This window comes from Hallella multisaccharivorax DSM 17128 (genome assembly GCF_000218235.1).
Lineage (GTDB): Bacteria > Bacteroidota > Bacteroidia > Bacteroidales > Bacteroidaceae > Prevotella > Prevotella multisaccharivorax.
This window is the reverse complement of the sequence record NZ_GL945017.1, coordinates 2233278-2290948: the sequence shown is the minus strand read 5'-3', so window position 1 is coordinate 2290948 and position 57671 is coordinate 2233278. Positions and strand designations below refer to the sequence as shown.

The following is a 57671-nucleotide window of genomic DNA, read 5'->3' as shown; positions in this document are numbered from 1 at the left end:
ATAAGAATATACTTTCACTGATGAAGCATGATCGTATACTCGACAACACGTCCAATACTGAGGCATATGTAGAAAAGGCCGGTGAAAGTATCATGGAGCTGTTGGATACCAATTTCAAGAAGGATGTGCAGCAGAAGTATGCCAAGGAGGACATCTACTTTGGATCGGTATTCTTCTTGCCAATCATCGATAAAGTATATCAACTTACCAAAATATAATACGAATGTCAGTATCAATATTTATATCAATCCTTATCTCAGCGGTTACTTTCACTATCTTCTTTTACTATCAGCTTCATTTCAATGCTGATGTAAAACGTAAGAGAGCAAAGTTCCAGAATCTGTTTAAAGAGGGAGAGAACGGATATCGGGTTAAAAGAGTATCAAATCTAGAAGGTGAAGACTTCCTTCAGATTGATGGCGATTTTGAGCCTACGAGCGATTTAGGCAAACTCATTTCCGAGATAAATGAGTATGTAAAGAAATCGAAAGGAACAACAGACTTCTCTGTCATCCAGAATAAGACAGAACGATTGGAGGATATGTTGTATGATGACTCAACAGCCCGTATGTCCTTCCCTATCTATTTGGGATTGATGGGTACGTTCTGTGGAGTATTCCTTGGAATCCTTTCATTCCTGGCTAATGTCTGGATTGATTCAGTCAATGATGATTCAATCAAGGGCTTGCTCATTGGTGTGCTTGTCTCTATGTCAACAAGTTTCATTGGCTTGTTCTTGACCACACGTAACAATTACTATTCGAGTGATGTAAAGCGAAAGGTTGATATCGACAAGAACAATTTCTATGATTTTATCCAGACGGAGCTTATGCCGTCGCTGGATGTAAGCATGGTATCTGCTCTCAACAAACTTCATGATACGGTAACTCAGTTTGAGCCGTCTTTCAACCGAGTAATTGCAAGCTTCCAAAGTACATTTGATAGTTGCACACGTTCATTCGGAGATAAGTTTGCACAGAATGTCGATGTAGTCTCACGTGCTGTATCCGTTATGGGTAACAATATGGATAAGATCAACGAGAATATTCGTTTACAGACCCAATTGCTCGATACTATTAAGAGTAATCAGATCGCAAAAGGTCTCCAGGCCTTTGTTGAAGCAACGGATCATTTCACTCAGCTCACTGCTTCCCTCAATAAATTTGAGCAAGCACGCCGTATGATGCTACGTGCAACTGACGAGGTAATCAATATGCAGAACCGCTATGCAGAGTCTTTGGAGATTCCTAAGGAACTTGTTATAAAAGTCAATTCCATTCTGGATAGAATAACAACATTCGAAAATAGCATAAATGCTCTGGGAGAAGATATCGCAAAGACACAAATGGTTGGCAATGATGTTATAAATACCATTTCAGACCAAATAAGTGCCATTAAGAAAAAGGGAAAGATAGCTGACCGGTATATGCTTCTTGCAGATGGTAAGCTTGAAGAACTTTACAAGCATCAGACTGCTGCAATAACTGGGATGACGAAAAACTATGAGGAAGCTATCAAGGAACATATTGCTGGTTTTAACAAGATAATCGCTGATAGCACGGAAGACTTCCAGAAGCGGCATGAGGAGTTTAAAGCTGCCTTAGACGAAAAGTTCAATGTTACAGAAGTTCACGAGGACTTTTCTAATTTGAAGAAATTGAGTGATATTGATAATCAACTCAAGCAAATCTCCAATATAGAGAATTCCTTGACGAAATTCCAGCAGAGTATGAATGAAATAAAGACTCTGTTAACTGATATAAAGACAGCCTATTCAAGTGTGATCCAGAAGAAAGATGAAGAGGAAGAACGTGGTGGCTTGTTTGGCTTATTCGGAGGACGTAACAAAGATAAAGAGAAGAAATGAAGAAGGATTTCAATAATTCTTTCTGGCCTAGCTATGTGGACGTGATGACGACGTTGTTCGCCATCACGCTCATATTGTTTGCTGTTACGTACGGTCGTTTCAAAACTAAAGAAGGCCAACTACAGATGCTAGTAAACGAATACGAAGATATCATTGACGTCTATTCGCAAGTAGACTCTATTGATAAAAGTAAGTTCTATGCTTACGATTCTCAGTACTTAAAACATACGTTGACGGTAAATATTACGTACCAAGACAAGCAGTATAATATCGCCAATAAATTGGAGTATGACCTGACTGATCCTGTGAAAGCTGATCAGAAACGTGATAGTATTCGTCAAGCAGGTATACTGGTCCAAAAAACTATTCAAGATCTTGAAAAGATAGGTAAGGATAGTAAAAATATTAAATTCTTAGTTATCATAGAAGGTCAATCCTCCAAGATTCCTTTTAATGATAACGATTGGCAGAATAATGAGACGCTGTCGTTCTTAAGAGCTTCATTCTTAAAGAAATTCTGGACTGATCCAGTCTCTCAGGGTGGATGCGGACTCTTTAAAACAACCAGTGAGAATGATCCTAATAGTAAATGTGAGATTATTGTCGCGGGAAGTGGCGAGGGAGGTGTTCCCCGTTATTATTATAAAGGTGGCGCAGATCCTATAACAGAGAATCCGAGAGAGGAGAAAAAGCAGATAACCAAGAGTGATTTAAAGGCTTGGATGAGTGTTGAGCAAAGGAACCAGCGATTCCTTATCAATATAATTCCAATTATTGGCAATATCGATGTAACGAAAGCCAAGTTTGACAAGATCTCTAAACATTAATTATAATGAATCATGAGCCCAATTATAAAGCTTGTTATAGCAATATTGCTTATCCTCTGCTTGTTTGATATGCCTTACGGATTTTACGCGCTAGTTAGATTCGCAGCAATGGCGGCATTTGCTTATCTTTCATATCAGAACTTTAAGATCAAACAAGATGGCAAAGGATTTTTGTTTGCTGTTTTAGCAGTACTATTCCAGCCATTTTTCAAGGTTGAGCTGGGGCGGACAATATGGAACATGGTTGACGTAGCAATTGCTGTTTGGCTATTCTATATCATAGTAAAAGGGCTTAAAAAGTGATAAGTTGACTTAAGGGCAAGGAACCTACATCCTTGCCCTATATTGTTCTCTATGTTCTAAGGTTGAGAAAATCTCAGAAATTTCGATGGATAATCTTAAAAACTGTTCAGTATGAAAGCGAAGATAATTATTGACTATGATGAGAAAGATCAGATCTACTCTGCTAATTCTCCAGAACTTGAACCTTATCATATTCTTAGCACTGAGGGATATGAGATACCGGATGTGTTGGAGCATTATGTTTCCAACATCGAGCGAGAGATCAGCATGTGTGAAAGAATGCTGAACAGAGGGGATGAGACAGACATTGACGATGAAGACTTCGATGCCTGTATGGTCTTGAAAGCTCTGACGGGGCTTTGGCTGTATGTAGAGGTAAATGAGCCTGATGATCTTGGTAATAATGACGATACCATGTACGTCAACGCGGCCAACATCATGTTCACACTTCATGCTAAGCAGAAAGATAAAGCAGGAAGAGACTACATCTTCCATCCAATGCGTGTGTCTATGAAATGCAATCTGATCGAGTCTAAGACGGTTGCTCTACTCCATGACACAGTGGAGGATTCAGCGTTGACTTTCGACAAACTCAGAGAGTATCAGTTCTCAGCGGAGATAGTCAACGGAGTCATTGCTGTGACCCGAAAAGTTGGCGAAAGCTACGCTGACTTCATAGAGCGCGCGTCGAAAGACGAACTCGGACATGCGGTGAAGATCAATGATTTGGAAGACAACATGAATATCACACGTCTTTCCAATCTCACCGAGAAGGACTGGCACCGTCTCAATAAGTATCTCCATGCCTGGCGGTACCTCACTGGATTGGAGGTAACGACTGAGAATATTAAGGAATAAGGATGATGACTGTTCCCGGACAAGTTTCCCCAACTCTTCGAGATAATCTTTAGTTCCTGACAATGGGTAGGTGTCGTCCTATTGCGGCAACGCACCCACTTTCTTAAGTCAGTTTGAATCTGAATCCTTGTAGAAAATTGTAGTGTGGCCCGATATTTTTAGAGGATTCCAGCAAACTTCAATCGATGCGGTATTGCAGTTCGAAAAATCTTACTTTTTTCTCTTCCTATCTTTCTTCTCATCCTCGAAATAGCTGCCTGTTGGCATTGCCATATCGCAAGCTACACAGTCGTTATAGCGTGCACGGGCATGACGCTCGTGGACAAACATTTTCTTAGTTCCTTCCTCGTCCTCGGTGAACTCCAGGTGGTTGTCGATGGCCATGGCTCCTGCCATACCATTCACGTCGAGGTTATCAGTACCTATGAGCGTGAAGGTCCAGTTCTGCTTTTTCATCTTCTCGATCAGCGTCTTCACCATCTTCAGTTTGTACTCCTCTGAACAGTTCTCCTCACCATCAGTGATGATCGTCACGAGGACATTATCCTCGGGCGAAGTCTGCGCGTTCATCTTGCTGATGCCGATACCGATGGCATCATAGAGGGGTGTGGCACCGCCAGGGTTATATTCCTTCGATGTCAGGGTATGAGTGTCGTTGACCGGCACGTTGTCGTAAATATAACGCTTGTGTGTGCTGTCGAAGGTAATGAGCGTCACGCGCTGCTCCATATCCGGATGCAACTGCTGCATCTTCCTCACCGTCTCCAGAGTCTCGTTCAGTCCCATAAGTGCCTGCTTCTCAATCACACACATACTGCCGCTCTCGTCCATGATGATCAAATTCATTACTCGCTTCATAATCGTATTCCTTTCTTATTTTTAATTGTTCAACTAAATTTATGCATAGCATGAATTAAGGCTGCGCTCGGAAGAGCTCAAATAAATTTAGCTTTTCTCTCGCTTGCACTTAATTTTCTTTTGCCTTCAATCTTTTATAAGAATAAAGAGGAACAAAAATTAAGTTGCCTCAAATTTTTTTTTTAAATTTGCAATAAGAATGACGACAAAACGAATCATAGGACTGACTGATGATGAGATCATCGAAGGATTGCGCGACCGCGATCCTCAGATAACCCGTGATTATTTTTACGGCTATTGCCGCATTGCCTATCACATCTATGATAGGCAGTATGACTTACAGTGGAAGCAGGGACTAGACTTCTATAGCATTGCCCACGAGTATTATATATCACTCGACAAGCACGACTTCAAGCAGTTGGAGGACCGTAAGCCGGGCTTGTCACTGAAGACCTGGATGATCAACGGCTTCCGCTTCATCCTTCTCGATCGACTTAAAGCCTATAACAAGGAACATCGTGTGCAGTCGTTCGAGGAACGTATCGGCAAGGACAATGTCCGTTTCGACGTTCCCGACAACAACTTCTCCGAGGACTTCCGCAAGACCGTTTTCGAGATCTGCCATAACATCTATGGGCGCGACTCCAAGTCCTCCATCATCCTTCAGATGCTCCTCATTGATGGCTTCAAGGGAAAGGAAGTCGCCACCCAGCTCGGTCTCACACCTTCTGCCGTCACTCAGCGTTTCCATAAGATGATGAACGATGTCGTCATCCCATACTTCAAGCGCTATTACGAAGCACCGATGGAGTCTGCTTGTCTTGAGGCACCTATGGCCGATTTCGAGGTCAGCAAAACTATGTCTTACGAATCTCAAATATCTACATATATGGAAAAAGACTATTCAAAGAGGATCACTCCCGATTATATCTCTCAGCTTCAGCCTAACGAAATCTTCGTCTTTGGCAGTAACCTTGCCGGTATGCATGGTGGTGGAGCTGCCCGTACAGCACGCCTCTACTTCGGAGCCAAGATGGGAGTCGGCGTAGGACCACAAGGTCAGAGCTATGCCATCCCAACGATGCAAGGCGGTCCCGAGACCATCCAGCCCTACGTTGATGACTTCCTCGTCTATGCCAAAGAACATCCCGATCAGACCTTCCTTGTCACCCCAATCGGTTGTGGTATTGCCGGATTCACTCCTGACGAGATCGCCCCATTGTTTCGTGATGCCATCAATGTAGACAACATCCACCTCCCACAGAGTTTTTGGGACGAGCTGATATAAACTTCTTACCTTATGAAAATTCGAGGCTCCAGATTCTTCAATAAATTTCAAGAAGGCATCAACGTAGACTGCATTCATTTTACGAAAACTTTCAGAGAAAGACGGATATTAATATTAACATTACATTAAAGAAATTATGGCACGTAGACAACGAAGGGCATTCCTTATGAGATGGAACCCAAGAATTTCATCTTATACTCAAGAGCGTTTTGATAAAGACTTCCCGTCGGGAGAAGCTTGTGATGATTGGTCGATATGGGATTATCAAAAGTCCCATTCTGGGGACCTCTATTTTATGGCCAAGGTTGGAAGCAAAGTTAATGGCATCGTTTGGGGAGGATATCTAAATGGTAGACCTTACCAACTACAAGATATTGCTACCGATCAAATATTGCCGGGAAGATTTATCAAGCTCACTTACCAGTTTATTCAGGATATTGATAAGCAGCGAGCATTTACATCGGATGAGTTATCAGAAGTGCTGCCAAATATAGATTGGGATCATGGCCACTCAGGAGTTCAGCTTTCAATAGAAGATTCCGAAAAGCTTGCTTTGTATCTTGGAAATATGATGCTTCATATGAAAGAAGACAAATATATCACTTATGATTCTTATGAAGAGAAGCATTATGTGATTTGTGATATGATTACCTATCTCTGTCCGCAACTGAAAGAGAGATTGCTCAAGGAAGGCAAAATAGCGGATGGTTACAAGCCTGCAAAAGAAATTACCGATATAGGCGTAAATTATATTGAAAATGCAGTCAAGGAGAATACATGTTTGGAGGATATTCTCTTCCTGACGAATATTAACGGTGAGTTGATTCTTCTCTCAGACGAAGATTAGCAGCAAGATGATAATCATAAGTTCCCCATGAAGTTAATACAGAAGAAATACGAAATATTCACGCTAGATGAACTATAAGACATCCTTGAGCTCAGACAAGTCATGTTTGTGGTAGAACAGAACTGTGCCAATTAGGATATCGATGACATCTACAAGTACTCCATCCACGAATGGTTTGAGGATGATGGAAAGATCTTAGCTTATATTCGCGTGTTTTGGCGAAACAAAGAGAAAGGGATCGCACAGATCGGTCGTATCATCACTGCTGTGAGAGACTATCGATGATATTCTATTTGCTTGTATAGAAACTGTCATCTTCTCCACTTTGCTCTCTGGCTCTGCTCGTCGTCAATATCGTTGACATTCATACCATGGCCGACTTCGTATTCATGATTAGCATCACGGGAACCGCCTTGCGCATCCACGACCCTGTTAGGAGTATTTGTGGATGAAGGCGTTTCCTGTTTCTCTTGGGGAAGGTTAACAACTCTGATAGGCTCCGGCGGCAATCCCATGGCGATACGATTGTTACGCCTTAGCCGATCTTGAACAGACTGGCTTAGCTGAATGGTCTCGTCATTCCATGAAACTGTGCCGCGATGGATACGTGTACCGAACTGGCGATGGAGCAAGCAGTTGATATCACGTGTTGTGGCGGTTGGGTTGTCCTTCAGAATATCATCTATAGTCTGCTCTATCTTGGCAAATCGGGTGGCGACATCCTCGAACTGCTGCAGTTCACGGATGCTGATGAACACATTTCCCTTGAAGACGGTCTTGTTTTTATGGTCAACGATGGCATATCCGTATGGGCAGTCTTTCTGTCCGAAGAACACAAGACTGATGCCGAACTTCTTCTTCATCGCAGTAGCCAGCTCTTCCTTGTTGGCTGACAGATCACGATACTTTCTGAGGATAGCTCTTAACTGACGACGTCGCTGGTCATCGGGACGGTTATCCTTCAGAGCATGCTGCATGATAAGTTGGGCTTGAAAGGTTCCCAATTCTTCACCGTTTCTATAAACGTGGACGACGGCCTTGTCGTCGTCATCCTTGCAGTCGAAGCCTTGACTCTCAAGAATGGCACAGAACTGAGACTTGGAAGTGTAGCGATAGCCAAGAGCGTCATTGACAACCCTTGAAACATCAGGGCTCTGTTGCTGTCCTGTATACTCCGCCATGATCCGCTCAGTAATCGTCCTACTATGTCGCTTCTCATGATCATGATTGATTTTGTGACCATCAGGTGCAACACGACTAGTGATGATGTGGATGTGGTTGTTGTCCGTGTCATGATGGGCATAGACAAGCAACGGCTGTCCTTCCTCAGCATAGCCCATCTCCTTCAGATACCGATGAGCGATGTCCAGCAGCTGCTCATGAGTATATTCCTGGCCCTTGCAACTGATGGCGACATGAAACTGTCCCTTCTCGATGTTCTCGTTCCGGGCAGTATACTCTATCAGATACTTCTTGAGATTAGCCACATTGTAATCCTGTGGAAGAAGCGCATCGAAGTTCTTAACCTCAATCAGTTCAGCGGCACCCTCACTTACCTTCTTTTCGTTATAGTCCACTGCATGAAAGTTTTCACTGCTGTGTAGAATGGTGATAATCATAGTTTCAATAGGTGTTGGCGTAGTTTTTCAAGGTCAGATCTCATCTCACGGATCAATTGCAGAGTCTCTCCAACCTCCGGTTCAAGAATCTGTCGGATATAGTCAGATGACAACTGCCCCTCGATTGCAAGCTCGTTGGCACGATGCTGTGCCTGGTTAAGATTGCTTCCTATCCAACCGAGTCGTTGGTCGAAGCGCACATAGAAGTCTTTCACCTCTGTCATTGACTCAAGTTTGCGTTTGGTTGCCTTGTCGTCGAACAGTCTGACGGCGTCTCGGATCATACCAGCCATCGTATGATAACATTCAGATTTCTTTCTGAACATCTCATATTCTTCCGTAGTCAGTCTGACTTTCTGCTCAATAGATCGTATTGGTTTTCTAGTTCTCTGTTTCATATTTCAAGTGATTAAATTGCGAGTTGCGAGCTAATTTTCCCCAGCTTTGCTGGCAAGTGAACCCAAGGAGAACTCTTTTCGGTCACAGCCGGAAAGAGGGCCCGCAGGGTACAACTTGCTATTCCCGAATAGACTGTCGTAGCACGTGTGATTGCAGATGACAGGAGGTCATTCATAAGATATGCGCAAAAGCCATAGTTTTACAGAGAATTGAAAAGGGCCGGTATCTCCCGGGACTCAGTGTTTCACTGGCTTGAAGTAGTCAAATGATAAAATCGATCCGCGGATTGTTTTTATCATTTGATTGTTCTGAGAGTTTTTATCATGTGATAAATAGATTCATTTGATTGTTTTTATCAGATGATTGCTCCGATAGTTTTTATCATTTGATAGATTTGATCCTCTGATTGCTCGGATTGTTTTTATCATTGCCATCAAGGGATTGTTTCTATCACCAGATTGTTTCTATCACCAGATTGTTTTTATCATTCAGGGGCATATCCTGGATCGGCACTGAAGAGACTGCAATCGGAACAATGCCGTGCCCCGAAAGATTGTCCTACACATGCCTTGTGTTAGATTTTGTCAGGAAATCTACATTGATAAAAATACCATTCCGGCTGTAGCCATGCGTGAAGACGTTCCTGCATCTGATACTGCTTTCGGACATGTCAAGCAACTCTTTGGGGGACAGGAGGGAAACATAACTGTCATCCGTCTGCCACCCGTAGGCCAGTCCGCCCTCAAACCGGCGATACAGGATGCTGTCGCCGGACATGATCCTGATGTCCCTGCAGAACACAGGGTTGCGCTTGGTGACCAGCCTGATGTCCCTGCCAAGTATCTTCTGGAAACACAGCCGAAGGAAGTCATTCCGCCCGGCTGTGGAGCCAAACGGCGTGTTGGCAGACGGAGGGAGACTGAGATGTCCCCTGCCCATGGGCTTGACGATCAATGTCAGGTCCTTGAAAGCCATCCCAAGCACCTCTTCCAGCTGCTTGCAGAACAAGGCTGCAAGCAGGCAGTGGAAGGGCGTCTCGACGGACTTGTCGACCCATGTCAGCCTGCCGTCTTTCTGTCCGGCGAAGACGCTGCGGAAGAAAGACCAGTGCTCCGGGTCCTTCGAGACAATACTGGGAAGAAAGGTTTGTGTAGTCGTGTCCTCCCTGAAGAAAACATTGAAAGTCAAAGCGGCTTTCTGAATGGCCGGAGCCGTTTTTGCTGTCATGGGAATAGTGTTTGTGTGGTTGTCATGTATTGAATGATATTGCATTTTTATAGAAATTACCCCGCCTAAAACTTGCATAATCCATGAATTATTCGTATATTTGCATATAAACCAAGCGCTTACAACATATTCATTCACTCCTTAACAGAAGTCGTTATGCTTGCACTTATCTTCCTGTATATGCTTATCATTGCCGTGGTCCTGGGTACCGTTGTCCTTGTTCTGAAGTTGATTGGCTATGCCGTCCTGTCCGTTGTCCTGTGGATGATCTTTTCCATTGCCAACCTGTTTGAGCGGAAGAAGAAGGCCGTCCGTCAGCGCAGGTAACCTGTGCCGGCCGGCCATCGCCCTGGACGCCTCAGAATACCTTCAGCTGATAGGAGTGGTCAGTGAGCTGCTCGATGATTGCATTCTCCCTCATGTTGCGGATATAGTCCTTGGCCGTTCTCGGTTTAATTTCCATCATGTCCACGATGGCGGTGACCATGTCGCTGTAGGCAAGTCTGTCCGTTTTCTCAAAGATGCCGACAGCGATGTTCTTCAGGTCGTTGACCTTCTGCTTCTCCTTGTCTTCCTTGGATTTGACACCCTTATATACGAACATATCCTCCTGCTTGTCCCACGCGAAGAGCATCATGGGAATGTCGAGCGGACTGCCGTCCCTGACCTTGATCGCCTTGACCACGGAAAACACCGGGTCTGCATCCTTCTCGATGGAAAGGATGCCCGCCGCCTTGCGCTGGAGTTCCGATCCGATGTGTCCGCGGAGCTTCATGCCGTTGGGCACGAAGTGCAGCACGCAGACGATGCAGCAGTGGTAGAACCCGGCCAGGCGGTACAGCTCATCAATGACGTCGACGCTCTCCAGCTCATCATTGGCAGAGCGGACGAGGTCCGCCACACCATCGATGATGACCAGCTGGATACCCCTGTGCTGATGAAAGTTCATGTCCAGTGACGTGCGAATAATCTCCAGCCGCTCCTTCCTTGACAGCTCCGACAGGTGATAGGCATGGAAGAAGGCCGGCTTGTCGGTGAGGCAGGCACGTTGAATGGCCTTTCTGACGTTCTTGTAAAGTTGATGTTCCGACTGTTCCGTGTCGAAGAGAAGTACGGCCTTGCCCTTTGGATTGGGAATAATGGTCAGGCCGAGCGTGCGCTCTGGTGCGAGCGCCTTCCCTACGATGGTACCGGAGATGATGGCAGCCACAAAGTTGCTCTTTCCCACGCCTTCACCTCCGGTCAGGCAAAAAAGGTTGTCGCAGGTGCCTACGGGTACATCGTTGACCTCCACAACCGATGAGGATTTGGGAGGCGGGTTGGAGTAGTCCAGCTCGCACGACTTGAAGATGACAGAGCTCTTTTGGTAGATGTCCTGTATGAGCCCACTGATGAGTCCGTCGAGCTCCTCCGATGTGTGTCCCAGGGCGAAGAAGTCAGAGATGTCCTTCTCGCCTTTCTCACCGGACAGCGGCAGTGGCAGCCGTTTCACCTGATAGGCTTTCAGCTCCTGCTCAAGACGTGCAGAACTTTCCCTGCCTGTCTTGTCCATGTCATAGAGCAGGACGATATGCTTGAACCGCCGCTGCAGGTTCTCTATGATATGGACAGGAGGCATTGCCGTCTCGCTGTTGAAGCACACCGCATGGAAGCCATGCGCTGCCAGCGACATGACATCCTTCTCGCCGCCGGTGATGAACACCATGTGTCCGCGTGAGGGCAGTTGTTCCAGCCCAAAGACATACTCTCCCGCGGGACGGTGTGCATACAGGAAACGCAGCTTGCTGTTGGGCATATACACTTTGACGGCATTGTCAACGGTATGGTAGACGAACATAGGATGAGTGGGTGTAGAGCATATACTGTACGGTTTCCCCTCCTTGGAAATGCCGTTAATCATCTTTCCGCTCATAACCTTGTATTTTCCAAGTACAGACGGAGCGATTCCATACCTGCCCCAAAATTTCAGTTCCCCCTCTGTAAAATCCTTATAGCTCACCGTGATCTCTGGCTGTTGTGGCGGTTCCCTTTCAACAGGCTCTTGCTTTGGCGGCTGATAGCCGAACTTTGATTTGAGGTCTTTCGAGTTTGAACATCTGCAATCCTCCGTACCAAAGCGTTCAAGTGGAATACCGAGCCCCATATCGTTGATAATCCGGCGGAGAATTTCCCTGAAGTCTCGTCTCATGTCAAGCCCCAGCACTTGGGCGACGAACCAGAAGCAGTCACCGGAATAATCCAGATTGCCGAAGTCCTTCATCAAAAAGATGCCGCTTTTTCTGCTCATGTGGATGCAGCAGGAGGCTTTTGTATCATTGTAGAGCGGATTCCTGAATTTCCTGTTTGGAATAAAGTCCACCCCCATGTAGTGATGAAATACATCCAGTCCCTGACGAGTTTTGTCCAAAATTTGAGTTTTGGTATCCATAAAGATTAGAATAAGTTTTAGGAGGTTAACGGCTATGTATTGCCCATAGCTCTGAATTGGCTGATATTCTTTGAATATGTCAATATTCTGGCCAGGGCAGTTATCTTGTCTATTCCTTTGCATTTTATACTGCCCGTATTGATTCCTTCGTATATTGATGCCAGCTTATACGAAACGTGATTCATCGATTCATACTTGAAGGTTATTCTGCCTTCTTTTCTCCAGCGTTTCAATGTTGTATCGGAAATCTGAAGTATCTCCATCACCTCACGGCTACCGACCAATATGTTCTTGGCCCGAAGAATGTCTTCTTCATCATTATCAATTGTTGCCGGGGGTCCCTCAATTGGCGGGGGTACGTCTCCAGCCAAGATCATGTGCAGGTTGCAGACCTCATGTCGCAGGACTTTGACATCTTCACGCGTTTTGACCAGCATCTTGCACATAGCCTCAATTTGTTGGGTGAGTGCTCTCTCCATAGGTCGTTTGTTAGTTTTCTAAATGATATAAGATTATGATCACAGTGTATTATTGTTATTTATGCCCCGTTGGATCTGGATGTGTCTTGTTCCAAATGAATGTGGCAATCTCATTTGAGAAGCCTTCCAATATTTGGGAAAGCTCGTCTGAACCATGGTTGATCAGTGCAGCACGGGCAATGATTGCCGTAAGGATATATACAGCTTTCGTTACGGAAGGGCTGGGTGTGATGTCATGATTCCTGGCCGCCTCTACAAAGAAATCAAAAAGCGTAATGCATCCTTCTTTGGGTATCTTCCAATAATGTTGTTTTTCCTCTCCATAGCGAAGGAGCAGTCTTTTTAAAGAAGAAGATTCCGGAACAGGAAGGATTACGTACCGTATTCCCTGAGAACCTGCAATATCCTGTAGCACATCAATGCTAGGATTAGCCGTACCTTTAAAGATCTTGCTAAGATAGCTCAAATCCCGTCCGGTCATGATTGATATCGCTTTAATAATATCCTCATGATTGTCAGATGACAAGATCTCTGGGGTAATGAGAATTGTCTTGTATTTACTGTCACGATGTTTCATGTTGCAAATTTCTAAAAAAGGGGAAGTAAACATAAAGTTTATAAAACCTGCGTTTGGTTTATAAACTTTATGTCATATAAAATACTATTATAATTGTTTGATTATTAGACATCTATAAAATTATATATCTTGATATATTTTTATAATAAACGGTACATGAAGGAGTACCTTTGCACGCGAATCAATTAGGATGAAAGTTATTCAGGGCCTCTCATCTCTTGAATAATTCCGCTTCTTACACAAAAGCGGTGTCTATGGGAACCACTGACAACAAAACAGGCCTATCGTAATCTGAAAATAAGAACCACATCATTAAGGAAAGCAATCTGCATGATACATAATGAAAGGGTAAAATCCAACCAATAACCAAGCAATTTATGAAGCAGCATTAACCTTGACCTGACAAGGCAAAAGCAAGTAGGTAAATGGTCTTGAGATAGACCAGAGACGCAAGAATTAAATCTATGAAGAATAAATGTCTGTGGTTTTATTTGTCCTTTGTCGAAAATATACAGTAAATTTACGACAAAATAACAGATATGAACGCCGGAAACAATTGATAGTCAAATCATCAGTTGCATCACGAAGCGCGGAAAGGTAATCTACTCTACTAGAAAACTTTGCTGCCTATAGCGACATGAATTCGTTTCAATGTCCTTGGAGCATCTGAAAATAAAGGTGTCATCATTCGGCTGGCTAATAGCACCTATACCTATCCGAAAATTGACAAGGAACTTGGACTTGGCGTCTTATACAGACCATCGAAGTTATCGTCTTGCAAATTGCTGGGAGGGACGGAGCCTACATCACTCCTCCATCCACCATAAGACGCTGCTGTTCAAGTTGACTATTATGGCGCAGCATTGATGCCAGAGCATAAAAAACCGCAGTATCCGTGGAGAACACACATACTGCGGTTTGAAATTACTTACGCTTACTTCTGCATCACTTGCAGGAAAAGGTGTCAGCAGGATTCTTTGATCAGTCCGAAGATAAATTGAGCAAAATCGGAAATGTCTCCATCAATGCTGGCTTTTTCAAGTGCGGCCATGTAGATGCTTCGTCGTTCGACCGGGACAACCGTCCACGGCAGTCCGGCGGTGACAAGCAGGGTGTTCATGATGAAACGTGCAGTACGTCCGTTGCCGTCCATGTAAGGATGAATATACACAAAGAAGAAGTGTCCGAGAATGGCTCTGACGTAAGCATTCTCTTCCTTGCCCAGAAGCTCACAGAAAGTGGGCATGGCATCCCTCAGTGCATCAGGGTTCAGAGGCGTGTGCTTGGAGTTGCGGATATATACCTGGTGGCTGCGGTATCCCGCCAAGTCTGAAGCCTTGATGATGCCCGCGGTGATACAAGGCTGGAAGAGTTCAAAGTGCCACGCCGGGAAATCATCGGCGACAGTTTTGCCGGGATGACCGTCTGTCAGAATTTTCCTTACGCTGTTCTTTACGGCTTCGAAAGCCTGATAGTAGCCACGGGCAGCAAGCGCATTTCTCTGCTCAGAGTCCTTGCCGTTAGCGGCAGGATTCCAGTTGCCGCTCCTTACCTTCTCTATCAGTCCTTCCGTAACGCGGTAGCCTTCGATGGAGAGTGAATGGTAGGAGTCCTTCACATAGTTGGCTTCCATGTTGGCGATAACGGAATCAACGTCGTTGTTATTGATCGGAAGCACAATGCCAAGCGACACGATCTGCGCTTTCATTTTCTCCCACATGAGTCGGATCCTGATAGCGTAGGGCGACGCTCCGATACTTACCAATGGCGACTTCTCCGTGAATGGGTCCTCCTCACGAAGCCCGTGCCCCAACCGTTGCATGAAGCCGCTTATCTCATCAGCCATGCTGCCCTTTCCAACATTCCGCAATGCCCCACAGATGCGAGATGCGCGTGTGGTATTACCTTCGTCAGCCACTACTCTGATGATTTCAGAAGCATCTTTCAACTGTGCAAGACACGTGCGGGCGTTCAGTGCGTCTGATATGAAATACTGTGGTGAGCAAAATACCAATGCCTCCGCCAAAGGATAAAGATGGATGCCATATCGCGGCTCTACGTACATGTCTGCGGGGATAGACGCTGTGATGTCCATCAATGAATCTCCATGCAGCAACTGTACCACGTTGTTATTGGCTTTGGCCGACCGGATGATTAACTGGGAAGGACATGTCGTCTCCCCCGCATAGAACGATAGCGACTCTTCGGCTGTCAGACACCAGTCTTGGCCGAAACGGCTGGCGGCATAGGCCGAAACAAACTGCCAGTAAGAGGCATACCACACGGTTGTGTCGCCCTCACTCCCCGGAAACGACGGGATATACCATCCTCTGATGACGGATTGCAGATAACCGTTCTGCAATAGCCTCCTGGTATGCGTCTCACCGAGTACCGAATGGCCTTTGATAACCATGTTGCCGTGGCTGTCCTGATAGTCTTTCAACACCCTCAGAGATTCAGCCAACTTCTCCTGTATGCTTGCCATAAAACAATCCTGTTAGTATGAATGCGCGAATCAATATTAGTTTTAATCGATGTACGAATATTAGTTTTAACATGCGTACTATTATTAGTATTTACAGCGCAAAGTTATAAAAAATAATTGTATCATTCAATGTGAACGGTATCATTTTAATCGTTACGTATAAAAAATAATAAATTTGCCAAGATGAAGCTGTTTTCTTTTGGTTTGTGAATTTATATCATTACTTTTACAAACTGATAATACGAATATTTTCCCCGCCAGCGCTCCCCGCCTTGGAACTCTCCGTTTCACAGCGTGAAAGGATTTAAGACACACACATAATAGTAAGAATCCAAACCATCTAAAAGCGAAATTCATATACGATATGGCAAAATTTATAAACCGAAAGCAATTAGGAAGGGCTACCGATGAAGAAATAGAACGCTTTTTTGCTGAAACCACTTTTGAGGGCATCTTCTCTCATGAGGTTAAAAGCAAGAAAAAAGATTTCTATAAGGGTAGCATTTCAAATATCAAGTTGGATGGTCGTCCAACCACACTTGTAGCAATATACTTAAACGTACCGGTTTCAAGCAGACCCATACCAGAAGGCCCTTGCTCGTTTAAGTGCAGAATGAATATCTCAGCACTTCGTGAGGATCCTCCAAAATATATAGTGTACTTAGTTGGTTCATCACTAAGGGCTATTGACAATATCACAAGACCGGTTGTTGCTGTGAGTGCCAGGGATGCACAAGAACAGGATCTGTTTGAGATGTGGGGAGTCAACACCTGCGAATTTATTGGTTTCTACCATTACGATGAAGAAAATGAAATCTATCTTGTTGATGATTTGCGTAAGCCGAATTTTGACCACATTCCCTATTATCCCGGCGATAAGGATAAGCAACCTATCAAGATAACCTATCCTTATGAGATCCGCGGCATAAAGCCAGACAACTATTATCTGTTTACATGGAAACTTTCTCATAGGAACGAGTTCAATCCATACGAGATATTTATAGATTTAAAAAATCAACCAAAGCCGATAGAGGCAAAATGGTTTATTGACACGCTGTTTGAGGATCGTCATAACGACAAATCAAAGAACTTCGGGTCAGCGACAAATTTCCTTGACACGCTTAGCAAACAACTTAGTGCCAAGGAATCCACTTTCGTATATGAGCTCTTGCAGAATGCCAACGACTATCCTGTAGAGGGGAAAATGGTAGATGTGGAATTTCACATCACCGACAATTACCTGCTGTTTATGCATTCTGGCGACAAATTCAATGTTCGTAATATCTCAGGCATCTGTGGTATCAACGAAAAAGAAAAGATCGCCAACAAACACACTATTGGCTATAAAGGCATTGGCTTTAAGACCGTTTTCTTGCACAACCATTATGTATATCTGCAAACAGGTGATTACTCTTTCCGCTTTGATGAAGGCGAGACGCCGGAGAAGAAAGTCGGCGGCAAGATTAAGCGCTTAGGTGCTCCCTTCCAGATTCTGCCAATTTGGACCGAACACCGCGAAGTAGCCAAAGAGGTGAATAGTGTATTCGATTCCAGTGATAAGAAATTCAGGGTTCGTATCGCCTTACGCCCTGAAGATAAAAATATTCTTCATGTTGGAAAGAACAGTTACGAAAATCTCTTTAAGGACATCTTTGCGGACGCCAATATCATTTTGTTTATTCCTAATATCAATTCTGTTAAAGTTGTCATTAACGGAAAGGAAGAAAGATTATGCTTACGCGACAATGCAGAATGGGTAGTCGGTAATTATGAAGAGGAAATTCCCGTTGAGCTTCAAGAATCCATCAACAAGACGATAGATAAAGGGAACAGTCGTATTCCAGAGAAATATAAGGACTTTGACTACACCAGGGTTTCGTTCGCCTGCAAGCATGAAGGTGCAAATATAAAGCCTGTTGAGAAAGCAACATTATATTGTTATCTGCCCACAAAAGCATCCTGGGGTTTCCCCTTCCTTATGAATACCGACATGATACCTAAGGGAGACCGTAATGATATTGAAACTGAGGTAAGATTCGCTAATGAAAAAGAATCCAACTTCAACGCGGAATTAGCAGCTATTGCAGGTAAAAAGTTATTCGTGTGGATCAAAGACCTGCTGACTTCCAAGAAGTATCAGTTAGGCTCTGTGTTCTCTCTTGTGCCGGACTTCAGAAAGTGCAAGAAGGAACACGACTTCTACGATGAGTTCATTGAAAAGTTTGAAGAAACGTTCAATGAGTGCGTAGAAAAAAAACAGATTGTCCCCGTCAAGCATGGAATAGCCAATGTTAAGCATGTGATTCTTGATACGACTGGGCTTAGCACTTCTAGTATCATGACAGATGAGGAATTCTGTAAGTTCACAGAACTGGAGGATTATTATCTTCCGTTGCCAATGCTTCGCAGAGATAGGAATTTCAATGCATTCCTGAAGAGATATGCAGATGATGATCAGAAGTTTACCGAGGAAAATTTAACGGATCTGATAGCTAATGATGATTTCCAAGAGTGGCTTAAAGACCAGGACAATAACAACAAATTCTTGAATTTTCTCTTGGAGAGGGGTTATTTAGAGGATCTTCTCCAAGAAGACATCTTCCTCGAAGATGAGGGTGACCTGTACGCTGCTGGTGAGCTGTTCTATGATGTTGATGAGTACCTTGAGGATCTTAGGGCTTTTACAAATCACATCTGTTTCTTGTCCCCGAAGACAAGAGCGTTCTTCAAAGACAACGAAGAGTGGGATCATACGGTTGAAAAGGCCTTCGCCGATTTCGACTGTGAGGAATTTGTGGACAAAACGCTTCTGTCAGATAACTATAAGGAAACCGTGCAGAGACTGAAAGATAAAGAGACCTCCATTCATTTCTTTAAGTTCCTTGCCGAAAATGTATCGTTTAATGAGGACTATTTGTCTCTTCCAGTAATTGATGATCATGATGAGACGGTAGACGATTTTAAAGATTGTTTCTTGTTCTTTACGTCAAAAAGGGGCCATGAGATATGCGAATCAAAGTGGTTGTCTGGCATATCGTTCCATTTTCTTTCAAACGATTATCTTTCTGTCACAAAGGAATATTTCAAAGAAAATTTTGATGTAAGAGATTACTCAGATGAGATGATCATTCATGATATTATCTTGTCTGACGATCATAAAGATAAAGTCTCTGATGTAATAAATGACGACTTTGATACCAGCTGTGATTTCGTCCAGTTCTGCTTTTCTAACAGTAAGTTGATTCCTGACAAAGGACTGTCTGGATATAGTCTTAAAGTTTTCGATTGTGACGGTGATGAGCAATGGTTCATAGCCGGTTGTGATACTTACTTCAATTCATCCGATTTTGAACACTATTCTGCAAAAGAATGGATAGACTCAGATTGGATAGCATCGGTAGACAATGCATATTTTGATGATGTTGCAAACAAAGCTGATCTTAAGAAGTTCTTTCATCGTGCGTTCGGCGTAGAAGAGCTTACCGACAAGATATTCTATCGCAATGTTGTAAAGCAGAACCTAAAAGACATCTTCAACTATATCGGGGGCAATGATGATCGCGACGGTAGTCAGAGCATAGATTTCGTTAAATACCTTGACGAACATTATCAACTGATCTTCGAAGAAGAGAAAGACGGTGACATCTTTGAAGGTCTGAAGCTGGTTACAAGTGATAACAGTAATGTTTCACTTGATAAAGAGAATCTGTATATCTATGACAACGAACTCACAGAGATCATTGATTACAATTGGTTTCCTGATGACCTTGTAGCCGTGACGCACCCTGACTATGGTAAATCCAAGTCTTTAATAGCTTTGGGGGTGAGGACTTACAAGTTTAGTGAATTCTTCGACGATGTAATTGCCGAGAATATGAATTGCATCAACGATCATACATCTTCGAAAGAAGAAAGCGTCTCTTTCCATGAGTTTATCATAGACCATTATAATGTTCTTACCCAAGAACAGCAGATAAAAATGAAGGATGCCAAGGTTTATCTTTATGGACAAGACGAGCCTGCACGTCAATCTTGTGGTCATAAGACGCTCAGTGCGAATGCAAAGGAACTGTTTCATTTGGGACTTGTTGAATTTTCAGATCTTGACATCATTGATCCTGCCTACAAGACAGAGGAGAATACAGAGTATTGGGAAACACGCTTGGAGAACTCTAAGTTTACAGTCCAACATTTCTTTACTTGGCTTAGCAAGAATGTTGACACCTTTATCAGTACCATAAAAAATGAAGAATTAAACATTGCATTCTGGCGATGGCTAAAGAACAATGTGTCTGATAACCTTATCGATCATCTTATCGAAGAAATGACAAGTCTGCCTGTTCTGTTAAAGGATGGTAGTATAGCCTTGGAAGGTCCCATCTATTTTTCTGATGAATACATGGATGGAGCAGCCATTGAGCATTCTGTCAGAATCTTCGATGAGAAAGCGAAATTCCTAAGTCCTGAATACATTGGTGAGGAAGATGATATAGACGGGTGGAAATCATTCTTCTCTAAAGCTGCTATAAAATATGAAATTATTGATATCTTAGTTGAGACCGTCATTCCCCAGCTATCAGAGATAGACGACGAAAGTCTTCCTAAGCTAATTGCAGAAAATCGCGAAGCTCTTGAAAAGCGATATGAAGACGGACTTGTCGCTCAATTAACCAACTTGCGCGTAAAGGCTCACGATGGAAAGTTTTACGATATATGCGATACTATCTATATTGATTGCGAGAAGGAAGAACCATTCCCATATATCCAACTTCCTAATCAGATTTCATTCAGTTCTTCCGAAGAACGTTGTCTGATAAAGGAGATTATTGACGAAATAGAAGGTGACCGCATTGAAAATCTCAGCGACTGGCAGCAGCGCAAGCTGGATCGTTATCTTGACATACAGGATAACGATACTGACGATATACGTGGTTTCCATTACAAGTTCATCAACGATCTTGCTACCATTCGTAATGCAGATGGAGACACATTAAAGGATCTCAAACATATAGGGGAGATACAACTTCTTGACAGGAATGGCTCTTTTTGTGATGCTTCCACTCTCACTATGGGATCAGTTTATAGGCCGTTCTTCGATTTCGAATCTTGCAATGTAGATTTCGACTATGTGAGTGATACATACTATGAAGAATGCTCTGAATATACCGGCAGAATATTCAGAGATCTAAAGATTCACTGTGACTTCCAGGAAGAAGACATCGATTGTTTGAAAAATCGCAAATGCGCAGTATACTTCTGGGGAACCTATCTTCTGAAAAAAGACGCCGCCATCTCGCGCGTCAAACAGTTGATGTCTGAACATAAATTTGATAAGATCGCATGTATTCCCACAAAAGATTACATGAAATGCGCAACCGATCTGTATGATGGCGCAGAAGTATCAGGATACGTCAAGAGTATAGAAGACTGGGAGAACAAGGTTCCGCTTAGGAATCTTCCAGACATAAAACTGCCTGATGATACCATTCTGTTTGGTTTGTTGCCTTTCAAGAAATCACTCGATTTTCTTGATGCTTTGTACGCTTTAATCCCAATCGTAGGGCAAGAGAGACGTACACAACTTCTCGATTGGATGATTGAAGGCTATGACGGATCATTTGATTCGAAAATTGATGAGTATCGTGAAGATGAGAATGCGGTATGGTATAACAACAAGAACGAGAAGGTACAGATCAAAGAATTATACGCACTCGACTACTGGGACAATAGTCTGGAACAATTCTTTGGGGCCAACCCGAGAATTATCAATAAGGCTTACTTCCCATCGGGTGATTCTTTCAAGAAAGCCTGCGACATCCTAAAAATCAAGACCATCACCTCAGATGACTTGAAAATGGAGCCTGTGGGTGATACTGTATATGCAGGTTGCAATACCACGCATAAGTTATATGCGTTGGTTATCGCTGGTATGACAGATGATGCAAACTGGAAGGAACTCTATGATGGCTATACCAAGAAGTTGGAAGAATTGGCACTTCATAAGTGTGAAGCAATCATGATAACATACACTGAAGACGAAGCTATTAATCAGATTCTTAAGAAGTTCTATCATAAAACTGGAGAAAACGATTTCTACTTTGTCGATTCTCTTGATAGCAAGCGAGTGTTTAAGTCATTTGTTGATGAATATGTCAAATTTTTAGGTATTGACACAGATGACATTGACGAAGATGTTATTGAGGATATCATGGATAGTCGCGACAATGCCATTGAAATTATCAAAGAGCAGAATCGCCTTATGATTGATGATGGCTTTAAAGATGAACTTGATCGACTTATACCCGGTATTAAACAGATATTAGGAGGCAAAAGGGCTCCTGATGGAGAAGAGGAGGGGCCAGTTCGTACAACATTTACGACAAAGGAGACATCTGACAATTCTAATGCCGGAGATGATGGCAAACCTGGCGAGAAAGAATCTTATGCCCCTGTTGACGGAGCGGGTGATGACGGTGGTGAGCCTGTTAATGGAGCGGGTGATGACGGTGGTGAGCCTGATAACGGAGCAGGTGATGACAGTGGTGGGCCTGATAACAGAGCAGGTGATGGCGGTGGTGAGCCTGATAACAGAGCAGGTGATGGCGGTGGTGAGCCTGATAGCGGAGTGGATTCTCCTCAGCCCCCAGTATATCCACATGGGGGACAACATGGTGGACATTCCGGGCAAGGTGGGTATCATCCTCATAACTATGGGGGTACCAGTATACTTCAACCCCATGGCGTAGAACACAGATTGAAAGTTTTAGAACCTAGTGCAGCTGATGTAAATGCTATTAGAGAGGCTTTAGGGGATGGTTCGCTTACCGCAGATCAAATTGCTGACCACAACTTCTTGGCACAATACAGACTCTATCATAATTTGAAAGACCATGGAATGACACCGGAAGAAAGTGAAGCGGATTTCATTCGCAACTCAAAACCGTCGTCCTATCACAGATTGGTCGGCGGTAAGAGATTGCATGCTTGCAGTGCATATCATGGCATTATGTATGTCTCACCAAAGATATGGAATGATGTAGAAAATGATAAATGTGTAATATGTGTGTATTATGGACCCAAAGCCAATGAATTCAAATACTTCAATACTGAACAGCAACTGCTTGACTGGATCAACGAGGATGATATCGTGATCAAGTTGACAGGTAGTAAGGATGAGAAAGCAGATATTCTGAGAGACTTGTATTCGCGTACCTTGAATAATGTTTCTGGTACGGCTTATACTCTCATCCGTATGACCTCAAATGAGAGATACAACTCGCTGTTTGCTCAGTTGCCGGATGAATTAAAAGAGTATATCGGAGACAACGACAAAATCGATGATGACTAATATTAGTAAAGTAGAGGGCTATCAGAACTTCTTCATTGACCAAGTGAAAGAAGCAGAGGCGGAACAGAAAAACTTGATGATGTCTCCTGTTAACCAACTCTTGCGCCGTGAAGAAATTGTTTTCGGGTATGTCGATCATATCAATGAGAACCGTGGGCACGTTGTGCTACGATTCCCAAAGGATAGGGCTCCCCGACTGAAAGTCCAAAGGTCTATCATGGCAATCAAGAGGGCAGCAAGAGCTGACCTTGGGCAAAATGTATATGATTGGAATTGTTCTTTTTTCGATTTTTGCAAGAACGGAGAGTATCATTCTGAAACATCGGATCTGATGCCATTATATTATCTGAGAAAGAATGATCCCCGGTATGATTATGTGGGTTGCTCTGCCCTCAGTGTTTCCATGTTTGATCGCTTCAAGCGCACATTACAGGCTGGGAAGTCATTGCAAGTGGTTGTTTTCAATCCATTTCCACCTGTAGATTATATGAACAACCTGGTTAACTTTCTTGAAATCTACAAGGATATGCCAGAACAATTGTTAGAGCCTAAGATAAGTTATGAAGACTGGCATCCTGAAGAGTTAGAATATAACTCAAAGAATGAAAATGGAATTGCCGAAAGAGTCATGAAGACTTTGGAGAAAGAAGATTGCTGCATATTACAGGGTCCTCCCGGTACTGGGAAAAGCTACACTATAGCATACATTATTGCCCATTATCTTGATGAACAAAAGACTGTCTGTGCCACAACGATGGCCAATAAAGGATTGATGGAGCTCGTTAAGCAGCCTCCCTTGGAACCATTCTTGGAAGATGGAAGAATATCAAAATCGAATCTATCTGCTGATGAGAGAAAAGAAGCCGTTGGTATCCAACCAGCCAAGAAAGGCTTTGTAGTTGCGGCGGGAGACTTGTTCTGTTCTACGAATTATGTGCTTTCGCATGTTTACAATGCAAAGAATATTTCGGATAACGGCTTGCCCTCTTATGACTTAGTTATCATGGAAGAGGCTTCTCAAGCTTTCCTCGCCACTATTCTGGCATTCAAGAAACTGGGAAAGAAATGCCTGATAGTGGGCGACCCTATGCAGTTACCCCCTATTATTACCAATCCGTCAAAAAGCATATATAAGGCATGGAACGTAAATACACAAGTAGAGGGCCTGAAGACCTACGCCCTAGGTACTAATGTTAAGTCTTATAGAATCATTACGACATTCCGCCTTAGTCCCGCAAGTGCGAAGTTGACGTCTACTTTTTATAGCAATCATTTCTACTCTGTACAAAAGGAAAGACTGGATTTAAGATTGTGTCGGAATGATTTATTCCCATCAGAAGGCGGAGACTTGTACTGTTACACGCAAGACTTCACTAATGGCATTATTTCCGAAACAGCTTTGAAGCTGATTGGTAATGTTATCGTAGAGATGACAACAAAATATCCTCGGTATACCCTGGCTATCATATCTCCGTTCAGAGATACTGTAAAACAGTTGCAGAGATCATTCCTTACGGAGACTGCAACAGATAAACTGACGATTGAAACCATTGACAGAATCCAAGGAATGACTGTGGATTATGCCATTCTGTATATACCTGGCAGAAATCCCGGATTTGCCTTGGATGACAGGCGATTTAATGTTGCAACGAGCCGTTCAAGGAGTACCACATTAATTATCTCTGATATACCCTTGACAGAACTGCAATCTATATCATCAAAAGTAGACAACTTTGTGAGAAAATGCAAGCATGTAGGTGAAAACAACTTAAAGATAGATGAGGACAGACTCTGGAAAAAATAATAATAATAAATTTGCCAAGATGAAGTTGTTTTCTTTTGGTTTGTGAATTTATATCACTATTTTTGCAAACTGATAATACGAATATTTTGGAAGATGGGTTCGCAAAAGAATGTACTTGAAATAATTCTGGACAGCTCCCGATCTGTTTTTAATGTGCAGTCATTGAGGATGCTGACTACATGCGAGGATGGTCAGAAACTGGCCAAGTCGCTGCACTATTTCGTTAAGAAGGGTAGGATACGCAATCCCCGTCGCGGCATCTATACCAAAGCATCATACGATGAGAGGGAGATGGCTTGCAGCATTTTCCGTCCTGCCTACATTTCGTTGGAGTATGTACTTCAGCGGTATGGCGTCGTGTTTCAATACGATGACGCAATCACGTGTGTAAGCTATCTGAATCGTCTGGTTGAGATTGACGACAAGACCTATCAGTTCCGTATCATCAATCCTGAATTATGGATTGGCATGGAGGGTATTGAGCAGCATGATAACATCATGATAGCCACTCCCGAGCGTGCTTTCCTTGATATGGTGTATCTTAGTGCCGGCAACTGTTATTTCGACAATCTGCACCCACTTAATAAGACAAAGGTCAAACAACTCCTGCCAAACTACCAATCAAAGATGTTGACTGGGAGAGTGACCGAACTGCTCAATCTGAAATAATAATGGACAAGAATAAACATAAACTACCCGTTGGTTGAATTAAATTAGCGCATATTTGACTTGTCCGATAGGCTTATGATTGATGAAATTGGAATACTGCAACATCGTAAAGGCTGCGATTTTAGCTGCCATCCTTGTGAAGAACCCTTGTGGTTGCTTTGCATAGTTGCGTATCATCATCAAATGGTCATTCAGCTGAGAGAACACCGTTTCAATTCTCTTTCTGTACTTTCTATACGCCCAGCTTGGCGGTCGCCAGTTTTTCTGGTTCAACCTATATGGTACGTCAAGTATGATATTGGCTGCGGAGAACAAGTCCTGCTGTACGGGGGCACTCAGATACCCCTTGTCGCCAAGTATCTGCAGGTTTCAAGGATTTTTCGGAACTTTGCAATGAAGTTGCGCATAGCAATGATTTTGTAACTTAATGTATTGAACAACGCTAAGTTACTAAAAATCAACGATATGTGCAACTTTTTCATTATGAATATCTTATCTAATTAATTCAACCAACGGGTATAAACTCTATATGGCTCAGATTTTGAGCCTTATCTTCAAGGACAAGGATCTCTGCAATGTCATGGCATTCAAGGGAGGAACTTCATTGATGTTCTTCCACCAGCTTAATCGTTTTTCTACAGACTTGGATTTCAATCTTCTTGTCCCGGAGAAACTAGACCTGGTATATGACAAGGTAAGAGCTATACTGACACGTTTTGGAACCATTGACGATGAAGCGAAGAAACTTTATGGGCCTGTGCTTGTGCTGGATTATGGCAAAGGGGAGCGCATGCTAAAGGTGGAAATATCCATTCGTCCATATCCTAACCACTACGAGACACGCTCATTGGCTGGTACTGATATCCGCGTGATGACGATGCCCGACATGTTTGCTCATAAGTTGTGCGCAATGGGTGAGTGTCTCTCCCCACGTGACATCTTCGACGTGTGGTTCTTCTTGCAGAATCATACTGAAATTAACGAGGAAATCGTCAGGATGAGAACAGGGAAGAGCGTAAGCCAATATGCCCTCTGGTGTGCGGAACATGTGCGGGAGGCAAGTCCCAAACTACTCATGCAAGGACTGGATGAGGTGCTAAATGACACGAAGTCTAAAGCTTTTGTCAAGAATAAACTCATAGAAGAGACAGCCTCTGCGCTTGAGCTGTTTTCATCCTTCCCGGTAATTGCCAAACAAGATTAAAAAGTCACGACTCGGCATCGCCCTTTACTGTCTCGCCTAGTTGTAATAGCAGTGAAGTCATTCACGCCGTAAAAAACATTCGACTCACACAGAAGGTGCGGGGTGCAAGGTCTACTACATATATAGACCTCGCACCCCGCACCTTTTGTGTAGCCAAGAAGATTCTTAAAATATTATCAACCAAATATTTGGTGACTCGCACATTTTTTGCTATCTTTGAACCCAATCAAAAGTGAGTGTTCATTTCAAGACTGAGTACATGGTCTTTATGTGGCCAAAACAAGATGTTAGGGGGTCTCTAAAAGACCAAAACATGGCTACACATGCGGTACATGGCGAATGAGTGAAGATATAATTGCTTGCCAATAAAGATATTATCAAAAGGGGTTCGAGTTCCTCTCTCTCCGCATCAACAAATAGGCTAAGCCTCTGAGTTTCAATGACTTAGGGACTTTTTCTTTGCTCATTATTTTATTTTGCCCCACTTTTTGCCCCACTTTTTGCCCCACTTTTTGCCCCACTTTTTTAGGGTTCTTCCGTTAAATGCGTAGACGCCTATCATGCAATGCATATAGTCTTAGGGTAAAGTATTCATCATTTCTAAACCCATAAATCTGTCTTTTCAGCACTTTAATCTTATTGTTGATTCCCTCTATTCTCCCATTTGAGATATAATGGTCATACCATGCAAGAATGTAGGGTTTGTATGCCCTGACGGTTGATGCCATGACTGCCAGTGGCTGTATCTTTGCATCAAAAGCCTGTCTGACCCATTCGTCAAGCACCTTCTCTGCATCGTCCTTGCAGCACTGGTTCCATATCTCCTTAAGATCTTCCTTGAGATAATAGGCTGTCATCAAAGGCTTGTTCAAACTCAACGCATTCTCTAATCTGTTCCTGTGCTGATGATCGAAGATGTCATTTCCATTTCTCAGCAACAGCCATCTGGTACCCTTTATTACCTTGCGCTTGTTGACATCCCGTTCCGCATGCCAGAGTTGCCTTCTGAGTTGGTCGAGTTTCTCGTTCATGAGCTTAGTTACATGGAAATGGTCTACAACCAGTGCTGCCTGGGGCAGATGTTCGGTCACAGTCCTGGTATATGCGGCGGATAAGTCTGTGCAGACAGCCTCTATACGGTGTCTGTCATCTCCGAGTCTGCTCCGGAACCCATCAAGGGATGCCTTGCCATTTCCCTCTCCTACATACACGATGTGACCATTGTCGAGATTGACCACAATGGTCTTGTATACCTGGCCTTTATGGGTTGCGAACTCATCAATGGATATTCGTCTTAATGTGGACAGGTCCGGAGTTCCGTACTCTGCCTGCAAGAACTCCATCTGAATGTTACGTACAACGTCCCACGATACTTGCAGGAACCAGGAAATGTCCTGGATCGTTGCAAAGCGTGACAGGTCAAGTACCATGTTCGCAAAGGCCTGTGTATGTCGACGTTTCCCCTTGGCAAAATCAATCTTCTCCTGCTGGATACACCCACAGTCATGACATAAAACACGTTGTACATGCATGTCCAGATAAGTCTTGTTTAAGCCGATTGGCACACTTACAAAGCGACGAATGTGGCTGCCGTCAAGAACAACATGATGGCTGCCGCACGCTGGACAACAAAGTTTTTCCCTGGGTGTTTGGATTTCCAAAACTAATTCATTACCTTCGTAGCGCATATCCTGACATTCCTGTCGGGAGACGCCTAAGGCGTTTTGCATTATGCTGGTATTCATGTTCTTGGAGTTTGGGCACTACAAACAAAGATACATAATACCAGCTCTTTTAAATATATACAACAGCCTATCTATTCATTTAACGGAAGAACCGAGTTTTTCTGTTGTGTCTTAATCCTTATTGTAATGGAAGATGCTCTTAGAGTGTAAAAAGTTCCTTAAGAAGTTTTATAGCGGTTGGGTCTTAATCCTTATTGTAATGGAAGATGCTCTTAGAGAAAGTACAAGCAGTTGATTCAGATTCAGTAGCTGCGTCTTAATCCTTATTGTAATGGAAGATGCTCTTAGAGATTGTTGACGAGCTCGAAAGTATGAGCTTGCTCAAGTCTTAATCCTTATTGTAATGGAAGATGCTCTTAGAGACGGGCAAGAATATGAAGTTGAAAAAATTTTATCTGTCTTAATCCTTATTGTAATGGAAGATGCTCTTAGAGACCTAGCCGATACGGCGTATACAGCCGATGTAGAATGTCTTAATCCTTATTGTAATGGAAGATGCTCTTAGAGATTATTTCAAGCCAGAGTACTGCCATTACAGTAGTCTTAATCCTTATTGTAATGGAAGATGCTCTTAGAGTTCAAACTCCACACCCTCTGCCACGGACATCGGAATGCCGTCTTAATCCTTATTGTAATGGAAGATGCTCTTAGAGACTACGAGGAGTATGATATAACACACCAATATTTCGTCTTAATCCTTATTGTAATGGAAGATGCTCTTAGAGGACTACACAAGCGTAGCATATCAGGCTGACGTAGTGTCTTAATCCTTATTGTAATGGAAGATGCTCTTAGAGAGGAGGACAAAGCCGAGTAGTCTTCACAGACAGGATGTCTTAATCCTTATTGTAATGGAAGATGCTCTTAGAGGCAGCCGATAAAAATATATGTTCAACGAAAAACGTCTTAATCCTTATTGTAATGGAAGATGCTCTTAGAGCACAGAACAGTTTCACAATCACAGGTTTCGTCGGTGGTCTTAATCCTTATTGTAATGGAAGATGCTCTTAGAGACTTCGACATCCATCTGACGGCTACAGCCATCGAGAGTCTTAATCCTTATTGTAATGGAAGATGCTCTTAGAGGATGATAAATTTTACAGAAAACAAAGAGAGCAACGTCTTAATCCTTATTGTAATGGAAGATGCTCTTAGAGTGTAAAGGACTCTATTCGCTCGGGCAGCCGATAAAAATTGTCTTAATCCTTATTGTAATGGAAGATGCTCTTAGAGGGCAGATATCAAAATTCCCAGATATACCTAACCCTTTGTCGCTGTTTATGTAGCAATATTTGACAAAGAGCTTGGAAAAGTGGGTTTTTCTAAACGGGTGCAAAGATACAAAGAATGTACAAGAAGTCAAAGAATGCGGAGTGAAAGAAACTTAAAAGAATAGTGTATTCCGGCTGCGAGTGATGATGTCTACATCGATATGCTGGCCAATGATGCTCATAGCCCTCAGCTGGTCTGTAGAGATGGGGCAGATGATGATGCTGTCATGATTGTCATAAAGAGACTGCACTTCGGCCAAATCACGCTTGATGGTGTCGAAAACGGTCTTGTCGAGATCGGCAAGAAAGATGGATCGCTGGATGCGTGTACATCCTTGGCGTTCGAGATACTTGGCGATATGGTATCGCACTTTGTTGCTCTCAATATCATACATGACAAGAAATAACATATTGGTGGCAGTTCGTGATGGACGGTTGACGATGCCCAACAGATGGTCGATGCGTTCACGGAGAGTAGGCATACGGTCGAGACCACCTGTCGGGCGGTTGATGGTTGGAGACCCGCTCAGGCCGGAGTGGGTCAGCTTCCTTAGAATTTCAATGTAGGGCAGGGGTCCGCGGGGTTTTCTCATGGGCATAATGTTTTAGCAGGTCAGTAAAAACTGGTTGACAAGCTGGGCCAGCAGCTCGTTGAGCTCTTCGCTGGTGCCTCTTCGCGGTGATATGACGACGCTAAAGCCTTTCCGGCCATAGAAGAGGTTGACCTCGGCTTCTTTCAGTCCCACCTTAGCCCGTATCTTCTTGGCATACTGAATGTTGATGATCTCTGTAACCACCATGCCGGTTTGCTCTATGAAAGTCTTGATGTCGCCGATGATGTCGTTGAGCAGCTGGGGTACGAATGCGGGCGGAGCCTCTCGTTGTGGGCGGGCTTGTGGGTTGAGCTGGCAGCGTATGCGGTCGAGTACCTCGCGGTCAGGGTCTTTGGGACCAGCGGGTGCAGAAGATCCTTTGCCGGCTGCCATCTTCTCGTGCCGGTCGAGCTCGTGTTTGGTATCGAATACTGAGGTAGGGTTGGTGGTATCAATCAGTGTACTCAGGTCGACTGTATCGCAGAGGGGGTTGTAACAGGCATTGGGGTCTGTGCTGATGAAGCAGGCCCGGCTCACGTCGCAGGTCTTGGTGTCGATGACCTGCGAGAGGTGGTGCTGGCTGGCAAATGTGGCAGCAAAGGCTCTGTAGAACAGAGAGAATAGGCCGGCATCGTAGCACCGCTCTTTGAGTCGAAACATGACCTTGAGTCCGTCTTGGCTTGGCGAAGCAAAACACATGAGTACCCTTGGATCGGCGAAGAGCTCTTGGCGGACGCTGGGCAGTGAGAGCTCTTTGGCGGACAGGTGGTCAATGTCGAGGATGAAGGTCTCGGTGAAGGCGAAGTTCTCCTTGCGCCGGTAGGGCGGGGTGAACTGTCCACAGACAAAGTATGGAAGTTGGCGCTTGAGCTGGTTGTAGCGCTGAGTATCCATGGCATAGACGATGCGGAGCTGGCGGATCGTGTTGGCGATGGCGGGCTTGGGGTTTCGCAGGCTGTTGAAGAGCTGTTCCTCGGGAATCTTCTTCAGTTCGTCGGCAGACGATTGAATGTTTGTACCATACATGACCATAGCTGTTCGTGTTTAAGGGTTGGCATTGGCGGAGGGTGGGAGGACGTGACATAGAACCTTGAACTTCTGGGCCAGCGACTGTACGTAGAGCGATAGGGTGGTGAGGCGCGAACGAGTGACGCCGCGCACGGTGATGACTTCGTCCATGTAGTCGTTGAGTGACTGGATAAGCACGCGGCGGCCCAGTGGCTCGAGCCAGTAAGAACCATCGTCGCGGACGGAATAGAACTCCTCAGTGACCACGTTCTGGGCCAATAATGTATAGACCACGTAGTCTACCCAGATACGGTAGAGCTCAATGATGTCGAAGACCAGGACTGGCCGGTTATAGTCGTCACGGTGGAGCACGCCGATGTAAGGATCCACGCCGGCCTTGATGAGCGCACCCTCAATGCGTCCGTAGAGGATGCCGTAGCCATAATTGAGGAAAGCATTGGCCACATCGGTGGCGGGATGCTGGCTACGCTCGCTGAACCGCATAGCCTCGGGCAGAAAGTGGTTGATGGTGGCGAAGTAGATGCGGGAGGCCTGACCTTCCCAGCCACGCAGAGTGGGTGCTATGTCGTTGACAATCTCGCCTTGTAGAGCTCTGATCTTGCTTCGGTAGTCTTCGAGGCGGGCAATGTTCTTCTGGGTAAAGACCTCTTGTTCGCTGTCAGTGTTGAAGAGCAGCATCAAAGCCTGCTGGTTTTCTATCTTCTGACAGATGGTTTCCTTGATCCAGTCTACAGCTTCGTGCGAATAAACAAAATTGAGTTGTCCTTTGCGGATGGTGGAGATGGAGCCATATCTGGGACTCCATATCCGACCTATGGGATTGCCAGAACGGTCCATGAACATTACTTCTATCTCCTTTTCCACGGCAAGCATCACCGCATCACTGGTTATCTGAGCTCCACGGCTAATCTGGATGCTATCAATTCCTGTGGCGGGTATGCGCTGACGACCGTCTTGGGTGGTAATGACGAATCCTTCGTTGTCGCGATTGAGAGAAACGCCATAGGTGTTGAGAATCAATTCCATGTGATCTGAAGTTTGAGATTAAGTTCAATATTTTTCTAACTCCTATTTCATGCGATGAAGAAGTCGTCGGAGATGTGTAGCCGCTCGCTGGCACGCGTCACCCACGAAAATGTAGTGCCCCTTGGTGTCATAGGCAATGTGGTCGGTGAGCAGTTTACCCGAACCGAAGATGGCCTGCGAGGGATGATGCTGGGCGATGTCCGACACCATCGATGGCCTCGTCAACAATATAGATCTTGCTGTCATAGTCGTCGTTGTCAGCACTCAAAGCAGTAAATTGTAGCAGGAGCTGCCCTGTCTTGTCCTCTCCGTCTGACTGGTCTATCTGGTTGACTACATGTTCGATGTCCTGGTTGAAGTCTTTGAACTTGTAGATGCAGCTGTGTACTGTCGTTGCAGGACGGTTGGTCTTGTTGCTCAGTATCTTTGCCGCCCTGCCCATGGAGGCAAGCAGCTCGAAGTCTTTATTCTGTCCGGTCATCCAACCAATGAGAGCTTTCATCAGTGTCGTCTTTCCTGTTCCGGCATAGCCGGTGAGGATGAAAGCGCGTGCCTCTTTGCCGTCAACAAATTGTTTCAGCCTTTCGAGTGCCTGCTGAGAGAGCGTCAGTACGATATCGGGGTCTTGTTTTTTCTCCATGATGGTTGTTTTTTGCCTTTCTACTATTCTTAGTATTCCCTGAATCGAACGAAGGAGAACTGCACCACCTTCCTACCGTCACTCAGTTCCTGCACCACTCTTTCTGATGTGGAGGCCACGCAGTGGATGCCAGCAGCTTTCAGTTTTTCCACAAGACGAAAAGTGAAGGTCATCTCGCCCATAATATGAATGGTGACTTCCCGGGCGGGATAGGCTGTCTGATATATTTTTCCAAGAGTTTTTTCTACCAACTTGTCCAGTTTCTTATTGTCGAGGTCGGCAGATATGTCGGGGAAAGGAAGATCCTTGATTTCCCCATATTGGCGAGCTGCCGTAAGCTGTGTCTCGTCCCACTTGTCGGAAGGGTGGTTAGACAAGTTGACGAATGTGCTCCGTTGGTTGGCTTGTTCCTCGTATTCCCGAGTTAAGCATATCGAGAAATTATTCAGGGCCTTGGCTATGTTGTCTTTGATGCTCTTCGTCTCCAATGGTTTCTGCTTCGAGCGATAGCCGGAATGGTTGTAGTCGTTTCTTACTTCGGATATGTTGTTGAAGGTCTGGTAGACAATGGGTTGTTCTATCAGAACATCGTGCAGCACCTCAATAAGTTTTTCCTTGTCAGCATCCTTGACCGTCCACAGGGCCGGAGGCAATACCTTGAACTTGATAACAAATGCCGAATTGACAATACCCCGTTCTGCCTCGTTGTCTTTCCTAATACCATGCCGTTCGCAGAAGAAGGTAACAACCCCTTCCTGCAAGATCGTCACTGCCTGTTGGTAAAGATGGTTGTCGTAACACCACTGGGCTGCATGAAGACAGTTTGTAAGAGAATCTCCGGAAACCGGCATTGTTGCCACCACCTTTTTTATTATGGGTTCGAGAGGCTTAATGACTATGGCTTCAATTTTTTCGCTTCTTACTCGCAAGTCATCCAGCGTGTCTCCTTCGCTGATGTGCATTCCCCGGCAGGTCTGACGTTCGTCTACCAGACTCTTCAATGAGGAAACAAAATCCGCCAGCCTCTTGTTGGCTTCTGTTCTCGTTGCTTCATTCCTCTGCAATATTTTGATAGAGTTGGATGCCAACTCGCTCATTTTCTCAACATACCCGTTTTGCAGGAAGTCGGCTGCGGCGAACGTCCAGTCTTGCAGCATCGTCAGAGGCAGCAGATCGACGATGGGCGCCCCCATATCCGTGCGTGCCTCATAGTTGCCATAAGAAATGTGGGTGATGTGCACGTTCTTGAGAAACTTGGCGTAGTTGCCGAGCACCAGGATGAGCATGGACAGGTAGCGGAAGGAGTGTGTCAGGTCGAAATAGACTTCGTCGCCCTCTTCCATCAGGTCGAAAGCCGTCTGGAATATCTTCCACATCTCTTCTTCGTTCTTGCCGTCGGGAATGGGTATGGGGGCTACCTGTGTTGGTAGCCCCATCCGTTGCAAGGTGCTTTCAAGACCTTCGTAAGGGATGTTTGCCTTGGTGTGTGAGTCTATGCGTTCGGCTATCGCCTTGTCCCAGTTGCTGTGTTGTGCCCTATCTGTTAGCAAGATGCAAATTCTGTCCTGCTCTGTCCACGGTTCTTTCTTGCCGATGAGCTCAAGCGTCGCCTGCTGTATGAACCGTGTTTCCGTAGAGTGGAAGTTGCCTTGCACATATCGGCAGGTCTCGTAGATGCTTGCTCCGAGAATAGATATGAATAGTTTGCGTGCCATGAGATTTTATTTGGTGTTGATGTTAAATAGTTCTTTGTTGAGTTGCAGGAACAGAACCTCCTGTGGTGTAGCTCTGTCCTGGTGCTCTTGCAGGCTGAAAGGCATAATGTCGCTGTCGGCACATTTTTCTTTGTAGCGAAGGGCAGTGCCATTGTGGTTGTGGAAGAGGATGTTACTTGATGGAATGGCAGCAATGACGGCTCCCCGGAACAGTGGAATCTCGGAGCGATGGAGAGGAGTGTCAAACTGTATGGTCAGTGTCTTTATTTTGGTCATGAGTTTTTAGCTGTTGTTATATTTCTAAGCAGAAACTCTAAAGGTTTTGTTGCTATAGGGAAATGGCCCAGATGCCTTAATATGCAAAGGTAATCTCTTTTTTTGTAAGTAAGAAAGTTTTTTTTGCCTTTTTTTTAAAAAAGGACAATATCTCTTAGGAGAATGTCATTTCTTCATTTTAGCCTTGCGGGCAAAGTTAAACAGACTTTGTGGTAGATGGCAATAGCCGGTCGGATTCTTGTCGAGATAATCCTGGTGGTATTCCTCAGCCGTGTAGAAATTCTTCAAGGGCAGGTTCTCAACGGCAAGTTGGCCATGAATCTGCTTCTGCTCCTCCTCGAAGGTCTTTCTGATAATGGGCTCGTCCTCTTTGTCCACATAATAGACGCCGGTGCGATACTGTGTGCCACGGTCATTGCCCTGCCGGTTGATGCTGGTAGGGTTGATCGCCTTGAAATACATTTCCAAAAGGAATCGTAGACTGACTTTCGAAGGGTCGTAAGTGACGTGCACCGTCTCGGCGAAGCCTGTCTTGTCGGTGCACACCTCTTTGTATGTCGGGTTCTCGGTATATCCGTTGGCATAGCCCACCTCAGTATCAACCACGCCATCTATCTGCTTGAAATAGTGTTCGGTGCCCCAGAAGCAGCCACCTGCCAAATAAATCTCTTTTCTTTCTGTCATCATACTGTCTTTTTGTTCAATCTTCTCTGACGGCTCCTGCATACGACATGAGGCAAAGACTGTCATTAATAATAACGTGATATAGCGAAGAAATCGCATATCCTATTTTTTTATTTGATGCACTTTCTGCATTTGTTATTTACCGGTGAATACACCACAGAAACAGATATTGCCAAAGGCATCGTAAATGGCATAGAAGAATGGACGGTCGGCATAGAATTCCAGCTTTGTGGGATGCTTGCTGACGATAGCAGACAATTCCTCAATCTCACTGATGGTCTCAGCCGTTGCGGTGGTCCCGTATTGGTCGACGGCAATTTCTGTATCCTGTGTCATCTTTTCCACATACAGGGGTCTCGCTCCGTCATTCATCTGCGAAAAATTGGCCTCTCCACCGATGAACATCCGTCTATATCCAAGATTTGTCAGACTCTCTTTCAGGTCGTTCTTCACCTTGGTTGTGAAGACGGGCAAGTGTATAAGAATCTCGTTATAATGGTGCAAACGGTACTGAATGCGTTTGAGACGGTCTACTGTGAGCGTGCCGAGCAACGTAGATATAGCAGAACCCTTTGCCGGGAGGATGACCACCATGCTGAACTGTCCGTCGTAGGGGAGCCGGACGACAGAGCAGAGGCTGTCGCTCATTCCGCTGAGTATCATTTTGTCATCAGAGTTTTCCATCATTGTGACTTCCACGCTATCGCCAGAGACCGTCTGAAATGGCGCCTTCTTCAGACCGTGGAAGTAGGACATCCATAACGCCTTGAATGTGGTCTTATTTGTCAGAATCGCTGTGTGCTTTATCCCCCAGCTATGACTCACTGTAGCAAAATAACTATTCTCTATACAGGACCTGTATCTCTCGCTGATATTGATGCCTTTATCCTCAAAAGTGTTGATAGTCGTCAACATCGATGGCCCGTGAACCATGCCGCCGGTGGGCTTCTGCTGGCCAATCATCATCCGGCGGTTGAGCGCATTCACACTGTCCAAGTCTACCTTCCCAGCACCGATAGCCTTTTGCAGTTCCGACAACGTGGAGCCATCTGCACCACAGGCCAACATGGACAGGTTATATCTGATGCCCGAGGGGGACACTACAGTGCTCTTCTCCGGCTCCTTGACCACGAGGCTCCGCAGCACATCCAGTCCGAGCGCATTGCTCGCATCCACCTGTGCCGATTCCTGCGCAGTCAGTTTATACGACACTTTTTCATTTGCCGCAGCCTCCTCCAGAGTGATGTTGCTTGGGCCATTCTCCTTACAGCTCATCAGTACTGCTGATGCAGCAAGAGTTAATATTATTAATTTATTATAGTTCATATTCCTAATTTCGCAACCATGTGCGCTATTTGTTGTAATCGGTCGTGGCTGGCATTGGGCAGTACCATTACGTTCCATCTCATTCACAAACGTTCGTGCGTTGCCAACAGAGGGTGACAACAATTGGTTGAATCCATGTGTCTCTTGTTTCCATATGTCACTAAAACGCTCTTCTTTTGGGTTTATTGTCATGTTTTTATCCATCGTGCTTCTTTTTCAGTATCTTCCTCTGAGTTAACTATGTCTCTATCGGGGATAGATATATCTTTCTCGTGCCCAAAGTTACAAAATAAAAGTTGATAATCAGGTTCGTTTCCCGTTTTTATTCTTTACCTGACTATTCGACTTTGAAACAGAATACATGACCACGCCTTGGTCATATGATGACCAGCATGTGGTCACGTCATGACCAAAGCGTGGTCATGGTATTAGTCAGCCGTATCCTCGTCATGATAAAGTTGCAGTCATGGGGATAGAAAAGTCCTCTGTGACGATATGGCCGGCATTTTGCAGACGGGTGACGTACGTGTCGAATTTGCCCCTCATCTTGGGGCCATTGAAGCCACATGCCCTACACAGGTCACGCGTTATCATGTTACCGTTCTCCGCCAGCGTATAGAGGAGTTTCCATGTGCTGTAAGTGCATATTCCACACGGGGTGGAATCTCTTTATATGCCGTGCGACTCATCAGACTGCCGGGGTGACAGGTCAACTGTTCTTCTTCGAAGAGACGTGGCTGGTGGGGGTATATGAATCAATTAGAAGATAAACAAGAAAATCTTTTGATATCTATCAGGTAATGATTACTTTTGCAAAATATCAATATTAAATAAAGGTTAGGAATGACGACACTTCATTTCGCCCTCATCTATCTTGTCATTGTCAATGTGGTGACTTTCTTTGTCTATGGTGTAGAGGATAATGAAATAAGTTTTAAACAAATAGGTAAGATGATATGAAACTTTTAGGAAACATACTTTGGCTGATCTTCGGTGGATTGAGTATCGCCGTGGAATACTTTGCTGCATCAATCGTGATGATGGTCACTATCGTTGGCATCCCTTTCGGCATAGCCAACCTACGGCTTGCCATCCTCGCCCTTTGGCCTTTCGGTTCGCATATCGTTGATGACGGTGCAGGCACGGGCTGTCTGGACCTTTTCATGAACATACTGTGGTTCTTCGTAGGTGGCATATGGATTGCGCTGACCCATCTCTTCTGGGGAATCGTCCTCAGCATCACCATCATCGGACTGCCATGGGGCAAGATGCACTTCCGCTTGATGCGCCTGGCACTCGCCCCTTTCGGGAAACGTATCGTCAATAATGAACTGTAATGGAGAAAGATAAGGCAAGGCTCTTCGGTCATCCCATCTATCGCATGATGAAAGGCATGGCAACGGCCATGGACCGATATTATGTTGACCCGTTGCTGGGTTTCATTGTGCCGTCGGGTTTCGGCGACACGCTGACGGCCTTGCTGTCGTTGCCTTACATCTATTTCTCTCTCTTTGTCGTCAAGTCAGTTCCACTGACCATAGCCGTCATCAACAACATCCTTCGCGACACGCTCATCGGCATGATACCCTTCTGTGTCGGTGATGTGCTTGATATCTTCTATCGGTCATACGGCAAAAATCTCCGATTGATCACCGGCTACATTGAAGGCGACAAAAAAGTGGTCTCTGATGTACGGCGAAAGGTCGTCTATTCAGTCATTGTGATGGTCGTGCTGATAATACTCATCGTGCTTATGTTCAAGCTCTTATGGCTACTTGGCGGTTGGCTGCTGACGACGGTACATAATTGGATATTCTGCTTTCTATGACACCCGACTTTCTTCTCTCTTACCTTGCGAGATTTATACTTTGTGCCGCAATCCTCCGGAATCCCAAAGTGAAAAGTTTCTCAATGTCAGCAGATTTGTGGCAAGGGGTGAGCATAAGTGGAAATTATTGTTAAATGCAGAGTTGACATGAATGAAGTTACAAAAATTGTTGTATTTTTGCATCAACCAATCACAGAGATCAATGAAAACAACGCGATAACTTTTTAAACCATATGCACATGCTAACTCAACAAGACAAGCAACAGATTGAAGGTCGGGGAATGACTATAGCCCAGGTGGAGCATCAGCTCAGGGAGATAGAACAGGGCTTCCCGTTTTTGAAACTCGAAGCAGCTGCGGCTGTTGGCAAGGGAATCACAGTAGAAGATGGGAAAGGACAGAAGGCCGCCATGGACAAATGGCAAGCCTATAAGGATGCGGGGCACAAGATTGTAAAGTTTGTGCCGGCATCGGGGGCTGCCAGCCGAATGTTCAAGAACATGTTTGCTTTCCTCAATGCAGACTATGATGTGCCGCAAACCGACTTTGAAAAGGAGTTCTTCACTCATATTCGTCATTTCGCTTTCTACGACGCGCTCAATGCCAAGTGCCTTGAGAACAACGGGAAAGATATTCCTGCCTTGATAAAAGAGTCTGATTACAAGGTCGTTGTTGCCAATTTGCTCAACAAAGAGGGCCTCAACTATGGCCAGTTGCCCAAAGGTCTGCTGCTTTTCCACCGTTATGACGATGGTGTGCGTACCCCCATGGAAGAACATTTGGTGGAGGCTGCACTCTATGCGGGCTCCAAAGGAGAGGCGCACATTCATTATACCGTCTCGCATGACCATCTGCAGCTTTTCGAGCAGAAGGTGGAAGAGAAGAAGGATGCCTACGAGAAAAAATACGGTGTGAGGTATGACATCAGTTTCTCTGAGCAGAAACCCTCGACGGATACCATTGCAGCCAACCCCGACAATACACCTTTCCGTAACGATGACGGCACGCTACTCTTCCGTCCGGGTGGTCATGGCGCGCTGATAGAGAATCTGAATGATATTGACGCCGATGTCGTCTTCATCAAGAATATCGACAACGTAGTGCCCGACCGTCTGAAGGCCGATACCGTCAGATGGAAGCAGGTCATTGGTGGCGTGTTGGTGGATGTACAGGAAAAAATATTTGACTATCTCCGCGTACTTGATTCTGGAGTTTACAACCATACGAAGGTGGAAGAGATCATTCGTTTCGTTCAGCAAGTGCTCTGCTGCCGGCGTGCAGACCTCAAGCAATTGGAGGACGGAGACCTTGTGCCTTACCTTCGGAAGAAGCTCAATCGTCCGCTGCGTGTATGTGGTGTGGTGCGCAATGTAGGAGAACCTGGTGGTGGACCTTTCCTGGCATACAACCAGGACGGCACTGTCAGCCCGCAGATTTTGGAGAGCTCACAGATTGACATGAGCAATAATAAATATGTGGAAATGTTTACCAGTAGTACCCATTTCAATCCAGTGGATTTGGTTTGCGCCATTAAAAATTACAAAGGCGAACATTTTGACCTGCCAAAGTATGTTGACGCTCAGACCGGATTCATCAGCAGTAAGTCAAAAAACGGCAAGGCTCTCAAGGCTCTTGAACTTCCTGGATTGTGGAATGGGGCAATGAGTGACTGGAATACAGTGTTCGTGGAAGTGCCTTTAACAACCTTCAATCCGGTGAAAACTGTTAACGACCTGCTCAGAGACACTCATCAATAGACAAAAAAAAGCGATTACCTTCACAGGCCACCGCTCCAAATCTTCAATAGGTATTAGTCTCATCTAAGGTAAAAAGATTGTTTTCAGGATAACGTTGACAAAGATACGGCCTTTTGTTGAGACTGCAAAATATTTGACGAAGAATTTTCATAGAATCACTAAAAAATCATATTTAATCATTATTTTTTCAATTCTACGGTTGGGAGATAGGGCCAATCATTGACATGATGAATTTATTGAATAAAAATATTCTTTATTGCTTCTTGACCTCATTACCATTGTTTGCCACCGGCCAGACGAGAATGTGTGTCAATCTGAGGAACTGGGAGTTCTCCCGCGACAGCATTCATTGGCAGGCGGTAACGGTACCCCACGATTGGGCGATCAGTGGTCCGTTTGATAAGAAATGGGATTTACAGACGGTTGCCATTGAGCAAAATGGAGAGAAGGAGAAAACAGAGAAAAGTGGCCGTTCGGGTGCTCTGCCATGGATTGGACGAGGCTTTTACACCACGCATGTGCGGATCGACGAGGTTGACAACCGGCATGTGGAATTGGATTTCGACGGTGCGATGGCTGAGCCTGTGGTCTATGTCAATGGCAGGAAGGCAGGCCATTGGGCTTATGGATACACGCCTTTCAGGGTGGACATTACACATTATATTATTAAGGGCGACAACCGTATCGACGTGTCGCTGAACAATATGGAAGCGAGCAGCCGCTGGTATCCTGGTGCTGGACTGTACCGCCCTGTGATGCTTGTCACAACGAGCATGGTTCATCTTGATTCATGGAAGACGACCGTCAGTACACTGCGCCTCATGCGTAATAAGGCTTTGATGACTCTGTGCACGACGCTTGCGGGAGCACAGAAAAATTTTCACGGGTCGCTGAAGATGTCACTTCTTGATAATGCGACCGGTGAAGAGAAAGACTTAGGCACTTCGCAGATGCAAGGGAGGAATTTCAACGGTGGCTTCCCGGTTGTTGAACCGAAGTTGTGGAGCCCTGAGACGCCGAACCTTTATACATTGAAACTTACTTTGGCAGACAACGAGGGTCAAGAGTTGGATAACCTCTCTCTGCGCTTCGGTGTTCGTACCATCAAGGTCGACTCTATTCATGGTTTCCAACTCAATGGCGTGAGTCGAAAGATGCAAGGCGTTTGTCTGCATCATGACCTTGGCCCGCTTGGCGTTGCTGTCAACAAAGCAGCTATTGTCAGGCAGATTAAACAGCTCAAAGACATGGGATGCGACGCCATCCGAACCTCTCATAATCTTCCCTCGCAGATGCAGATGGATGTGTGCGATTCTCTTGGCATGATGGTCATGGCGGAGAGCTTTGACATGTGGATCTATCCCAAGTGCGAGAATGGCTATTCCCGACTCTTCAAGGAATGGAGTGACAAGGACATCACTGCTCTGGTGGAGGCGAATCGCAACCACCCCTCTATCGTGATGTGGAGCATCGGTAACGAGATTCCTGAGCAATGGAGTTATGAGGGTAGGGTGATAGCCGAGCATCTGCAGAATCTCTGCCACCGGCTCGACCCCACACGCCCCGTGACACAGGGTATGGACAGGGCAGATGAAGCTATCAAGTCGGGTTTTGCCCAGGTGATGGACGTGCCGGGCTACAACTATCGTGTCTATCGGTATGACAACGATATTAAGCGTCTGCCACAGGGATTCCTCCTTGGTTCAGAGACAGCCTCTACAGTAAGTAGTCGTGGCGTGTATAAATTCCCTGTTGTTTGGGGAGTGACTCCTACCGCCGACAAGGACGGGCAGTGTTCCGCTTATGATGTGGAGTGGTGCCCGTGGAGCAATCTGCCGGAACAGGACTTTATGGCGATGGCAGACAAGCCATATACCATTGGCCAGTTTGTATGGACAGGCTACGACTATCTTGGCGAGCCGACGCCCTATGATGAGTACTGGCCGTCGCGCAGCAGTTATTTTGGCATCATGGATCTTGCAGGACTTCCCAAAGATCGGTTCTATCTTTATCGTTCGGTGTGGAATAAGAATGCGCATACCTTGCATATTCTGCCTCACTGGACATGGCCAGGGCGTGAAGGACAGGTGACGCCAGTATTCGTTTATACCGACTACCCCGAGGTGGAACTCTTCGTCAATGGAAAATCACAGGGTAAAGTGAAAAAGAATCAAAGTGTTCGGCTTGAGACTCATGGTATTCCGAAATCATGGTTAGACCCGACAACTCCGGAAGAGGCCATGAAGTATGCGACCCGTTACCGACTGATGTGGCCTAATGTAAAATATGAGCCAGGAGAGCTGAAGGTGGTGGCGTATGATAACCATGGAAATAAAGTTGGGGAATCTGCGGTGCTCACAGCTTCTGAGGCAAGGTGGTTGAAGATAGATGCAGACCGCACCGTGCTGCGTAAAGGCATTGATGATCTTGCCTATGTCTCTGTCTCGCTCATTGACAAGAATGGTACAGTGCTCCCTCAGGCTGATGATCGCATAGATGTGCAGGTAAGTGGAGCCGGAACATTCCAGGCTATCTGCAATGGGGATGCTACATCGCTGGAGTCGTTTACCAGGCCAACCATGAAGCTGTTCAATGGAAAGCTGGTTGTCACAGTGAAAGCCGGTGAGAAGAAGGGTGCAATCCATCTTGTAGTGAGGGATAAAAAACGCGGATTAAAGAAGTCCGTTTCTATACGGGTGGTCTAATACGGGTGACTTGCAAACTCCACATTACATTTTTAGATAAAAAATGATAATGTTCAAGAATTAATGTGTACCTTTGCAGCGGTTTAAAAGCCGAAGCGGAGATATATCTTTAGTTACATCAATATAACGTTATAAACTTTATGAATTTCACTTTGTTAGTCACCGTGTTGCTGACGGCTATCACATTGGTGGTGGGTGCTTACGTCATCGCCAAGCTGATAGGTCCACGCTCGTATAATCCGGTGAAGGGTGAGCCATTTGAGTGTGGTATACCTACGCGTGGAAGCAGTTGGATGCCGCTTCACGCCGGTTACTATCTCTTTGCCATCCTTTTCTTGATTTTCGACATTGAGACAGTATTTCTGTATCCCTGGGCAGTCGTTGTGAAAGAGTTTGGCTGCATGGCTCTTGTGAGTGTCGGGTTCTTCCTGATAGTTTTGGTTTTAGGCTTGGCTTATGCCTGGCGGAAAGGAGCGCTGGAATGGAAGTAAGAAAACCAAGCATCAAGAGCATCCCTTACAACGAGTTTAAGGACAACGATACGCTGGAAAACATTGCTGCACAGCTTAACGATGGTGGCGTGAATGTGGTGCTTGGCTCTCTCGATCAGATGATCAACTGGGGTCGCAGCAACTCTTTATGGTCGCTTACCTTTGGTACGAGCTGCTGTGGTATTGAGTTCATGGCTGTAGGCTGTGCCCGTTATGACTTCTCACGCTTTGGCTTTGAGGTAACACGTAACTCTGCACGTCAAGCAGATATCATCATGTGCGCCGGAACTATTACGAATAAGATGGCTCCTGTCTTCAAGCGCCTTTATGATGAAATGGCTGAGCCAAAGTATGTGGTAGCCGTAGGTGGTTGCACCATATCGGGCGGGCCATTTAAGAAGAGTTACAGCGTAGTGCGCGGCATCGACCAGATAGTGCCTGTAGATGTGTATATCCCGGGCTGCCCTCCACGTCCGGAGGCTATTCTTTACGGTATGATGCAGTTGCAGCGTAAGGTCAAGGTGGAGAAGTTCTTTGGCGGGGCCAACCATAAGATGAACAGCGATGAGAAAGAGACAAGTCTTGGCCTCGGAGGACTGCATGGTATCAGCAATGAGAATATCTCTGGTGCCAAGATAGGCAATCGTGAGCCGATTATGGTGACAGGATCTCCAAATAAGGAAGAAGTCGAGGCACTCGGAAGAGAGCTTGACCAACTCGAGAAAGAGGGCGAGCAGTTTAAAGTTGCTGATGCTCCCAGGCAGCTCACTCAGGAGGAAGCTGCAGCACAGGCTGCTGAAGCAATTAAAGCAAGAAACAATCAATAAGAAGTCGAAATGAAATTAGAGAATAAAGAATTCGGATTTGACAATTTCGCTGCTGAGATGGCGAAACTGAAGAATGAACGGCATTTCGATTTCCTGGTGACTATCGTCGGTGAGGACTTCGGCGAGGAAGGCCTCGGCTGTATTTACATTCTTGAGAATACACAGAGCCACGAGCGTGTCTCGGTGAAGCAGATTGCCAAGGTCGTGGACGGTGACAACTGTGTGTTGCCTTCGGTCATTGAGTTGTGGCATGATGCTGACCTGCTTGAACGTGAGGTCTTCGACTTCCTCGGCATCAAGTTCCTTGGCCATCCTGACATGCGCCGTCTCTTCATGCGTAACGATTTTACAGGTTATCCCCTGCGGAAGGACTTTGACATGAGCCCTGAGGCTAACCAGTTCCCGATGACGGATGAGCCGGAGACCGACTGGACAACAGAATACGGTCTTGACAAGTATGGTCATCTGACACAGACCAGGCACCGTTTGCTTGGTGATGATGATTTCGTCATCAACTTCGGTCCTAACCACCCGTCAACGCATGGTGTGCTTCGTCTGCGCACAGTGGTTAATGGTGAGACCATCAAGCATGTTTATCCCCACCTCGGTTATATCCACCGTGGCATGGAGAAGATGATGGAGAGCATGACTTATCCTCAGACGCTGGCTCTGACCGACCGTCTGAACTATCTCTGCGCCATGCATCATCATCATGCACTCGTCAGTGTCATTGAGGAAGCCCTCGGCGTGGAGTTGTCGGACCGTATCCGTTACATCCGTACGATCATGGACGAGCTGCAGCGTATCGACAACCACTTGCTGTTCCTCGGTACATGCGCTCAGGACCTCTCTGCCCTCACTGCGTTCCTCTATTGTATGCGTGACCGTGAGCATGTGCTCAATGTCATGGAGGAGACTACGGGCGGTCGCCTGATCCAGAACTATTATCGTATTGGCGGTTTGCAGGACGATATTGATCCTAATTTCGTCGAGAATACCAAGACGTTGTGCAAATATCTTCGTCCGATGATTCAGGAATATCTGGATGTCTTCGGCGACAATGTCATTACGCACAATCGTCTTGAGGGCGTGGGCTACATGAACCTTGAGGACTGTATTAACTATGGTGTTACAGGTCCTGCGGGACGTGCAGCCGGTTGGCACAACGATGTGCGCAAGAACCATCCTTATGACCTTTACGATAAAGTGGAGTGGAAGGAAATCACCGGCACGGGTGCTGACTCGATGGAGCGGTACATGATCCATATCAAAGAAATGTACCAGAGCCTGGACATCATCGAACAGTTGATCGACAATATCCCTGAGGGCGAGTTCTACATTAAGCAGAAGCCTATCATCAAGTTGCCCGAAGGCCAGTGGTGGCATTCTGTGGAAGGTGGTGCCGGTGAGTTCGGCGTCTATCTCGAGAGTCGTGGCGACAAGAGCCCGTACCGTGTGAAGATGCGCCCGATGGGTCTCACCCTTGCCGGAGCTTTCGACAAGATGTTGCGCGGAGAGAAGATTGCTGACCTCATCGCTACGGGTGCCAGCATCGACTTCGTTATCCCTGATTTGGACAGATAATCAAATAAGACAAACATATAATATTCATACAATGTTTGATTTTTCAGTAGTAACAAAATGGTTCGATGCTTTGCTCCGTCAGACTTGTGGCTTGAGCAATTTCTGGGCCGTCTTGATAGAATGTGTGATAGTGGGCCTTATCGTGCTGACGCTCTATGCCCTCATTGCTATGTTCATGATTTATTTTGAGCGTAAGGTCTGTGCATTCTTCCAATGCCGCCTTGGGCCCATGCGTGTGGGTAAGTGGGGTATCTTCCAGGTCGTGGCCGACGTGGTGAAGATGCTCATCAAGGAGATCTTCGGTGTGGACCGCTCAGATAAGTTCCTTTATACCCTCGCTCCGTTCCTCACCATCATCGCCTCCGTCGGCACGTTCTCGTTCCTTCCCTGGAACAAGGGTGCCGTGGTGCTCGACTTCAATGTCGGCGTGTTCATGGTGACCGCCATCTCGTCTATTGGTGTGCTTGGCGTGATTCTCTCCGGTTGGGGTTCAAACAATAAGTATTCTGTAGTCTCAGCCATGCGTGGCGCCGTGCAGATGATCTCTTATGAGATTTCTCTCGGTCTGTGCATGGTGACAGCCGTCATCCTTTGTGGCTCCATGCAACTCAGTGACATCATCGGTGTACAGACAGGTCCGTGGAGATGGCTCATCATTCAAGGTCATATCCCTGTTATCATCGCTTTCCTCATTTTCCTCATCGCCGGTAACGCTGAGGCCAACCGCGGCCCGTTCGACTTGGCGGAGGCTGAGAGTGAGCTGACTGCCGGTTATCATACGGAGTATAGTGGTATGGGCTTCGGCTACTTCTATCTCGCAGAGTACCTGAACCTCGTGGTCATCTCCGGCTTGGCTGCTACGATCTTCCTCGGAGGCTGGGCACCGCTGAACATTGGCATCAGTGGTTTTGATACCGTGATGAACTATATCCCCGGCTTCGTCTGGTTCGCTGCCAAGACCCTGCTCGTCATCTGGGTGCTGATGTGGGCCCGCTGGACTTTCCCCCGTCTTCGTATCGATCAGATCCTTACACTCGAGTGGAAATACCTCATGCCGTGCATGCTCCTGACACTTACGGTGATGACAGCTTGCGTCGCATTGGGCTTGACGCTTTAATTTATAGAAAAACATTAAAAGATAATCCCATTAGGTTATGTCACAATATTTTAAAGGTATCAAGGATGCTACCAAGACGCTGGCTACAGGCTTGAAGGTGACGATGAAGGAATACTTCACACCGAAGTCGACGGAGCAGTATCCTGAGAACCGCAAGACCACACTGCATGTCTCGGCGCGTCACCGCGGGCGCCTCGTGTTCAAGCGTGTGGAAGACCCCAACGACCCACAGGCTGTGAAGCGTGGGCTGAAGATCGGTGATTATAAATGTACCGCTTGTACGATGTGTGAGAAAGCTTGTCCGAACAACACTATCAAGATCACGGCGCACATGGCTGAAGACCCGGAGACAGGACGAAAGAAGAAGGTGCTCGACGACTATCAGTACGATCTCGGCGATTGCATGTTTTGTCAGCTCTGTGTCAATGCCTGTAACTTTGATGCCATCCATTTTGTCAACGACTTCGAGAATGCTGTCTTCGACCGCAAGAAGCTCGTACTGCACCTCGACAAGGAGGTTTATCAGGGTGGTTCGCTGCCTGACCTCATCAATGGCGGCGCTCCGTTGACAATCGGTAAGTTTAACACTAAAACCAAGTAAAGGATCATGGCTAGATTAGTAATGTTCTGTATTTTAGCTGTAGTCGTCCTTGGCTCAGCTGTTATGTCCGTCTGTACAAAGAGTATTATGCGCGCAGCTACATGGCTGTTGTTCGTGCTCTTCGGCATTGCCGGATTCTACTTCATTCTTGATTACACATTCCTTGGTGTCGCACAGGTCAGCATCTATGCCGGCGGCATCACGATCATGTACATCTTCGCCATCCAGCTTGTCTCCAAGCGTTCTCTTCAGAACCTTGTGGCCCGCTTCAAAGGTGTGCGTGTCGCCCAGGGTCTTCTGATCTCGCTCATCGGCCTCGTTGTAGTGAGTCTGATACTCGTGAAGAACCACTTCATCAACGCCGCGCTTGACGTTGCCAATGTAGAGGTTCCCATGAAGCAGGTGGGTCAGGCTATGGTCAGTTCTGGTAAATATGGATATGTGCTTCCGTTTGAGTTCATCTCAGTGTTCCTGCTGGCATGTATCATCGGCGGCGTAATGATTGCAAGAAAGGAGGACAAGAAATGATTTCTGTTTATGCATTTCTCGGAGTAAGCACACTGCTGTTCTTCATTGGTGTCTTTGGCTTCGTCACTCACCGTAACCTCGTTGCCATGCTCATCTCTATCGAGCTTGTACTGAACTCCGTGGACTTGAACTTTGCAGTTTTTAACCGTCTGCTTTTCCCCGGTCAGTTGGAGGGTGCTTTCTTCACCCTGTTCTCTATCGGCGTGAGCGCAGCAGAAACCGCTGTGGCACTGGCAATCATCATCAACGTTTACCGTAACTATCACAGTGATCAGGTGAACAGTATTGAGAATATGAAATTCTAAATAAGTAATGGAATACAGTTATTCATTTTTGATACTTCTTCTCCCTTTCCTGAGCTTCCTGGTCCTGGGACTGCTCGGCATGAAGATGAAGAAGCCCGTGGCCGGGCTCATCGGTACGACAGTGCTTGGCGTACTGTGGTGCATGAGTCTTTATACGGCTTATGAATATTTCTTTGCAATGGGCAGGGATGCTGCCACCGGTCTCTATCCGACGGTGACAGTGTTCAACTTCACCTGGCTGAAGTTCACGGACCTGCTGACGTTTAACATCGGTTTCCGTCTGACTCCTATCTCCGTGATGATGCTTATCGTTATCACCACGGTCTCGTTTATGGTTCATATCTATAGCTTCGGCTACATGGCTGAGCGTGATGAGAATTATAAAGCTGTCGGTTATGAGAAAGGATTCCAACGCTTCTACGCTTTCCTCTCTCTCTTCACGATGTCAATGCTCGGTCTGGTTGTGGCTACGAACATCTTCCAGATGTACCTCTTCTGGGAGCTGGTGGGTGTGTGCTCCTATCTGCTCATAGGATTCTACTATCCGAAGCACGCTGCCGTGCACGCTTCTAAGAAAGCATTTATCGTCACACGTTTCGCTGACCTCTTCTTCCTCATCGGTATTCTCTTCTACAGCTTCTATACAGGTACGTTCAACTACGACCTCACGGCTGATCCGAAGTTGATAACAGAGCTTCCCGGAGCTGCCTGGGTCCTTCCTGCCTCCCTGTTCCTGATGTTCATCGGTGGTGCCGGTAAGTCAGCCATGTTCCCCCTCCATATCTGGCTCCCGGATGCCATGGAAGGTCCGACGCCTGTGTCAGCCCTTATCCATGCTGCTACGATGGTTGTCGCCGGTGTCTATCAGGTAGCTTCGCTGATGCCTATTTGGGTGGCTTATGCCCCCAACACCTTGCATATCGTGGCTTACATTGCGGCGTTCACTGCTTTTTATGCGGCAGCTGTGGCTTGCTGCCAGCGTGACATCAAGCGTGGCCTCGCTTTCTCGACCATCTCGCAGATTGCTTACATGCTCGTCGCCCTGGGTGTCGTGACCTCTATGTCTGGCGAGGGAAGTGTTGGTTACATGGCTTCCATGTTCCACCTCTTCACCCACGCTATGTTCAAGGCTCTGCTCTTCCTCTGCTCGGGTGCCATCATCGTCATCATTGGATCCAACTTCAAGGAGTATATGGGCGGCCTGCATAAGTATATGCCGATCACGAACATCTGCTTCCTCATCGGTACCATCGCTATCAGTGGGTTCTGGCCGTTGGCCGGTTTCTTCTCCAAGGATGAGATTGTGGACGCTTGCTTCCATTTCTCTCCGTATCTCGGCTGGTTCATGACACTCGTCAGTGGAATGACCGCTTTCTATATGTTCCGTCTCTATTACGTCATCTTCTGGGGTGACAGCTACTATGAGCAGGATCCGGGGCATCGCCGCAAGCCCGCTGAGGTTCCTTTCGTCATGTGGGGTCCGCTGGTGTTCCTCTCTCTCATCTCTATTGTCGCCGGTTGGATTCCAATGGGTCACTTCATCTCTCTCAATGGTCATCCCGAGGAGATTGCCTTGCAGCATTTCCAGTTCGGTTCTACAGCATGGATCTCTCTCTGCGCAGCAACGATTGGCTTTGCGCTGGCTACATATATGTATGCTCCTAAACACAACCCGCTGCCCGACAAGCTCGCCGCAGCAATGCCGCGTCTGCACAAGGCTGCCCTCAACCGTTTCTATATCGACGATGCATGGCAGTTCTTTACACATAAGATAGTTTTCGGTTGCTTCTCTATTCCTATCGCCTGGTTCGACCGTCATGTCATCGATGGCATGTTCAACTTCTCGGCTTGGGCTACCCAGGAAGGCGGCGAGGCTATCCGTCCTTGGCAGAGTGGTGATGTACGTCAGTATGCTGTCTGGTTCATTACTGGTTCAGTGGCATTGACTCTCATCCTCATATGTATATTATAATGTATATTGAAAAATAATATATAAGATGACTTTTCTAACATTATTCGTCATTATACCGGTTCTGATGCTCTTCTGCCTGTGGCTCGCGAAGAACGACACGCAGGTGCGCATCGTGATGGCTGTGGGCTCAACGGCATTGCTTGCTCTGTCCATCTATCTGGTCTTTGCTTTCATTGGTGCCCGCGAGAGCATGCCGGCCGAGAAATATCCATTCCTTTTCGGTGATGCCATTCCTTGGTTTGAGCCATTGCACATCTTCTACCGTACGGGTGTGGACGGCATTGCTGTGGTGATGATTCTCCTTTCGTCTATCATCGTCTTCACCGGCACCTTCGCCTCGTGGCAGCAGCATCCCCAGCAGAAGGAATACTTCCTTTGGTTCACACTGCTCTCCACAGGGGTGTTCGGATTCTTCATCTCTGAGGATCTCTTCACGATGTTCATGTTCTATGAGGTCGCACTCATTCCTATGTACCTGCTGATTGGTATTTGGGGAACAGGACCTAAAGAATATTCAGCCATGAAACTCACCTTGATGCTGATGGGCGGCTCTGCGTTGCTGATCATTGGTATCTTAGGTATCTATTTCTTCAATGGCCAATACAGTGGCACCTATACGATGGACGTGATGCAGATAGCTATGCTTCATGCTATCCCAGTTTCCATACAGAAGATTTTCTTCCCGTTCATCTTCATCGGTTTCGGTGTTCTCGGAGCTCTCTTCCCGTTCCACACATGGTCTCCCGACGGTCATGCCTCCGCGCCCACGGCCGTGTCAATGCTTCACGCCGGTGTGCTTATGAAGCTCGGGGGCTACGGCTGCTTCAGGGTCGCCATGTTTCTGCTCCCCGAGGCCGCTCAGCAGCTCTCTTGGATCTTTCTCATCCTGACTACGATCTCGGTGGTTTACGGTGCCCTTTCAGCTTGTGTACAGACTGACCTGAAGTATATCAACGCTTACTCTTCCGTCTCCCACTGCGGCATGGTGCTCTTCGCCCTGCTGATGATGACGCAGACCGCTTGTACAGGTGCTATCCTTCAGATGTTGTCTCACGGTCTGATGACGGCCCTCTTCTTCGCTGTCATTGGTATGATCTATCACCGCACAGGTACGCGCGATGTTCGTCGCCTGGGAGGTTTGATGAAGATAATGCCATTCCTCTCCGTCGCTTATGTCGTTGCCGGTCTGGCTAACCTCGGTCTTCCCGGTTTCTCTGGCTTCGTGGCAGAGATGAACATTTTTGTCGGTTCTTTCCAGAACGCTGACGTGTTCCATCGTACTTGCACCATCATTGCCTGTACCTCTATCGTTATCACGGCTGTGTATATTCTCCGTGTTGTGGGTAAGATTCTCTATCAGAAAGTTCCCAATCCTGAGTATTTCAAGCTCACAGATGCTACCTGGGATGAGCGCATCGCTGTTGGGGGTCTTATCTTCTGTGTCGCAGGTCTCGGCCTTGCTCCACTGTGGGCTCAAAACATCATCAACGACGCTGTGGGCCCGATGATCAGTCATATCATGGGAATGTAAGTTTAACAGGACTAAGTTATACACGTTAGACTACGATTAAATTAGACAACAATGAATATCGATTACAGTCAATTTCTGAATATGATACCAGAGGTCACGCTGACGGCTATCCTGCTGATCGTGTTTGTCGTGGACCTCTTCACAGCCCAGAAGCCGTCTGCTCTTGCTGTTCGTCAGGCAGAGGAGGGTGAGCTGGCTTTGGAGAAAGAGAAGGGCGGGGCTCAGCCCCTGGCTGCCTCTGCACTCCGTAAGTGGTTCAATCCGCTGGTATGTGTGCTGCTCTTCATCCATATCCTCATTAACATCTTCCCGACGGCTGCCTCTACGGCTTTTGGGGGAATGTATGAGACGAACGCGAATATCGGCATTATCAAGACGATCCTTGCCTTCGGTACACTCATCGTGCTAATCCAGGCACGTGAGTGGTTGCAGCGTCCTGACACTGCTTTCAAGGAGGGAGAGTTTTATGTGCTGGTCATCTCCACTTTGCTCGGTATGAACATGATGGTAAGTGCCAACCACTTCCTTCTGTTCTTCCTCGGTCTTGAGATGGCCTCGGTGCCAATGGCATGTCTGGTGGCGATGGACAAATACCGCCATTATTCAGCCGAAGCTGGTGCAAAGTTCATCCTTACTGCCACCTTCTCAAGTGGTGTGATGCTCTTTGGCATTAGTTTCATTTATGGTGCTACAGGCTCACTTTATTTTGAAGACATTGCCTCGAAGATTGTAGCTACACCGCTGACTATCCTTGGCATGGTGTTCTTTTTCTCTGGCTTAGGCTTTAAGATTTCTTTGGTGCCTTTTCATTTCTGGACTGCCGACACCTATCAAGGCGCGCCAACGACGGTCACGGGTTATCTCTCTGTTGTCTCCAAAGGTGCTGCAGCTTTTGCTCTTTGTGCCATTCTGATGAAAGTCTTCGCTCCGATGGTGGAGTACTGGCGTTACATGTTGATGGTGGTTATCGTGTTGTCCATCACTATTGCCAACCTCTTCGCTATCCATCAGAAGAACCTCAAGCGTTTCATGGCGTTCTCGTCCATCTCGCAGGCCGGTTACATCGTGCTGGCCATTCTTGGTGATTCTGCCATGAGTGTGGTCGCATTAAGCTATTATGTACTCATCTATGTGGTTGCCAACCTCGCAGTCTTCGCAATTATCGCGTCTGTAGAGGAGCACAACGGTGGGACAGTGAACATGGATAGCTATAATGGTTTCTACAAAACAAACCCACGTCTGAGCTTTATCATGACGCTCGCCCTGTTCTCGCTCGGTGGCATTCCACCGTTCGCTGGCATGTTCTCAAAGTTCTTCTCATTCATGGCTGCAGCACAGGGTGCCCAGGTGACAACAACGATCGGAGTGCTGACCTATGCAGTGGTGTTCATCGCCTTGGTCAACACGGTCATCAGCTTGTACTACTATCTGCTTATCGTCAAGGCCATGTTCATCAAGCCTAACGATAACCCGCTGCCTACGTTCAAGAGTGCTGTCAGCACGAAGTTTACGCTTGCCATCTGCACGTTAGGTGTGGTGGTCTTTGGTGTATGTTCCTTCGTTTATGACTGGATAGCCGTTGCCGCAGGGATGTAATGTATGAATATTATTGCAGACTGTCCTTTTGAAGAGAGGCTGCAATTGTTACACCGTGTTTATCACAGTTCCTATTTTATCATTTTCTCGAATCAATGCCGTCCCGTTTTTATAGTTCGGTGTTGGTTCGAGTTTTTTGTTTTATTTTACTCCTCATAGCTTCAAGAGTCAGAAAGGCGACTGTGTCCAGTAACTTTTTCTTTATTTTCTTATTATTCTGACATATTATCCGTAATTTTGCAAAGAAGGCATGAATTGGCGGCTTATTTGAATATTTTAAGCTGCGTAATGATATACTCTCGATCGTTAGTAACTTTATCAATAATATAATTCAACAAGTAATGAAGAAGCAAGCATTGGTGACGGGCGCTAATAAAGGTATTGGTTATGAGATTGCCCGCCATTTAGGTAAGAGCGGATGGCAGGTTATTCTCGGAGCAAGAAACGAGCAGAGAGCCCTGCAAGCTATTGACAGTTTACGGGAGGATGGCGCCGACATCATGGGTTGGCAGTATGTCAACCTTTCTGACAACGGAGAAATAAGGCGTTCGGCTACAGAGATAGCACAACGATTCCCCGACCTTGCATTGCTGGTCAATAATGCAGGAATCTCTGGCGACATGTCAGTAAAGAGTTTTGAGCAGAGCTTGCAGGATGTTATCGATACCGTTCAGGTGAACTATATCGGTACGTTTTATCTGACCAAGTTGCTTCTGCCTTTGATAGAGAAATCACATGGGCGCGTCTGCAATATTACGGTTCCCTCATCCTTCAGTCCTTATTGGCACCCGATGGCTTATGTTGCCAGTAAATCTGGACAAAACACAATGGTCAGCACCATGGCTTGGGAGTTTGACCATTTCAAGATACCCGTAGAGATCTTTGACATTCATCCAGGAGCCACGTCAACAGACTTAAATGGCCACTATTCAGGACCTGGATCTCATCAGCCTGAAGTCATTGGTGAGAAGGTCGCAGCAGTGCTGAACGATGGCAAATGCCACAATGGGGAGTTTATTGAACTTTATCCCATTGTGGATGAAGGAAATTATTAAGCGCTTTATTTATCTTTCTTTCCAAAGAGCGAGAAGTGTACGTAGCGCTTGGGATGCGCCTTGATGTTGGTCAGCAATGAGTCTGCAGAGCGTATTGTGCTATTGAGATTATGGTAAAGGGCGGGGTCGTTCATCAACAATCCTAATGAGCCATTGGGTGAATTGAGCTGTTGCGTCACGCTTTCCACATTGTCGAGCGTACGGTCTACTTTCGCCATTGTCTGGTCGATGTTGAGCTGTGTGAGGCTTGCGGTGAATTTCTCTGTATTGTTGAGTGTTGCCCCTGCCTTACCAAGCGCATAGTCAGCTTTCGTCAGTATACCCGGCACTTGCCCGTTAGCTTGTGCCACGAGACGGTTGAGCCCTTGTGAGGTAACGGCGAGATTGGCTGAGACGGTCTGTATGTTGTGCAGCGATGCGCTGATGGCAGGATCTGCAAGCAGCATGTTTACACTTGCGAGAATGCTGTCAACTTTAGGCAACATCGCGGCAATGGTAGGAACCAGTTGTTGCACGGATCCCATGAGCCCTGCATTAAGGTTTCCGGTGATGGTGTCGCCGGGTTCAACGCGCTCGCGCGGGTTGTTGGTCAAGAGCAGATTCATTTTAATATTCCCCATCAAGTCGCTCACGATTTCTGCCGAAGAGCCTTTTGGTATACGCAAGTCATTGTCCACTTGGAACTCTACCAATACGCGGCCTTTTTTCTGATAGTCGTAAATGATGTTTTTTACATTGCCCACTTGGTAGCCGTCGGCATAGATGGGGTTGGAGGAAGACAAGCCGTTAATGTCTTTAAATGTGGCATAATAGACATTGTTGGTAGAGAATATCGGCATTCCTTTTAGGAAATGCAGCCCGAAGAAGAGCACGATGATTCCTGCGATAGCCACGAGGGCGATCTTTACTTCTTTGGTAAAAAACTTCATGTCGTCGTATGGTTTTGTGTCAGTCCACAGTTTGATGTAACAGTGAACCGTCAATGATTATTTCTTTTTATTATTGAGATATTCACGGATAGCCTCGTTGACATCCATGATTTTGCCGCCTTTCATGGCGATGATGAAGCAATCGGGGAATTTATCGAGAATTGTCGTACGCAGACGCTTGATCTCATTGTAATTGTTTGAAGCCCCATAGGTGTATCTTACAATTCCGCCATCAATGAAGTTGTCGTAGTTGTCCAGTCCTTTGAAGAGTGGACTGTTCTCTTCCAGCTTCTGCCTACCCGCGAAGATCTGGATCTTGAAGACCGGCTCGTTTCTGTCTATCTGCGTCTTTGTTTCCTTCTTAGGCTTTATCTCTCTGTCTTTCCGCGGCTTTATCTCATTAGCTGTCAGAGATCTGTGCTGGGGAGTGGCATTGGTCTTTACCGGTGCTGGCTTATCGGCATCGTTGACTTCAGGGACTTGCGGCCGGCTCGAATCATTGTCAGTGTCCTTATAGGGAATGTTGATGTCTGTACCGCCAAACCGCTGCTTGTAAATTTTAAATGCACTCACTATACCTTTTGTGTAGGCATTGAGTGCAGAGTCGGTATTGAGATAGTTCTCTTCATCGGGCGTGGTAATAAAGCCTAACTCTAACAGCACCGCGGGCATGCTGGTCAGTCGCAGCACGGCTAAGTTGTTTTGGTGGGCTCCGCCATTCTCACGGCCAGTGGCGCGGCATACCTCCCGTTGCAGAATGCGTGAGAACTCCACGCTGCGCTCACGGTTCTTGTCGGCAATGAGCTCAAACATGATGTCGCCCTCCGCCGAGTTCTCAAGTCCCTTGTATCGTGTCTTGTAATCTTTCTCCATGAAGATAACCGAGTTCTCTCGTTTTGCCACCTCCATGTTCTCCTGGATGCCGCGGGAGCCGGTGCGATCACCAGATCCCAGCGTGTAGCTTTGGAAGCCATGACTGATCCTTCCGCCGGCCAGGGCGTTGATGTGTACCGACATGAAAAGATTTGCTTTATTGCGGTTAGCAATGTCGGCGCGCTCATGCAGGGGAATAAATAGGTCAGTCCGTCGGGTGTAGATCACGCGTACGTCGGGACAACTCTGCTCGATGGCAGCTCCCAGAGCGAGCGCATAGCGCAATGTGAGGTTTTTCTCATATGAGATCAGACCTTTTGCTCCGCAGTCGTTGCCCCCGTGACCGGCATCGACGACCACGGTAAAGGTGCGTGCTGCTTCAAGATGGAGCAGCGTGAGGAGGAAGAAAATAAGGGTAAAGATTTTGCGCATATTTTGGTTTCCTCTATTCCAGATATTTTTTAAGCGCCCTCACCACACCGTTTTTCCAAGTATTGATATTGTCGTCGTTGAGCGAGAGCGAGCTGACGAGCTTTACCACATGGTCGATAGGCATGCCGTAGCGCAATACGCCGGAGAT

47 protein-coding genes, 3 pseudogenes and 1 CRISPR repeat array (2 of these 51 cut by a window edge) are annotated in these 57671 nt (G+C 46.0%); of the genes and pseudogenes, 27 read left to right on the top strand and 23 right to left on the bottom strand.

Features of this window, described 5'->3' with window-relative positions; genetic code table 11:
* The 5 genes from PREMU_RS09895 to PREMU_RS15715 form a co-directional block, all read left to right on the top strand.
* Positions 1–218, top strand: partial view of a Ppx/GppA phosphatase family protein gene (locus PREMU_RS09895; protein WP_007575004.1) — the 3' end only. It extends 2932 nt beyond the left edge of the window; only the last 218 of its 3150 coding nucleotides appear in the window; the start codon falls outside the window, past its left edge; it ends in the stop codon at positions 216–218.
* A gap of 5 nt (positions 219–223) precedes the next feature.
* Positions 224–1867 carry a hypothetical protein gene (locus PREMU_RS09890; protein ID WP_007575003.1) on the top strand — a complete coding sequence of 548 codons (1644 nt, stop codon included), beginning with the start codon at positions 224–226 and terminating at the stop codon, positions 1865–1867.
* Positions 1864–2694, top strand: coding sequence for a hypothetical protein (locus tag PREMU_RS09885; RefSeq protein WP_007575001.1), 831 nt, complete (start codon positions 1864–1866; stop codon positions 2692–2694). The genes PREMU_RS09890 and PREMU_RS09885 overlap by 4 nt, the downstream gene beginning before the upstream one ends.
* A 12-nt stretch (positions 2695–2706) precedes the next feature.
* Positions 2707–2997, top strand: coding sequence for a DUF6804 family protein (locus tag PREMU_RS09880; RefSeq protein ID WP_007574999.1), 291 nt, complete (start codon positions 2707–2709; stop codon positions 2995–2997).
* Positions 2998–3108: 111 nt separating this feature from the next.
* On the top strand, positions 3109–3855 hold the full coding sequence (locus tag PREMU_RS15715; protein ID WP_007574997.1) for a hypothetical protein: 747 nt from the start codon (positions 3109–3111) through the stop codon (positions 3853–3855).
* A 210-nt stretch (positions 3856–4065) separates the two neighbouring features.
* Here PREMU_RS15715 and PREMU_RS09870 read toward each other — a convergent pair whose 3' ends face one another.
* Positions 4066–4701 carry a vWA domain-containing protein gene (locus tag PREMU_RS09870; RefSeq protein WP_223918638.1) on the bottom strand — a complete coding sequence of 212 codons (636 nt, stop codon included), beginning with the start codon at positions 4699–4701 and terminating at the stop codon, positions 4066–4068.
* 901 nt (positions 4702–5602) lie between these two features.
* On the opposite strand from PREMU_RS09870, the gene PREMU_RS09865 reads away from it, so the two are divergent.
* Both PREMU_RS09865 and PREMU_RS09860 read left to right on the top strand, forming a co-directional pair.
* Positions 5603–6001, top strand: coding sequence for an A1S_2505 family phage non-structural protein (locus tag PREMU_RS09865; RefSeq protein ID WP_040558911.1), 399 nt, complete (start codon positions 5603–5605; stop codon positions 5999–6001).
* A 136-nt stretch (positions 6002–6137) separates the two neighbouring features.
* Positions 6138–6848 (top strand): hypothetical protein, encoded by a 711-nt coding sequence (locus PREMU_RS09860; RefSeq protein ID WP_007574991.1) that lies wholly within the window; start codon positions 6138–6140, stop codon positions 6846–6848.
* Between the two features lie 311 nt (positions 6849–7159).
* Here PREMU_RS09860 and PREMU_RS09855 read toward each other — a convergent pair whose 3' ends face one another.
* The 3 genes from PREMU_RS09855 to PREMU_RS09845 form a co-directional block, all read right to left on the bottom strand.
* Positions 7160–8467 (bottom strand): relaxase/mobilization nuclease domain-containing protein, encoded by a 1308-nt coding sequence (locus tag PREMU_RS09855; RefSeq protein WP_007574989.1) that lies wholly within the window; start codon positions 8465–8467, stop codon positions 7160–7162.
* Positions 8464–8865: a hypothetical protein gene (locus tag PREMU_RS09850; RefSeq protein ID WP_007574988.1), complete on the bottom strand. Its 402-nt coding sequence runs from the start codon at positions 8863–8865 to the stop codon at positions 8464–8466. Before PREMU_RS09850 ends, PREMU_RS09855 begins: the two co-directional genes overlap by 4 nt.
* Positions 8866–9424: 559 nt before the next feature.
* Positions 9425–10093: a hypothetical protein gene (locus tag PREMU_RS09845; RefSeq protein WP_156803997.1), complete on the bottom strand. Its 669-nt coding sequence runs from the start codon at positions 10091–10093 to the stop codon at positions 9425–9427.
* 156 nt (positions 10094–10249) lie between these two features.
* Here PREMU_RS09845 and PREMU_RS15075 point away from each other — a divergent pair, with 156 nt between their 5' ends.
* Positions 10250–10420, top strand: a complete 171-nt coding sequence (locus tag PREMU_RS15075; RefSeq protein WP_007574983.1) for a hypothetical protein — start codon at positions 10250–10252, stop codon at positions 10418–10420.
* 31 nt (positions 10421–10451) lie between these two features.
* Here the strand turns inward: PREMU_RS15075 and PREMU_RS09835 are convergent, their stop codons facing one another.
* From PREMU_RS09835 to PREMU_RS09820, 4 genes are all read right to left on the bottom strand, one after another.
* A complete protein-coding gene (locus PREMU_RS09835; protein WP_007574981.1) occupies positions 10452–12521 on the bottom strand; it encodes a bifunctional DNA primase/helicase in 2070 nt (689 codons plus the stop codon).
* Between the two features lie 32 nt (positions 12522–12553).
* The gene (locus tag PREMU_RS09830) at positions 12554–13000 is read right to left on the bottom strand and encodes a MerR family transcriptional regulator (RefSeq protein WP_007574980.1); all 447 of its coding nucleotides are present in this window, start codon (positions 12998–13000) and stop codon (positions 12554–12556) included.
* Between the two features lie 55 nt (positions 13001–13055).
* Positions 13056–13577: a transcriptional regulator gene (locus PREMU_RS09825; RefSeq protein ID WP_040558253.1), complete on the bottom strand. Its 522-nt coding sequence runs from the start codon at positions 13575–13577 to the stop codon at positions 13056–13058.
* A gap of 964 nt (positions 13578–14541) precedes the next feature.
* On the bottom strand, positions 14542–16062 hold the full coding sequence (locus PREMU_RS09820; protein ID WP_007574978.1) for a Fic family protein: 1521 nt from the start codon (positions 16060–16062) through the stop codon (positions 14542–14544).
* 364 nt (positions 16063–16426) lie between these two features.
* Between PREMU_RS09820 and PREMU_RS09815 the strand changes: the two genes are divergently transcribed.
* From PREMU_RS09815 to PREMU_RS09805, 3 genes are all read left to right on the top strand, one after another.
* On the top strand, positions 16427–23410 hold the full coding sequence (locus tag PREMU_RS09815; RefSeq protein WP_007574977.1) for a sacsin N-terminal ATP-binding-like domain-containing protein: 6984 nt from the start codon (positions 16427–16429) through the stop codon (positions 23408–23410).
* Positions 23400–25214: an AAA domain-containing protein gene (locus tag PREMU_RS09810; RefSeq protein ID WP_223918640.1), complete on the top strand. Its 1815-nt coding sequence runs from the start codon at positions 23400–23402 to the stop codon at positions 25212–25214. The genes PREMU_RS09815 and PREMU_RS09810 overlap by 11 nt, the downstream gene beginning before the upstream one ends.
* A gap of 168 nt (positions 25215–25382) precedes the next feature.
* Positions 25383–25883, top strand: a complete 501-nt coding sequence (locus tag PREMU_RS09805) for a hypothetical protein (RefSeq protein WP_156803996.1) — start codon at positions 25383–25385, stop codon at positions 25881–25883.
* A gap of 39 nt (positions 25884–25922) precedes the next feature.
* On the opposite strand, the pseudogene PREMU_RS14625 reads toward PREMU_RS09805, so the two are convergent.
* Positions 25923–26252 (bottom strand): annotated as a pseudogene (locus PREMU_RS14625) (transposase); the annotation flags it as partial.
* 160 nt (positions 26253–26412) lie between these two features.
* Between PREMU_RS14625 and PREMU_RS09795 the strand changes: the two are divergent.
* A complete protein-coding gene (locus PREMU_RS09795) occupies positions 26413–27087 on the top strand; it encodes a nucleotidyl transferase AbiEii/AbiGii toxin family protein (protein WP_007574974.1) in 675 nt (224 codons plus the stop codon).
* A 539-nt stretch (positions 27088–27626) separates the two neighbouring features.
* Here PREMU_RS09795 and PREMU_RS09790 read toward each other — a convergent pair.
* From PREMU_RS09790 to PREMU_RS16000, 11 genes and pseudogenes are all read right to left on the bottom strand, one after another.
* Positions 27627–28832: an ISL3 family transposase gene (locus PREMU_RS09790; RefSeq protein ID WP_007574972.1), complete on the bottom strand. Its 1206-nt coding sequence runs from the start codon at positions 28830–28832 to the stop codon at positions 27627–27629.
* Positions 28833–28940: 108 nt separating this feature from the next.
* Positions 28941–30065: a CRISPR direct-repeat array (repeat unit 37 nt; unit sequence GTCTTAATCCTTATTGTAATGGAAGATGCTCTTAGAG).
* Positions 30066–30216: 151 nt separating this feature from the next.
* Positions 30217–30696, bottom strand: coding sequence for a CRISPR-associated endonuclease Cas2 (gene cas2, locus PREMU_RS09785; RefSeq protein WP_007574971.1), 480 nt, complete (start codon positions 30694–30696; stop codon positions 30217–30219).
* 12 nt (positions 30697–30708) lie between these two features.
* On the bottom strand, positions 30709–31722 hold the full coding sequence (locus tag PREMU_RS09780; protein WP_223918641.1) for a CRISPR-associated primase-polymerase type B: 1014 nt from the start codon (positions 31720–31722) through the stop codon (positions 30709–30711).
* Positions 31723–31740: 18 nt separating this feature from the next.
* The gene (gene cas1, locus PREMU_RS09775) at positions 31741–32751 is read right to left on the bottom strand and encodes a CRISPR-associated endonuclease Cas1 (protein ID WP_007574967.1); all 1011 of its coding nucleotides are present in this window, start codon (positions 32749–32751) and stop codon (positions 31741–31743) included.
* 154 nt (positions 32752–32905) lie between these two features.
* Positions 32906–33391 (bottom strand): AAA family ATPase, encoded by a 486-nt coding sequence (locus tag PREMU_RS09770; protein ID WP_007574965.1) that lies wholly within the window; start codon positions 33389–33391, stop codon positions 32906–32908.
* Between the two features lie 29 nt (positions 33392–33420).
* Entirely contained in the window at positions 33421–35106 is a 1686-nt protein-coding gene (csx2, locus tag PREMU_RS09765; protein ID WP_007574963.1) for a TIGR02221 family CRISPR-associated protein, read from the bottom strand.
* 6 nt (positions 35107–35112) lie between these two features.
* Positions 35113–35382, bottom strand: a complete 270-nt coding sequence (locus PREMU_RS15710) for a hypothetical protein (protein ID WP_007574961.1) — start codon at positions 35380–35382, stop codon at positions 35113–35115.
* Positions 35383–35547: 165 nt separating this feature from the next.
* Positions 35548–36057: pseudogene (gene msrA, locus PREMU_RS09755) on the bottom strand (peptide-methionine (S)-S-oxide reductase MsrA); the annotation flags it as partial.
* A gap of 144 nt (positions 36058–36201) precedes the next feature.
* On the bottom strand, positions 36202–37392 hold the full coding sequence (locus tag PREMU_RS09750) for a serpin family protein (RefSeq protein ID WP_169311319.1): 1191 nt from the start codon (positions 37390–37392) through the stop codon (positions 36202–36204).
* A 447-nt stretch (positions 37393–37839) separates the two neighbouring features.
* Entirely contained in the window at positions 37840–37986 is a 147-nt protein-coding gene (locus PREMU_RS16005) for an AlkZ-related protein (RefSeq protein WP_419185122.1), read from the bottom strand.
* Positions 37983–38081, bottom strand: coding sequence for a winged helix-turn-helix transcriptional regulator (locus PREMU_RS16000; RefSeq protein WP_223918667.1), 99 nt, complete (start codon positions 38079–38081; stop codon positions 37983–37985). The genes PREMU_RS16005 and PREMU_RS16000 overlap by 4 nt, the downstream gene beginning before the upstream one ends.
* Positions 38082–38348: 267 nt before the next feature.
* Between PREMU_RS16000 and PREMU_RS09740 the strand changes: the two genes are divergently transcribed.
* From PREMU_RS09740 to PREMU_RS09670, 15 genes are all read left to right on the top strand, one after another.
* On the top strand, positions 38349–38729 hold the full coding sequence (locus PREMU_RS09740; RefSeq protein ID WP_007574952.1) for a YccF domain-containing protein: 381 nt from the start codon (positions 38349–38351) through the stop codon (positions 38727–38729).
* Positions 38729–39220 carry a DUF4112 domain-containing protein gene (locus tag PREMU_RS09735; protein WP_007574951.1) on the top strand — a complete coding sequence of 164 codons (492 nt, stop codon included), beginning with the start codon at positions 38729–38731 and terminating at the stop codon, positions 39218–39220. Before PREMU_RS09740 ends, PREMU_RS09735 begins: the two co-directional genes overlap by 1 nt.
* Before the next feature lie 239 nt (positions 39221–39459).
* Positions 39460–40977 (top strand): DUF4301 family protein, encoded by a 1518-nt coding sequence (locus PREMU_RS09730; protein WP_007574949.1) that lies wholly within the window; start codon positions 39460–39462, stop codon positions 40975–40977.
* A 224-nt stretch (positions 40978–41201) separates the two neighbouring features.
* On the top strand, positions 41202–43682 hold the full coding sequence (locus tag PREMU_RS09725) for a DUF4982 domain-containing protein (RefSeq protein ID WP_007574947.1): 2481 nt from the start codon (positions 41202–41204) through the stop codon (positions 43680–43682).
* A 140-nt stretch (positions 43683–43822) separates the two neighbouring features.
* Positions 43823–44173: an NADH-quinone oxidoreductase subunit A gene (locus PREMU_RS09720; protein ID WP_007574945.1), complete on the top strand. Its 351-nt coding sequence runs from the start codon at positions 43823–43825 to the stop codon at positions 44171–44173.
* Positions 44164–45000, top strand: a complete 837-nt coding sequence (locus PREMU_RS09715) for an NADH-quinone oxidoreductase subunit B (protein ID WP_007574943.1) — start codon at positions 44164–44166, stop codon at positions 44998–45000. Before PREMU_RS09720 ends, PREMU_RS09715 begins: the two co-directional genes overlap by 10 nt.
* A gap of 9 nt (positions 45001–45009) precedes the next feature.
* Positions 45010–46584 carry an NADH-quinone oxidoreductase subunit D-related protein gene (locus PREMU_RS09710; RefSeq protein WP_007574941.1) on the top strand — a complete coding sequence of 525 codons (1575 nt, stop codon included), beginning with the start codon at positions 45010–45012 and terminating at the stop codon, positions 46582–46584.
* Between the two features lie 31 nt (positions 46585–46615).
* Positions 46616–47701, top strand: coding sequence for a complex I subunit 1/NuoH family protein (locus tag PREMU_RS09705; protein ID WP_007574940.1), 1086 nt, complete (start codon positions 46616–46618; stop codon positions 47699–47701).
* Between the two features lie 37 nt (positions 47702–47738).
* Positions 47739–48302: a 4Fe-4S dicluster domain-containing protein gene (locus tag PREMU_RS09700; protein WP_007574938.1), complete on the top strand. Its 564-nt coding sequence runs from the start codon at positions 47739–47741 to the stop codon at positions 48300–48302.
* Positions 48303–48308: 6 nt separating this feature from the next.
* Complete coding sequence (locus PREMU_RS09695; RefSeq protein ID WP_007574936.1) at positions 48309–48830, top strand: NADH-quinone oxidoreductase subunit J family protein; 522 nt, start codon at positions 48309–48311, stop codon at positions 48828–48830.
* Positions 48827–49135, top strand: a complete 309-nt coding sequence (gene nuoK / locus PREMU_RS09690; RefSeq protein WP_007574935.1) for an NADH-quinone oxidoreductase subunit NuoK — start codon at positions 48827–48829, stop codon at positions 49133–49135. The genes PREMU_RS09695 and nuoK overlap by 4 nt, the downstream gene beginning before the upstream one ends.
* 7 nt (positions 49136–49142) lie before the next feature.
* On the top strand, positions 49143–51107 hold the full coding sequence (gene nuoL, locus PREMU_RS09685) for an NADH-quinone oxidoreductase subunit L (RefSeq protein WP_007574933.1): 1965 nt from the start codon (positions 49143–49145) through the stop codon (positions 51105–51107).
* Between the two features lie 25 nt (positions 51108–51132).
* Positions 51133–52638, top strand: coding sequence for a complex I subunit 4 family protein (locus PREMU_RS09680; protein ID WP_007574930.1), 1506 nt, complete (start codon positions 51133–51135; stop codon positions 52636–52638).
* Between the two features lie 51 nt (positions 52639–52689).
* Positions 52690–54234, top strand: coding sequence for an NADH-quinone oxidoreductase subunit N (locus PREMU_RS09675; RefSeq protein ID WP_007574928.1), 1545 nt, complete (start codon positions 52690–52692; stop codon positions 54232–54234).
* Positions 54235–54575: 341 nt separating this feature from the next.
* The gene (locus tag PREMU_RS09670; protein ID WP_007574926.1) at positions 54576–55289 is read left to right on the top strand and encodes an SDR family NAD(P)-dependent oxidoreductase; all 714 of its coding nucleotides are present in this window, start codon (positions 54576–54578) and stop codon (positions 55287–55289) included.
* Positions 55290–55294: 5 nt separating this feature from the next.
* Here the strand turns inward: PREMU_RS09670 and PREMU_RS09665 are convergent, their stop codons facing one another.
* The 3 genes and pseudogenes from PREMU_RS09665 to PREMU_RS09655 form a co-directional block, all read right to left on the bottom strand.
* Positions 55295–56218: an MlaD family protein gene (locus tag PREMU_RS09665; RefSeq protein WP_040558244.1), complete on the bottom strand. Its 924-nt coding sequence runs from the start codon at positions 56216–56218 to the stop codon at positions 55295–55297.
* A 57-nt stretch (positions 56219–56275) separates the two neighbouring features.
* Complete coding sequence (locus tag PREMU_RS09660) at positions 56276–57523, bottom strand: N-acetylmuramoyl-L-alanine amidase family protein (RefSeq protein ID WP_007574923.1); 1248 nt, start codon at positions 57521–57523, stop codon at positions 56276–56278.
* 19 nt (positions 57524–57542) lie between these two features.
* Positions 57543–57671, bottom strand: a pseudogene (locus tag PREMU_RS09655) (ribonucleoside-triphosphate reductase); its annotated part runs 312 nt beyond the window's last position; the annotation flags it as partial.

Coding starts and splice junctions, on each gene's coding strand:
- PREMU_RS09795 (WP_007574974.1), top strand. CDS start 26,413: ATGGCTCAGATTTTGAGCCTTATCTTCAAGGACAAGGATCTCTGCAAT.
- PREMU_RS09810 (WP_223918640.1), top strand. CDS start 23,400: ATGATGACTAATATTAGTAAAGTAGAGGGCTATCAGAACTTCTTCATT.
- PREMU_RS09860 (WP_007574991.1), top strand. CDS start 6,138: ATGGCACGTAGACAACGAAGGGCATTCCTTATGAGATGGAACCCAAGA.
- PREMU_RS09880 (WP_007574999.1), top strand. CDS start 2,707: ATGAGCCCAATTATAAAGCTTGTTATAGCAATATTGCTTATCCTCTGC.
- PREMU_RS09815 (WP_007574977.1), top strand. CDS start 16,427: ATGGCAAAATTTATAAACCGAAAGCAATTAGGAAGGGCTACCGATGAA.
- nuoK (WP_007574935.1), top strand. CDS start 48,827: ATGATTTCTGTTTATGCATTTCTCGGAGTAAGCACACTGCTGTTCTTC.
- PREMU_RS09660 (WP_007574923.1), bottom strand. CDS start 57,523: ATGCGCAAAATCTTTACCCTTATTTTCTTCCTCCTCACGCTGCTCCAT.
- PREMU_RS09845 (WP_156803997.1), bottom strand. CDS start 10,093: ATGACAGCAAAAACGGCTCCGGCCATTCAGAAAGCCGCTTTGACTTTC.
- PREMU_RS09715 (WP_007574943.1), top strand. CDS start 44,164: ATGGAAGTAAGAAAACCAAGCATCAAGAGCATCCCTTACAACGAGTTT.
- PREMU_RS09830 (WP_007574980.1), bottom strand. CDS start 13,000: ATGGAGAGAGCACTCACCCAACAAATTGAGGCTATGTGCAAGATGCTG.
- PREMU_RS09710 (WP_007574941.1), top strand. CDS start 45,010: ATGAAATTAGAGAATAAAGAATTCGGATTTGACAATTTCGCTGCTGAG.
- PREMU_RS09780 (WP_223918641.1), bottom strand. CDS start 31,722: ATGTATGGTACAAACATTCAATCGTCTGCCGACGAACTGAAGAAGATT.
- PREMU_RS09725 (WP_007574947.1), top strand. CDS start 41,202: ATGATGAATTTATTGAATAAAAATATTCTTTATTGCTTCTTGACCTCA.
- PREMU_RS09720 (WP_007574945.1), top strand. CDS start 43,823: ATGAATTTCACTTTGTTAGTCACCGTGTTGCTGACGGCTATCACATTG.
- PREMU_RS09865 (WP_040558911.1), top strand. CDS start 5,603: ATGGAAAAAGACTATTCAAAGAGGATCACTCCCGATTATATCTCTCAG.
- PREMU_RS15075 (WP_007574983.1), top strand. CDS start 10,250: ATGCTTGCACTTATCTTCCTGTATATGCTTATCATTGCCGTGGTCCTG.
- PREMU_RS09835 (WP_007574981.1), bottom strand. CDS start 12,521: ATGGATACCAAAACTCAAATTTTGGACAAAACTCGTCAGGGACTGGAT.
- PREMU_RS09700 (WP_007574938.1), top strand. CDS start 47,739: ATGTCACAATATTTTAAAGGTATCAAGGATGCTACCAAGACGCTGGCT.
- PREMU_RS09855 (WP_007574989.1), bottom strand. CDS start 8,467: ATGATTATCACCATTCTACACAGCAGTGAAAACTTTCATGCAGTGGAC.
- PREMU_RS09850 (WP_007574988.1), bottom strand. CDS start 8,865: ATGAAACAGAGAACTAGAAAACCAATACGATCTATTGAGCAGAAAGTC.
- PREMU_RS09890 (WP_007575003.1), top strand. CDS start 224: ATGTCAGTATCAATATTTATATCAATCCTTATCTCAGCGGTTACTTTC.
- PREMU_RS16005 (WP_419185122.1), bottom strand. CDS start 37,986: ATGATAACGCGTGACCTGTGTAGGGCATGTGGCTTCAATGGCCCCAAG.
- PREMU_RS09825 (WP_040558253.1), bottom strand. CDS start 13,577: ATGAAACATCGTGACAGTAAATACAAGACAATTCTCATTACCCCAGAG.
- PREMU_RS15710 (WP_007574961.1), bottom strand. CDS start 35,382: ATGACCAAAATAAAGACACTGACCATACAGTTTGACACTCCTCTCCAT.
- cas1 (WP_007574967.1), bottom strand. CDS start 32,751: ATGGAATTGATTCTCAACACCTATGGCGTTTCTCTCAATCGCGACAAC.
- PREMU_RS09885 (WP_007575001.1), top strand. CDS start 1,864: ATGAAGAAGGATTTCAATAATTCTTTCTGGCCTAGCTATGTGGACGTG.
- PREMU_RS09805 (WP_156803996.1), top strand. CDS start 25,383: ATGCTGACTACATGCGAGGATGGTCAGAAACTGGCCAAGTCGCTGCAC.
- PREMU_RS15715 (WP_007574997.1), top strand. CDS start 3,109: ATGAAAGCGAAGATAATTATTGACTATGATGAGAAAGATCAGATCTAC.
- PREMU_RS09750 (WP_169311319.1), bottom strand. CDS start 37,392: ATGAACTATAATAAATTAATAATATTAACTCTTGCTGCATCAGCAGTA.
- PREMU_RS09770 (WP_007574965.1), bottom strand. CDS start 33,391: ATGGAGAAAAAACAAGACCCCGATATCGTACTGACGCTCTCTCAGCAG.
- PREMU_RS09705 (WP_007574940.1), top strand. CDS start 46,616: ATGTTTGATTTTTCAGTAGTAACAAAATGGTTCGATGCTTTGCTCCGT.
- PREMU_RS16000 (WP_223918667.1), bottom strand. CDS start 38,081: ATGAGTCGCACGGCATATAAAGAGATTCCACCCCGTGTGGAATATGCA.
- csx2 (WP_007574963.1), bottom strand. CDS start 35,106: ATGGCACGCAAACTATTCATATCTATTCTCGGAGCAAGCATCTACGAG.
- PREMU_RS09665 (WP_040558244.1), bottom strand. CDS start 56,218: ATGAAGTTTTTTACCAAAGAAGTAAAGATCGCCCTCGTGGCTATCGCA.
- PREMU_RS09735 (WP_007574951.1), top strand. CDS start 38,729: ATGGAGAAAGATAAGGCAAGGCTCTTCGGTCATCCCATCTATCGCATG.
- PREMU_RS09790 (WP_007574972.1), bottom strand. CDS start 28,832: ATGAATACCAGCATAATGCAAAACGCCTTAGGCGTCTCCCGACAGGAA.
- PREMU_RS09670 (WP_007574926.1), top strand. CDS start 54,576: ATGAAGAAGCAAGCATTGGTGACGGGCGCTAATAAAGGTATTGGTTAT.
- PREMU_RS09820 (WP_007574978.1), bottom strand. CDS start 16,062: ATGGCAAGCATACAGGAGAAGTTGGCTGAATCTCTGAGGGTGTTGAAA.
- PREMU_RS09730 (WP_007574949.1), top strand. CDS start 39,460: ATGCTAACTCAACAAGACAAGCAACAGATTGAAGGTCGGGGAATGACT.
- PREMU_RS09675 (WP_007574928.1), top strand. CDS start 52,690: ATGAATATCGATTACAGTCAATTTCTGAATATGATACCAGAGGTCACG.
- PREMU_RS09680 (WP_007574930.1), top strand. CDS start 51,133: ATGACTTTTCTAACATTATTCGTCATTATACCGGTTCTGATGCTCTTC.
- nuoL (WP_007574933.1), top strand. CDS start 49,143: ATGGAATACAGTTATTCATTTTTGATACTTCTTCTCCCTTTCCTGAGC.
- PREMU_RS09740 (WP_007574952.1), top strand. CDS start 38,349: ATGAAACTTTTAGGAAACATACTTTGGCTGATCTTCGGTGGATTGAGT.
- cas2 (WP_007574971.1), bottom strand. CDS start 30,696: ATGAGAAAACCCCGCGGACCCCTGCCCTACATTGAAATTCTAAGGAAG.
- PREMU_RS09870 (WP_223918638.1), bottom strand. CDS start 4,701: ATGAATTTGATCATCATGGACGAGAGCGGCAGTATGTGTGTGATTGAG.
- PREMU_RS09695 (WP_007574936.1), top strand. CDS start 48,309: ATGGCTAGATTAGTAATGTTCTGTATTTTAGCTGTAGTCGTCCTTGGC.